We start from the raw sequence: 57671 nt of genomic DNA on the forward strand, positions 1-57671 counted from the left end.
AGATTTGGTTAAAGACCTTGACTTTGAACTTATTGTTGGACCTGAATCAAGAGGGTTTATATTTGGTGCGCCTGTTGCGTATGTGCTGAACAAAGGTCTTGTTCTTGTCAGAAAGAAAGGTAAGCTTCCTTACAAGACAGTCTCTGTTGAATACGAGCTTGAATACGGAAAAGATGTGCTTGAGATGCACATTGATGCTATAAAACCTGGTCAGAAGGTTGTGATAATAGACGACCTTTTGGCAACAGGGGGTACAACACTTTCAAACATAAAGCTTGTTGAGAAACTTGGTGGTGAGGTTGTGGGTATTGCATACCTTGTTGAACTCACATACCTCAACGGAAGAGAGAATTTAAAAGGATACGATGTCAGGTCTGTTGTACAGTTTGAATCTTCTTTGATATAAAACAAGTGGACCTGAAAAAGAGGGGGTCCATCGAGGTGAAATAAGGCTTGAGCGACAAATTAAATGAGCTGATAGAAAGAGTAAAAAAATACGCGTCAGAAGAGGATATAAATCTTATCAAAAAAGCATTTGATTTTGCGCAAAAGTATCATGATGGGCAGGCGAGAAACTCTGGCGAGCCATATATAGTGCATCCTCTCGAGGTTGCACTGATTTTGGCAGATTTAGAGCTTGACATTGCATCAATTGTTGCTGGACTATTGCATGATGTTGTGGAGGATACTTCTGCGTCTTTAGAAGATGTAGAGAGGGAGTTTGGAAAAGAGATAGCCGATCTTGTGGATGGTGTCACAAAACTTGGCAAGCTTGAATTTACCAGTAAGCTTGAAAGACAGGCAGAAAACTACCGCAAGATGCTTATTGCAATGGCAAAGGATATAAGGGTCATTTTGATAAAACTTGCAGACAGGCTCCACAATATGCGAACCCTCAAGTACCTTCCTCCTGAAAAACAGAGACAAAAAGCTCAGGAAACAATTGACATATATGCTCCGCTTGCCCACAGACTTGGAATTTCAAAGATAAAGTGGGAGCTTGAAGATTTGTCCCTGCGCTATCTTGACCCTGAAGGCTATTATGATCTTGTTGAAAAGATTGCAAAAAAGAGGGTAGAAAGGGAAGAGTATATAAAGAAAATTATTTCGCTTATCTCAGAAAAACTCAAAGAGGCAAACATTGAGGTTGGCCAGATAGACGGAAGACCAAAGCATTTTTACAGCATCTACCGTAAGATGAAGCAGCAGGGCAAAACATTAGAAGAAATCTATGACCTGTTTGCCATAAGAATAATTGTAAATTCAGTAAAAGACTGTTATGGTGTGCTTGGAATTATCCACACACTGTTCAAGCCTATGCCGGGCAGGTTTAAAGACTATATTGCAATGCCAAAACCGAACATGTACCAGTCGCTTCACACAACTGTGATAGGACCTGAAGGTGAGCCATTTGAGGTGCAGATAAGAACATTTGACATGCACAGGACAGCCGAGTATGGTATTGCTGCGCACTGGAAGTACAAAGAGGGAAGGATAAAATCAACTGATGAGGATGAGAAGTTTGCATGGCTGAGAGAGCTTTTGGAGTGGCAGAAAGAGCTGAAAGACGCAAAAGAGTTTATGGAGTCTTTGAAGATAAACCTGTTTTCTGACGAGGTGTTTGTATTTACTCCAAAAGGAGATGTGATAAGCCTGCCACAGGGTTCAACGCCGATAGACTTTGCATATGCAATTCACAGTGAGATAGGCAACAAGATGGCAGGTGCTAAGGTAAACGGCAAGCTTGTCCCCATTGATTATGAGCTCAAAAATGGTGATATTGTCGAGATTATTACATCGCCGAACGTCCATGGTCCAAGCCAGGACTGGCTCAAGATTGTCAAGAGTCCTCAAGCAAAGAGCAAGATAAACGCATGGTTTAAAAAAGAGAGAAAAGAAGAGAATATTCAAAAAGGCAAAGACATATTGGAAAAGGAGCTCAAAAAACTAAATCTACCTTTACAATTTGCTCTAAAAGAGGATGTGCTGCAGACAGTTTCGCAAAGATATGGCTACAGAACACCGGAAGACATGTTTGCTGCACTTGGGTATGGTGGTATTACACCAACTAAGGTGGCTCTGAGGATAAAAGAGGAGATAAAGAAATACATCAAAGAAGATGAGCAAAAAGAACTTCAGATTGAAAAACCAAAGCCTGCGAAGGCTTCTTCAAATAACGGAATACTTGTAAAAGGTGTTGAAAATGTTCTTGTGAGGTTTGCAAAATGTTGCAACCCGGTACCTGGCGATGAAGTGATAGGATACATCACGAGGGGAAGAGGCGTTTCAATCCACAGGCGTGACTGTCCAAATGTTGAGCAGTATTTAAAAGAGCCAGAGAGGATTGTTGAGGCTGAATGGAATGTGACAAAAGATGCAAAGTTTGACGCTACAATCAACGTTCTTGCAAACGACAGGACAGGAATACTGATGGACATAACAAACTTGCTTGGTGAGAACAAGATTTCAGTGAAGGCTATACAGGGAAGGACCACACGAGACAGGATTGCCAATATCAATCTTACTGTAGAAATAAGCTCAACGGAGCAGCTTGAGAAGATTATAAGAAAGCTGAGAAAGATTGACAGTGTATTTGACGTTCAGCGTGTAAAAGGAGGCTAAAAGACTTTGAGGGCTGTTGTTCAAAGGGTGAAAGAGGCTTTTGTTGTTGTTGACGGCAAAGAGGTTGGAAGAATCCAAAAAGGTCTTTGCGTGCTTGTTGGGGTTGCACAGGATGATACAGAAGAGGATGCTGATTATCTTTGTGAAAAGGTTGTAAACCTTAGAATATTTGAAGATGAAAATTCAAAGTTCAATCTTTCTCTTTTGGATGTAGGTGGCGAGGTTTTGGTTGTCTCAAACTTTACAGTTATGGGCGATGCAAGAAAAGGAAGAAGACCGAACTTCATGTTTGCCGCAGAAAAAGAAAAGGCAGAGAAGCTGTATAGCTACTTTGTTGAAAGGCTTAAACAAAAGGTTAGAAAGGTTGAATGCGGAGTTTTTCAGGCGCACATGGAGGTAAACATTGTAAATGACGGGCCTGTGACAGTTTTGCTTGACAGCAAGAAGGTTTTCTGAACAGGTTTTTTGAAAAAGTAGAGGGGGTAAAGAGTTTGATGTTTTTTAAATGCATTGAAGTTGGGGATGTTGTGACAAACTGCTATGTTTTTGGCAAAAAAGAGGTTGTCATAATTGACCCGGGAGATGATGCAACAAAGATTGAGAGTGTTATTGTGGAAAATGGTCTTGTGCCAAGAGCCATACTTTTGACGCACGGACATTTTGACCATTTTATGGGTTGCAGCTATCTAAAACAGAGGTTCAAACTGCCGGTTTATGCGCACAAGGCCGAAAAAGAGATCTTGTCAAATCCAGCATATAACCTGTCGTATCTGATTGGTTCAGAAATAAAGATAACCTGTGATGGATATTTTGAAGATGGAGATGTATTCGAATTTGCTGATTTTTCGTTAAAGGTTTTATACACACCCGGGCACACACCTGGTTCGAGCTGTTTTTTGTATGATAACATTTTGTTTTCGGGCGACACGCTGTTCAAAGACTCTTTTGGCAGGTGTGACCTTCCGTTTGGGAATGAAGATAAGTTGTTTGAGTCGATAAAAGAAAAGCTTTTGGTTCTTCCCAAAACGACAAAAGTGTATCCAGGGCACGGTGTGCCAACTACTATTGGTGATGAGCTTAAAAACTTTTAATAAATACATTGCTGACTTATAGCACAAAATAATGCTATAAGTTTTTTATTTTATTTAGACTAAATATATCTTTGCAAAAGGGGTAGAGCACAGTTTGAGAATAACATATTTTTCAAACAGCCAAAAGTTTTTGTATGATTTTCAACACATAATAAGAGCATTCTATCCAGGTGTGCAGGTAAAGTTTGGTCATGGTGGAGACATTCATTTTGAGGCGTATTTTGAAGAAATGAAAGTGTTTTTAAAACTCCAAACGCAGGATAAAACCATTCAAAAAGATTTTATGCTTGTGTGTGATGAACACGAGTCAAAAAGGATATTTGGTAGGAACCTTTATGACCTTTTAAAACAAGAAACAAAAAGAGAGCTTCCCTGGGGGATTTTAACAGGAATAAGACCCACAAAGATTGTGTACCCTTTGCTTGAGCAGGGGCTAAACGACGAGCAAATTTATAACTTCCTGCAAAAAGAATATTATATCTCTGATAAGAAATCAAAACTTCTTTTAAAGATTGCAAAGAATGAAATGAACATTTTAAGTAAACTTGAGCCTTCTTCGGCTTGTTTGTACATAGGTATTCCAATATGCCCTACCAGGTGTCTTTACTGTTCTTTTTCCTGCCACGAGATGACAAGGCAGGTAAAAAGTTTAATAGGAATGTATACAGATAGCCTCATTTGTGAATTTGAAAAGACATATCAAAAGATAGAGGAAAACAAAAACAGAATTGTTGCAGTCTATTTTGGCGGTGGAAGTCCTGCAGTGTTGGGCATAGAGAATATAAAAAAGATTTTCACAAATCTATTTGAGAATCTTGAAAAAGACTATATTCGAGAGATCACATTTGAGGCAGGAAGACCCGATACAATTGACGAAAAACTTTTGCAATATCTAGCAGAGATTAACCAAGATTTGAATGTCAGGCTTTGTATAAACCCTCAAACTTCGAACGACAACACTTTGAAGATAATAGGTAGAAACCACACGTTTGAGGACATAAAAAGGGCATTTGCGCAAGCTTACGAATATGGATTTAAAAATATAAACAGTGATGTGATATTAGGGCTTCCTGGTGAGGGTGAGAATGATTATAAAAAGACAATTGAGGATGTTTTAAAGCTTTTTCCTGCTTCAATTACCATTCACACACTTTCCATAAAAAGGGCAAGCCTTTTGAGATTCAAATGGAATGAATATGAGTTTATGGATGAGGAGACTGTAAATAGCCTTCTTGATTGGACACAATATATCTTGGAGGAGCACGGCTACATTCCATACTACATGTACAGGCAGAAAAATATGATAGGAAACTTTGAAAATGTTGGATACTGCAAAAGAGGGTTTGAAGGGCTTTACAATGTGATGATAATGCAGGAAAAGCACAATATCTATGCATGTGGTGCAAAAGCTGTATCAAAGTTTGTGTATGAAGGCGACAGGATTGAAAGGGTTTTTAATCCTGCTGACATAAAGCTCTACATTTCAAGGATACTGAATGTTGATGTTTGAAAAGGGGTGGGGCTTTTTGCTTTCCCAACAGCTTTTAAAAAGCTGCAGCATATGTCCGCGGGAGTGCAGGGTAAATCGGATTGAGGGCGAGACTGGTTTTTGCAAAATTGCAGGTGGTATAAAGGTGTCAAAAGCCTTTTTGCATTTCTGGGAAGAACCATGTATCTCGGGCAAAAACGGGTCTGGCACAGTATTTTTTTCTGGGTGCAATATGGGATGCGTGTTTTGCCAAAATTATGAAATAAGCCAGATGAGGTTTGGAGTGTTCATAGATGTAAATAAACTTGCTACTATCTTTTTGAACCTTCAGTCAAAAGGTGCTCACAATATAAACCTTGTGACGCCAACCATTTATGTTCCATATATAATTGAGGCAATTGACATTGCAAGGGGAAAGGGTCTTAGAATTCCCATTGTGTACAACACATCTTCGTATGAAAAACCAGAGACCATAGAGCTCTTGAGAGGATATGTGGATATATTTTTGCCAGACCTTAAATATTTTGATGATGAAATTGCCAAAAAATATTCCAATGCTCCGCGGTATTTTGAATTTGCATCAAAGTCAATATTAAAAATGTTTGAACTTGTTGGAGATGTTGTAACAGAAAATGGTATAATGAAAAAAGGTGTTATAATTCGCCATTTGGTACTTCCAATGCACACAAATGATTCTATAAAGGTTTTGAGCTGGATAAGAGACAATTTAAAAGGCAAAGTTATGCTGAGTCTTATGAGCCAGTATTATCCTATGTACAGATCAAAGGAATTCAAAGAAATTTCAAGAAGAATTACAACAAGAGAATATCAAAAGGTTGTAAACTTTGTGCTGGAAAATGGTCTTGACTATGGGTACATTCAGGACAAAGAAGCGGCAACAGACAAATACACCCCCGATTTTGACTTAGAAGGCATATGAAAATTACAAGAGAGGATGGGCTTCTAAATGATAAAGACACTCATTGTATTTGGAACAAGACCTGAGGCAATAAAGATGGCACCGCTTGTGAAGGAACTACAGAAAGATTCTCACTTTGATGTTAAAGTATGTGTCACAGCACAGCACAGACAGATGCTTGACCAGGTACTTGAGATTTTTGATATAAAGCCTGATTATGACCTTGACATAATGAAATACAACCAAAGCTTATTTTCTATAACTTCTGATGTGCTTTTGAGATTTGAAAAGGTTTTGGAGAAAGAAAGACCAGACATTGTGCTTGTCCATGGCGACACAACAACCACATTTGCAGCAGCACTCGCAAGTTTTTATTTTAAAACAAAGATTGGACACGTTGAGGCGGGTTTAAGAACATACAACAAATATTCACCTTTTCCAGAAGAGATGAACAGAAAGCTCACGGCAGCGCTGTGTGACCTTCATTTTGCGCCCACAAAAAGGGCGAAGTTAAATTTGATGGCAGAAGGTGTAAAAGAAGAAACCATCTTTGTGACAGGTAACACTGTGATTGATACACTTAAATTTACTGTGAAAGAAGATTATGTGTTTAAGGAAGATAGTCTAAACAATATAGATTTTTCAAAGAGGATAATTCTTCTCACTGCTCATAGGAGAGAAAATTTTGGAAAACCGCTTGAGAATATTTTTGAGGCTGTCCTGAAGATTGCAAATGAGTTTGACGATGTAGTTTTTGTATACCCTGTACATCTAAATCCAAATGTCAAGGATGTTGCGTACAGGATTTTAAAAGACCATCTAAGGATAAAACTGATAAACCCAATTGACGTTGATGATATGCACAACCTCATTGCAAGAAGCTATTTGGTTTTAACAGACTCTGGTGGGCTTCAGGAAGAAGCACCGTCTTTGGGGAAACCTGTTGTTGTTCTGCGCGACACAACAGAAAGACCAGAAGCTGTTTTAGCAAAGACAGTTATGGTTGCAGGGACACAGAAAGAAAGGATAGCCCAGATTGTTACAAAACTTTTAACAGATGAGGAAGAGTATCTTCAGATGGCAAGGGCTGTGAACCCTTACGGCGATGGAGAGGCTTCAAGGAGAATAAAAGAGGCGCTTTTATATCATTTTGGGGAAAGCAGCAAAGAGCCTGATGAGTTTCGTGGGAGCGACTTGTACGTGTGAAAATGTGCTTTAAAAATGTCATTCTGTTGCCGATTATATCTTTGAAAAGCCCAAATTTTAAGTGCATTTTAAGGTGGGATAAAAAATGTTTAAAAACATAAAAAGAATGGCTTCTATTGTAATTTTGATTTCATTTTTATTTTCCAATTTTAACCTTCAATTATTTTCACAAACCCTTTCAACCTCTTTGAATATAACCGTGCAAAGAGATAATAGTGGAGTTTATAAAATAACAAGAAATTCTATTTCTATAATATGGAATACCATTGAAGATGCAGTACAATATGAAGTCTACGCAGCGTCTTCAAATTCCCAGGTAGATTTTCAAACGGTAACCCAGAATACATACTGCGATATAACAGGGCTCAAAAGCGCGACAGTGTATAAAATAACTATAAATGCTATAGGCAATGATAACCAAATTATAACCTCACAATCAATTTATGTTATAACAGAGTTTAAGCTTTATGCTCAGCCAGAACCAGACCCGGAAAAAGAAGAGGATGTTCCACTTGGCTCTGGTGGAGAACATCCAAGACTTTTAATAACCTTTAACAAAATCAATGTATCGGATGATTTTCAACCAGACATTGGTTTTAGGGGTTACAACGTTTTTGTAGGAAAAAGCCAAACAGCATCAGATGCTAATCAGTATTATGTTGATAGTAGTACAAATGAGATTTACAAGTATCAAAAGGAAAACAATATTACAATTCCTATAAAGCTTTATAAAGACGGTGTTCAGCAGTTTGCGCAGGAAATCAACCAAACAGTAAGTATGACAGTGTATGACAAGTATGATGGAATTGACACATTTGAACTTGTGCCAGGTACGATGTATTACATCCTTATGAACCCGAAAATGGATAGTACAAAAGTGATTTACAAGCCTCTTACAAACATTGCATGTCCAACGCTTATACAGGTCAGTGCTGCAAAGATAGGTGAGATAGAAAAAGATGGAAAGACTTTGGCTTTAGTGAGAGTGCAATGGCGTGGTGTTGACCCTGGAAACTACAAACAGGATGAGATAAAGTATCGGGCATATTATGCGACAAGCGCGAATGAGCTTCCGAGGGACAATCTTCCACCACAAAACATATTTGCAACAACCTCATATAACCAGAACGAAGCATACATTCCCGGTCTTTCTATGACGACAAAGTACTATTACATAAGAGTAGAAGCCGTTTTTGCAGATGGCACCAGAATTCCTTCTGCGCTTATAAAGGTTTCTGTGACAGAGCTTGGTGATATCCCACCAACACCTAAAAACTGCAGAGCTGAAACTATTTCGCAGACAGAAATAGAGGTTTCGTTCGACAAACCCGTTTCAGACGACTCAAGTTATGTATATCAGATTTGGATTTCAACAGAATATAAAGATGTCCTTGACTCAAGTGGAAATCCTACTGTGTACAAGCTTGTTTACAGTACTTCTTCGTATAATCCAAACACAGATGGTCTTTTGCCAAGTGATTTAATTTTAGATGGCACAAGGTATAGATATAAAATATCAAATCTTCTACCGAACACTGTTTATTATTTCAAGATTAGAGTAATAAACACTGCTAACCAGAAAAAATCTGACTTTTCGCTTGTATTTGTTGGGACAACAAAACCTGTTGCCGTTTTAAACGTGCCGCCTGTGGATGACAATTTTGTAAGACAGATTGTGACTTCTGAGACAGGTATAAGGATTTATGTGTATCAGGACGACCTGCTCTCAAAAGTTAATCAGGCTGTAGTGGATTATGTGTCGCAATCAGCTTACTTTTCTGGAAACTTGACAGTTTCTGAAAAGGTATACTATCAGGTATATGTTTGTGAGTCATCTTGGGATGAAAAGAATGTAAAGATTTACTTTGAGCTGCCATCTGAAAGTATATCTAATTATATTGATATATCAAATCTTAAAAACAATACTCCTTACTATATAAGATTTAAAGTAAGAGTTTATCTTGACAAAGACTATCTTTCAGAATTTAGCAAGGCATATGTTGCTTTGACAAAACCTCAACAGGTGCCACCTACTATTTCACAGCCAGAGATACCTAAAAATTTCATGATTGCACCTGAGGATGATGCAGTAACACAGACCTCTGTGAAGCTCAGATGGGATACAAAACCGGGTCAGTCATATGTCATTTTGCAAACTTCAAGAGCGTTAGAGAGCAATAACCTCAGCATAGATGAGGTCAAGGATTACTTTGTCAAAATGCTCAGGCAAAAGGTTGAAATCTACAGGCAGGTATCTGATTCAACTTTTGTAGTCGAGCAGGTTGTGTATGACGTATATTCGCAAAATTCTCCTGTTGGTGCAAAGATATATATTGATGTCACAACTCCGGTGACATTTAAAAACCTTGCTCCGAACACACTATACTATTTTTCTATAAAAGCTATAGAAAATGGCAAAGAGTCGCTTTGGGGAAGCATTGCCGTGACAACATCATCAATTGAAAAGCCTGAAAATTTGATGGTAATATCAAGAGATTCGAGTGGTCATGGACTTACAATTCAATGGAACGGCAATCCAAATTATGGTTATCAGATTTTTGTAAGACAAGAAAATAGCACTGTGTACAGTTTGGTATATTCTGGTTCAATTTCGCCAGCTTCTATAGTGTCATCAAAAATTGCTGTATATAAATATTACATTGGGAATTTAAGTTCGAATACCTTGTACTACATCAGAGTAAGAAGCATTCATATTCCGACTGGGAAGGTTTCAATTTTTGCAGAGGTTTTAGCGCGAACAGTTTTTAACCAGAGCGACTTTGAAAATCAGCAGCAAAAGCTCAAAGAAGAAGAACAAAACAGAATAAGGGATATACAAAATCAGAAACAGGTTGCTATTGTACTTGAAAATAGCTCTGATAAGTATTATCTTTACATCAATGACCAGAACGCTTTGGATGAGATACAGCGTACAAATTCGAACGAGTTTGTCATAGACTTTACAAAAGCTCTTTACTCTTCTGCTAAAGGGCAGGTTTTGTTCTCATACAAGGTAGCAGATGCACTTGAGAAGTTACAGAAGAGTTTTGTTTTGAAATACAAAAGTAGTATGTTAAAACTTCCACCGGGTGCTTTGAATGTTTCTGAGGTTGAGAATATTTCAAAAAGATATGGAATTGACAAAGGATTGGTGATGATATTAATAGAACTTTCCTCAGCTTCTGTTTTGCCACCTTCATATGGTTATGATATTGACTCTGATGTGATAACATTGAAGGTAACTGCCAGGTATTATCTAAATGATGAACTGGTTGTATCAAGCTTTGCAAAACCTGTGAATATTACATTGAAGCTTGCAAGCTTGGCTGGTCAGGCAAGCCAAACAAGGGCTGTATATGACTTTTCGAGCAGCAGCTTTGTAACCAGTTTTTCAATTGACAGTCTTTCAAACAGTATAACCTTTAGTGTTGAAAAGCCTGGCACATTTGGAGTGCTTAAAACTCAGACTGTGTCAAGTTACACTCTTAGCAAGTACAAAGATGATATTGTGTATATAGCTCAAAAATACAACTTAAATGAACTTTACAGTGACTTTAATAAAAGTCTTTCTCAGGATTATGCATCTAAACTTATAACAAGAGTGTTTGGTATTGATACTGAAAAGGTCAGAAGCGGAAATCTGACAAGGCAAGAAGCAATATATATCTTGGCAATGGTGTATGAACAGAAGACATCATCTTCGATTGACAATGTTCTTATTACAAAGTCAACAAGCTTTGCTCCCGATGGAAGGTACAAAATGTTTATCCTTAGCATGATGTCACTCGGGATTGTAGATAGCGATTTGGACCCTTATGAGACAATAAAGCTTGATGAGTTTGTTCACTATATAGTTAATCTTGAAAAGATTTTAAAATATTAAAAAATGGGTGAGTGACAAGATGAAATCCATCGCAAGTAAAATAGTTTCGATTTTCCTTTTAATATCTTTTTTGATTGCTTTGGTTCCCCAAAATCTAATAGCACAGCCTGCAATTGTTCTTCCTGCACCTCAGAGTTTGAATATAACACTTGAAAATAATCTTCCGCGGATGGAAGTAGCTCAAGATGGGACTATAACCCTTTATTTTTCGTGGCAGTACAGCTATTCTGACTTTGACTACTTCGAGCTATATCTTGGTGATGACCCTACAAGATTTCCTTATGGATATACCATATACAAAAACGACCCAAACCTTACAGTTTCAAACGGGAGCTATACCTATAAGGTTCAAAGTCTGCCAAACGGACAAAAGATTCCAAGCGGCACAATTTTTTATGCCAAGGTAAGAAGCGTGAGAGTTTTGCAGGAGCAAACAGGAAGTGTTGTTTATTACTCTTCATATTCAAACACTATTGTGTTTTTAACACCTATCTTTGTTGAATGTTATACAAATGCTGAAGATGCTATTGATATAGTGTGGGACGATGTTTACTATTCTGGCAAGAGAATAGATTATGACATATATGTGTCAAAGGACATAAGCTTTACAACTCCAACGAAGTATCAGATTGATGGTGACAGGATAACTTTACTTCAGAGCCAAAAACCAGGTGGAAGAGTTGAAATTCTGCCGGGCAGAAAACTCAAATACACAGCAGCTGGACTTTCACCAAGCAGTCTTTACTATGTAAAAGTTTTGCCGAGAAATTTGCCGCAAGAGGTAATCTGGCGTGACCCGCAAACATACACACCACCAAATATTAAGGTAATTGGTGAGGCGGCAACATACATTCAGGCAGAGGCTCAGAGAATTGCTGACAATGTTGTGTGGCTCAGGTGGGCAAAAGTGTCAATTGCTGAAAACGAGTATGAGATTTACAAAGGTAGCAAAGATCAGATACCCACTTTAATTGGTACAGTTTCGGCGAACGAGTTTTTTGCTGTTGTAAGCATAACAGACGATGTGTTTTTCAGAATACAGGTTGATGTTTTTGATAGTTTCGGAAGAAAAGTTTCTATCAGATCAAAAGACCTTTATGTTCATCCATATACACTACCTTTTGCACCACCTGCGGCAGAAAATTTAACAGCTTTTCCTAAGTCTCAAGATACAATCTCTTTGCGATTCAAAATACCAACAGACAAAGAGGTTGTGTACGATTTTTATTACAAAAAATATTCGGATAACAATGCTGATTTTATTTCTTTTGTATCCAATTATCAGATGAAAAGTTCTGATGAGGAAAAGGACGAGAACAATCTTCCAACAGGATATTACAGGTTTGACATCACAGGTCTTGAAAAAAATACTGTTTATGTTTTGAAGGTTGTTGTGAAAAAAAAGTTTTACGATTATGAACAGGGGACATACATTTACAAAGAATCAACCCCTGCTTTGACAATATCGTATACCTTATCTGGGGACATAACGCCACCAACCACTCCGACACTTTTGTCTGTTGTTTATACAACTTACGATTCTGTAGTTTTGTCATGGCAGCCTATAACTATTGCAGGTGTCCAGCCACCGACGGTGGACAGAAGCATCTTCTATGAGGTCAACTTTGCAGTGTACCAGGATGGAATGGATATAACTAATCCAGAAAATCTTGACACAGCAAGTTTTCAAAAAATAATACTTTCTGACTATCAGATAGATCAATCAGGCAAGGTAGTTTTCAGAGTAAGTAATCTCCTGCCAAATACAAGGTATGTATTTTTTGTTAGATCAATGAGAAAGATTGACAGTAGTATTTATTATTCATTACCATCTAATGTTGTAATGGCAACAACGCTAATAAAGTATGAAGTGCCGCTGCCTTCTTCAGTTCCAGTTGTTGAAAACTTGAGCGTTGTGACAACAACGTATAACTCTGCCCTGCTTTCATGGAGCTACATAGAGAATGTGTATTTTGAAATTCAGGTATCAGAAGACATTAAAAACGCAAATGCATGGCAGGTTGCATCTGACAGTTTTAAGCCGCCTATAAAAGAGGTTGATTATACCACCGGCCTTTGTTATTTCACAGTCCAGAATCTAAAACCTGATACGCTCTACTATTTTAGGGTTAGGGCATATATCATCAAAGACAATCAGAAAGTGTATTCAGAGTTTAGCAGTCCTGTTTTTGGCAGGACACAAAAGGTTCCTCCACCGAAAACTCCAGTAGCTTTTGGTATAAAAGACTATGGGAAAGACTACGCCATTTTTGTTTGGGAGATGGCCGAGACAGGGAGAAGATATGTCATAGAGATAGCTGACAATATTTCATTTTCAAACTCCCAGAAGTACACGACCGACACAGATGCAACTGAATATAAAGTAACGGGCTTGAAACCCAACACAAGGTACTGGGCAAGACTTTTTGCTATAGCTTCTGATGGTCAGCTATCCCAGTCGACAGAAATTATCTCTTTTGTTACCAAAAAGGATGTAAGCGAGTATACAGGTGTGTTTGATTCTGTCCAGGACACAACTCTGCCATTTATAACAGTAGAAGACCCTGCAACTGGCAAGATGATAATAGAGATTACCTATAGATATGTCAATGAGTCTTTGGACTCAAAGCCTGTTTCAATTGACTTTACAAAGAGAACAAACCAATCTATTTACCAATTTGTGATAAAAATGAGATACGATGTTTTAAAAGCACTTGTTAAGCTCAATAAAGATTGTATTGTCACTTTAGATGGAGCATCTTCGCAGTTTAGTTTCACTGCCATCGACAGTAGCGACATAAATAAACTGACAGTGTCTGGTGTATCACCATCAAGTATCTATAGTGAACTAACATTTATAAAAGCATCTGACAAATATAATGTGAAAGATGCTGTCTCTGAAGTGTATGATATCAGATACACAGCTTCAAGCTTGACAAAGCAGGTAGGAATATCATATTTTCCAATGCCAATTAAAATTTCACTTGTAAACAGGGAACCATGGTCAGTCGCAATACCATATGTTTTTGATTTGACCTCTCTTTCTTGGAAAGAGCCAGATGGTGTTGAGTTTGCAAGTGACAACAAAAGTGTGACTTTTAATTTGCAAACGCCTCAGGCAACTGTAATTGTAAGAAAAAGCTTTTACAAGGACATAATTTCAAGTAGCTACGCAACAAAGCTTTACAATCTTTTTAAGACTATTCCCAGCGATGATACAAGCGATACAATAGGGATAAAAAGCGCTGTGTCAAAACAGGAGCTTGCCTCTTTTTTGGTATATTTTGCAGAGAAGAAAAGACTCTACAGGTTTGAGATAATTGACGATTATGTTAAAAAAGCGTACAAATCAGGGCTAATTGAAAATACCCAGGACAATTCTATTCTCACAAAAGAAGCCGCTGTAGATATGATGGTAAAGTTTTATGAGATTTACACTGGCAATGAAATCTCAGCAGACAATGTTGCATGGACAAAACTTTCTGCCGACGACAAATACATTTTATCATTGAAAAAAGCGTACAAGATGGGCTGGCTTTTTGACTATGTTACGTTCAATCCTAAAGAAACAGCAACAAGAGAATATGTTTTAGCCTTTTTCTATCACGTTGTTACAAGCATGCAATAAAAATGTTGTGGACAAGAAGGTGATAAAACAAGATGAAAGGTTTTCAAAAAACTCTTATTTGTTTGATATTGGCAGTAGTTTTATTATGGCAACCAAAGGTGTTTGCAGCAGATGTGTTTTGCAAGGTTGAATACTACTTTAATGGTACGAATAATATGCGAATTGTACTATATTCAAAGACAAATAAGAGCTACTATGTAAAGGGATTTACAAGAGATTCAGACAGACAACTGACAGTTTATTTTTCTGACAAAAAAACTTTTTCGTCTGAGTCAAATTCAGTTTTGATTCCACAGAGCATGTTTATCCTGCCAGTTAGAGTAATTCTTATGCCTTCAGATGGTTCTTTGCTGTTTAGTGATATTAGAAATTCGCCGTACAAAGACCACATTCTTTTTCTTGCAAGCATGGGAAAGATTGATGGGTATAAAGATGGCACTTTCAAGCCAAAAAACAATGTAACCCGTCAGGAGTTTGTAAAGCTTTTTGTAAATGTATTTGATATAAAAATAGAAAAGAACATCAAAAAGTATTCTTTTTCAGACATTCAAAACTGCTGGGCAAAATCTGAGATAGAAACCCTTTATAAGATGGGAATTATCACAGGGATAAAAGATAAACAAAATAGATTAGTTTTCAAGCCGAACGATGGGGTCACTTATGAGCAGGCATTTGCAATTTTGGCAAGGTATCTTAAACTTAAGTCTACCTCAAAAAATAATTATAAGTCATGGGCAAACCAGTATATAAATGCTTTTGTGGACAATCGACTGATAAGTCCAAACGAGGTAAAAGGTTTAAAGTTAAATAGTTTTGCAACAAGAGAGTGGATTGCATATATTTTGAGCAAGGCTGTATTTAAATAGAAACAGTAATTTTGCTTAATTTTGATATTGATAAAATTCAAAATGGGTGTATAATTATTAAGGTATGTTTATAAATTAAATCAACGAAAGGGGATATATAAATGTATAAGAAGGCCATAGCGTTGGTTTTACTAATAGCACTTTTTATTCCGTTTTTAAGCGGATGCTCATCAAATGAGAAAAACATGACAACCTTAGAGAAGATAAAGAAGACTAAAGAGTTTGTGGTTGGCATGGACAACACGTTCCCACCAATGGAGTTTACTGATGATAACAACAACACAGTGGGGTTTGACGTGGATTTAGCAAATGAGATAGCTAAAAAGCTTGGTGCGAAGCTAAAGATTGTTGCGGTTGACTGGAGCGGAATCCAGAGCGCTTTAAAGTCTAAAAAGTTTGATGCTATTATTTCATGCTTTAGTATCACAGATGAGAGAAAGAAAGCTTTCAATTTAGCAGGACCATATCTTTACATCCGTCAGGTTATTGCTGTGAAAAAGGGTGATAACTCAATCAAAAGTTTTGAAGATTTAAAAGGGATAAAGATAGGCGTTCAAGCAAACACAACAGGTGACAGTGCTGTTCAAAAGATGAAGTTTATAAACTATGAAAAAGATGTCACACGATATGAAAGGATAACTGATGCTTTCAACGACCTTGACATTGGAAGAATAAAAGCAGTTGTGATAGACAGTGTTGTTGCTTACTACTATAAAAAACAAAATCCTGAAAAGTTTGATATAGCACCTGCTCAGCTCGAAAGAGAGCCTGTGGGAATAGCTCTAAGAAAAGAGGACAAGGACCTGTACAATGAAATTCAAAAGATTTTAGACCAGTTAGAGAAGGACGGAACTATTGCAAAAATATCTGAAAAATGGTTTGGTGAAGACATTACAAAGTAAAATAGAGGTGGCATGAGTTGACAGACAATGTCATAATAAAATACTTTCCTGTTCTTTTGAAAGCAAGCGTTGTTACAATTGAACTTACTGCGATTGCAGTTACAATCGGGCTTGTGTTTGGACTTGTTGCAGCTCTTTTTAGAATTTCGAAAATAAAAGTTTTGAATTATATTGGCAGCTTTTATGTATGGCTTTTTAGAGGAACACCACTGCTTTTGCAAATATTCTTTATTTACTATGGTCTTCCCAAAATTGTGCCTGCTCTGACACTGCCAGCATTTTTGGCAGGTGCAATTGCTCTTATAATTAACTCAGGTGCATACACTGCAGAGATAATAAGGGCAGCAATTCTGTCAATTGACAAAGGGCAGTACGAAGCAGCAAAGGCTCTTGGAATGACATACCTTCAGACCATGAGATATGTAATTGTTCCTCAAACGTACAAGAGATTGATACCACCAATTGGCAATGAGTTTATTGCGCTTTTGAAAGACTCTTCACTGGTATCAACAATAGGAATGGTTGAGCTTATGCGCGCTGCACAATTAAAAGCGTCTGCAACAGGAAGGGATGCAGAGATTTATATAGCTGCACTTGTGATATATTTGGCTCTTACCACAGTTTTTTCTACAATATTCAATTGGCTTGAAAAGAGGCTGGGAAAGTATGAGCAACAGTAATGGTAAGAACAATAGAAAAATAATAATTGCAAAAAACATTGTTAAATATTTCGGGCACAATCTTGTGCTGGACAAGGTGTCCTTAGAGGTAAACAGAGGAGAAGTTGTGGTTATAATAGGTCCGTCTGGATCTGGCAAAAGCACTTTCTTGCGCTGCCTTAACCATTTAGAGAGAATCAATTCAGGGTATATTGAAATTGACGGATTTGTTATTGAAGACAAAGGGTTTCACGAAAAGCATAAAAAACATAGCTCAAAAGAGATAGCAAGATTTTGTTCACAAATAGGTATGGTATTTCAAAGGTTTAATCTTTTTCCTCACATGACTGCACTTGAGAATGTGATAGTTGGACCTGTTGTTGTGAATAAAATGAAAAAAGAAGAGGCAGTGGAGCTTGGAATGGAGCTTCTTGAGAAGGTAGGGCTCAAAGACAAGGCAAATTCATACCCTGCACAGCTTTCTGGTGGACAGCAGCAAAGAGTTGCAATTGCCAGAGCTTTGGCTATGAAACCTAAAGTGATGCTGTTTGATGAGCCGACATCTGCGCTTGACCCTGAACTTGTGGGTGAGGTTTTGAACGTCATGAAAGAGCTCGCAGAGGAAGGTATGACAATGCTTGTTGTGACTCATGAGATGGGATTTGCGAGAGAGGTTGCAGACAGGGTTGTGTTTATGGACAAGGGGAAGATTGTGGAGGAAGGGCTGCCTGAAGAGATTTTCACAAATCCAAAGCAAGAGAGGACAAGACAGTTTTTGCAAAAGATACTATGATTGTGGTAAGATTAAAAAGTGTATATTTGAGAGCAAGCATAAGAGGGCTGTCTTTTGGGTTTTAATGGCAGCCCTTTTTAGCTGCCAGAAAAGATTTTTATACAGAAAGGAAGAAAAAACTTGAGTGGGAAACGAAAGATTTTAGCAGATGCCGTTTTGCTTTTTGTTACAATGGTATGGGGAAGTTCGTTTGTACTCATGAAAAACACAGTTTTAGATATGAACCCAGTGGCATTTTTGGCTGTCAGATTTACTCTTGCCTGGCTGATAGTTTTAGTAATATTCTGGAAAAATCTAAGAGGGTTGAAATTAAGGGAAGTTCTTTATGGTAGTATCATTGGATTTTTTCTATTTAGTGGGATGCTATTGCAGGTTATAGGACTAAAATATACATATGCATCAAAATCAGCTTTTATAACTGGGCTGACTGTCATCTTGGTTCCTGTATTTGTAGCTCTGATTGAGAGAAAGATACCCAAAATTAATGTTACTGCCGGTGTAGTGTTGGCTTTTGCTGGGCTTTGGCTTTTAAGTGGTGCAAAACTTTCAAATTTTAATTTTGGTGATTTTCTTACCCTTCTTGCTGACCTTGGGTTTGTGTTTCAAATTATCTTTATTGACATATTCACGGCAAAAGATAATATAAATACAATAAACATTGCAATTTTTCAGCTGATGAGCGCAGCATTTTTATATGTGATGGTTTCAATGATCTTTGGTATTAATATCATGAATGTTAAAATAAATCTTACAGCCATTATTACTATTTTGATAACAGGTATTTTAGGGACAGCATTGGCATTTACTGCTCAAGTTTTTGTCCAGAAATACACAACACCCACTCATACAGCACTCATTTTTTCTGCTGAGCCTGTTTTTGGTGCAATTTTTTCTGCCATAATACCGTCTGGGCCAAACAACACAACTGAGATTTTACCTTTGATTTCTTATGTGGGATGTGGTTTAATTTTAATTGGGATGATTGTAGCTGAGCTGAATTTTGATAAAAATCTTGATATGGAGTGAAGCTTTAAAGATGGAGATTGTATTTCTTGGCGGAGCCAAAGAAGTTGGCGCATCGTGCGTTTTAATAAAGGCTTGCAACAAAAATATACTTATTGACTCTGGTATAAGAATGAAAGAAGACAAACTCCCAAACTTGCAGCTTCTTCGCGAGCTTGGCGGTGTTGATGTTTGTCTTATTTCGCATGCTCACCTTGACCATATAGGAAGCCTTCCTCTTATTGCAAGAGAATATCCTCAAATTTTCTTTTATGCAAATCAGCCAACCAAGGATTTAATAAAAGTGCTTTTGTATGATAGCTTGAGAATAATGGAGATTGCAGAAGATGAAATACCCATCTATGCCGAGAAAAATGTAGAAGATTTGCTTGATAGAACCCTTACCTATGGATTTAACTACACATTTGAACCCATTGAAGGGATTAAGGTGACATTTTTCTCGGCAGGCCATATCCTTGGTGCTTCCATGATATTTATTCAGACTCAAGAAGGTAGCATACTTTACACAGGCGACTTTTCGGCAGACAAACAGCTGACTGTCGATAAAGCCTCAGTTCCAAAAATTAGGCCTGATATTGTCATATGCGAGTCAACCTACGGTGACAGGCTTCACACAAACAGAAGTTTTGAAGAGGAGAGGCTTTTTAACACAGTAGCAGAGGTTATATCTCAAGGTGGCAAGGTTTTAATTCCTGCCTTTGCAATTGGAAGAGCTCAGGAGATTATTCTTATCCTCAGAAACTATATGAAAAAAAGAAAGGTCAGTTTCAATGTGTTTATTGATGGAATGGTAAGAGAAGTTATAAGAGTTTATAGGAACAATCCAACTTATTTGTCTTCACGGTATTACAAGAGAGTGTTAAAAGGAGAAGAAATATTTTTAGCAGATAATATAAATGTTGTATCTGATAAAAAACAGAGAGAAGAAATAATTTCTTCTTCAGACCCATGTGTCATAATCTCAAGCTCTGGTATGCTCACAGGCGGACCTTCTGTCTTTTATGCAGAAAAGATTGTACAAAGTCAAAATGCGCTGATTGCAATAACAGGGTATCAGGACGAAGAAGCGCCCGGAAGAAAACTTTTAGAGCTTGCAGAACTGCCTGAAAACGAAAGAAAGATTGATCTAAATGGCAAAGAATATGAAGTAAAGTGCAGGGTTGAAAAGTATGGGCTTTCGGCACATAGCGACAGAGATAGAATACTTGGATTTTTGGCAACGCTCAGACCAAGGACGGTCATTTTTGCACATGGCAGTGAAGATGCAATTTCGCAAATTTCGGATATGGCAGTAAAGGAGCTTGAATCAAATATAATTGTTCCACAAAATGGTGAGATAAATTCAATTTCAATTGAAAAGCCAAGAAAGCAGTTATCATTTTTTAATGTCAAAAAACTAAACAATCAAGAACTTTTAAATGAAGAGAACTTGAAACTTTTGTGGCAGTACCTTGTAGAGAATAAACAAGAGTCAAATCACATAACTGCTGAACATGCCATTTTGATTTGGAATGGGAAAGAATTTTTAGAAAAAGATGAAGTAAACAGGGTATTTGAACTTTTAAAAGAGTCGGTTTATTTTGAACAAAACCCCAGAAAACCTTACCTGTTTAGGATTTTATCAGCCCAAGAGGTTGAAGAAAGGTTAAAGCCAAAGCCTATGGAGCAGAACAGAATGCGAGAGCTTGCATTTGAAATGTTTGCAGAATTTGGACTATACAAGGTTGGTATGGACATTGAAAACAAGGTGGTTATATTTTATTTTCATTTCCCGCAGGTTGCAAAAAAGCTTGAAGAAAAAATAAAGGAATTTGAAAAATTGACACTCTGGAAAGTTGACATAAATCCCAATATTAATCTGACGTATGCTTCAGAATATGTTAAAAATCTTCTCAAAGATTATAACGTTAAGGTTTTGAAATTTTCATATAATCCTGTAATAAATGCTATTGTTATAAGAATAAAAGAAGATTTTGAGAAAATGAAAAGCATATCTGAAAAATTTTTAGAGGAAACTGGGATAAGTCTAATATTTGATGTGGAGGGTAAAAATCAAGAAGAAAAGGTAGATTTGCAAAAGCCCAGGATGGAGCAGAACAAAGCACTTCTTTTGATTGACCTCTATTTTGAAAGTGAGAAGGATAAAGTCTACAAAAAAAGCATCAAAGAAGGTGGAAAATATATAGAACTTTCGTTTGTGACACCTTTTGTGGGTGAGAGGTATAAAGACAAGATTGAGGAACTCTCAGAGAAAACCGGATGGGATATAAAAGTGTCTCAGTCAATAAATCAGGTTGAGATGATAAACATATTAAAAGAGATATTGTCAAAATATAAAGTAGAGATTCAAAAAAATCCCAGTATTTATCCTTCAACAAGAGAGGTAAAGATAAAACTAAGTGAAGGGGTACAGGAAGAAATTTTGAAAAAAATATCAGATGAATTTTTTGAAAGGACGGGATTCTATTTAAATTTTAAGTGATAAAAAATAAGCAACAAAAAATAAGACTGTTAGTTTTTATTCTAATTTAAAGTTAATACCCTCTGTTTAGCGTGACCAAAAAGCCAATTCCTGCTTACTGCGGGAATTGGCAACAATTTTAAAAATTTACTTTTTGACTCTTTTTCAATTTTTCAATAAAAATTTTTTATACCATTTTTTCTTAATAACCATAAAGTTTCTTTTTTAAAAACAGAGCAACGTTTACCAAAAGAAGCATAACGGGAACCTCAATCAGAGGACCAATAACTGTTGCAAAGGCCTCACCTGAACCCAATCCAAAGGTTGCAACAGCAACTGCAATTGCAAGTTCAAAGTCGTTGCTTGCTGCTGTCAGACCAACAGTTGCACTCTCAGGATAAGGATATTTTCTTTTATATGATGTAAAGAATGTTATCAAAAACATTATAACAAAATACAACGAAAGTGGTATTGCAATCCTCAACACATGAAGTGGCAAAGTGACAATGTATTTTCCTTTTAACGAGAACATCACAATGACTGTGAAAAGCAGTGCTACCAAGGTTATTGGACTTATCTTGGGCACAAAATTCTTTTCGTACCATTCTCTGCCTTTTTTCCTGACAAGTAAAATCCTTGTCAATACCCCCGCTATAAAAGGAATGCCAAGGTAAATAAACACCGAAATTGCTATTTCTTTCATTGAAATATGCAGAGCAATTGCAGATGTGCTTATTCCAAAAAGTGGAGGAAGTATCTTTATAAACACATATGCAAGTACTGAATAAGTGAGAACCTGCCAGATTGCGTTGAGAGCAACGAGCCCCGCAACAAAATCTCTATCACCATCTGCAAGGTCATTCCACACAAGAACCATCGCAATGCATCGAGCCAAACCTACCAATATTACTCCTATCATATAATGCGGATAATCTCTCAAAAGCAAGATGGCAAGCAAAAACATGACAACAGGTCCTATAAACCAGTTGTATAAAATTGCAATTCCAAAAGGTTTTTTACCTGCTTTTGTCTTTCCTATCTCTTCATATCTTACTTTTGCAAGAGGAGGATACATCATCAGAATTAACCCAATAGCAATTGGAATTGATGTTGTTCCAATGCTAAGCCTATTTAGCACATTTGCAAAGTTTGGGAAAAAGTACCCTATCAGAACACCTACAATCATAGCAAGCAAAATCCAAACTGTCAAAAATCTGTCTAAAAACGACAAGCCTTTTTTCTGCTCCATTTTTATTTTTCCTCCCCATAATATTCTTTTTTAATTCTTTCAAGAAGCTCTAAAACCTTTTTTTCTATTTCATCTCTTACTTTTCTAAATTCTTCAATGGGTTTTCCTGCTGGGTCAGGTAGCCCCCAATCCTCTTTGACCTTGCATGGGATAAACGGGCACTCAACACCACATCCCATTGTGATTAAAAAGTCTACCTCTTTTGGAATGTCAAATATTGTCTTTGGGAAATGTGAAGATATATCAATTCCAGCCTCTTTCATGACTTCAATGGCAAGCGGGTTTACCTCTTTTGCGATATCTGTTCCTGCACTGTATACTTCAATCAAATCTTTTCCATAGTGTTTGGCAAAACCTTCTGCCATCTGGCTTCGACATGAATTGCCAACACATACAAAAGCAACTCTTGGTTTCATTTTAAATATCACTCCTTTGCACTTTTGTTAAAACATGCTCACACTCTTCACCTTTTTCTTTCAACTCTTTTAACCGAATTAAATCATCTTTAAAAATCTCTTGTTGAGAAAACTTTTCCTTTAGAAATTCAATTAACTTTTCATTTTCTTGTAAGAACCTGTCGTTCATACTGTAATATATCCACTGCGATTTTTTTGAAGCTGATAAAATACCAGCCACTTTCAATTTGTTTAGATGTCTTGAAGTGTTGGACTGTGTTGTGCCAAGTATTCTTTCTATGTCACAAACACAAAGACTTTGCTGTAAAAGCAGATTGATTATTCGCAGTCTGCATTCATCACCAAGAATTTTTAAGATTTCAGCTAAGTTCATAATTACCCCTTCATTCTATGATTATATTCAACTACACTCATATATAATACAAGATTGACACTTTTTTGTCAATAGAGTTAAAATAAAAATATTAATGGCGTTATTTACGATGTGAACCCTGCACCTTCAAGAGTGCACCAAGAAATTGTTATAGAGCTTGCAACAATGATAAAAAATTTTCTCAAATTCTTATAATAATCAGTTCAAACAACCAATGAAGAAAATAATTCTGGAAGCTATTGCAGAGTAAACGAGCTTGTAGAATACAATAAGGTTCCCTAATTTTATGTTCTGGAGGTTTAAAAAGGGTACAGATGACGTGAATTATGCAGAACCCATGAAAACTTTTGTAAGTTGGTTGTATGTTTGGGGGTTGTGCAAAGGTTTTATAAAAAATTGGTTATTTTTATGGCTGAACTTTTTGTTGGTGAACCCTATTTTCTTGTTATATAGTTATTCATTATTCAGCATTCAATGAACAATGTACCTACTCATTGAGATTTTAACTTCATGGATTATAATAAACTCAGAACAATTTGGTAGAGAGATGTTTTAGGTGATACAGGCAACGTCAAAGATTACTGGAAGAGTCAGGTATAACTGCCAGCTTAGATATGGAAAATTATTGGTGGGGAGATAGGAAACACCGTACTTTTTCACGATGCAGGACGATGGCAAAGTTGTAATTGAAGTAATAAGAAGAGAAAACTATCAGAGCTTGGCGGGTCTTTGAAGTCATCAGTTGCGTTCACGTATTTGGAACATGAAGCAAATAGTACAAAAGAGATCTGGGAAAAAAGAGTGAAAGGGCCACAATAATGGAAAAAGTTTGGGTTGATACAAATGTTATTTTGAGATATCTTTTGCAAGACCACCAGGAGTTTTTTCAGAAGTCTCAAAAGATTATGCTTGAGGCGGAGCAAGGGAAGTTAAAACTGCTTGTTGCACCAATTACAATTGCGAAGGTTGTATGGACTCTTGAATCGTTTTATAAGGTACCAAGGAAGGAGATAGCTGATATTCTAAGTGCTTTCATATGTTCTGATGGTATTGAAGCAGAAGAAGGTGATGTTGTTCTTTTTGCACTTAAAAGCTACAAAGAGAGCAATGTTGATTTCATTGATGCATATCTTTCTCATCACATGGCAAAGTTGAGGAACAACAAAATATTCACTTTTGATAAGAAACATTTTTCAAGACTTGATATGGAAATTTTGAATACAGATTAGGAATAGTGAAAATAGTATCCATAGAACCAACCTCAGCACCCTTAAATAAAATTGCTGATTTCTTTTTAGTAAACATATATTATCTGCTATGCAGGACTGATATGCGCTCTTCTGAAAAGTAAGACACAAAAAACTGTCAACTGCAAACTCCATCAGATGCAAACAAAGAAACTGCCTCTGACGATATAAAAGAGTTGTTGCTGCTGGTTCAAAATCTTCAGGAGGAAGATTTGAAGCTATTAAAGCAAATAGCAAGAAGGCTAAGTAGGTAGACAGGAATTTTAGGCGCAGAACACGATTAACGAATTGTTAAAACTTTTATTTGGCAAGCAAAGAATTTATAGAAAATGTGAGAAGATTAGTGTATAATCTTGAGTAATGGTATTAGTTTTAGGAGGAATTATTTTGCTTGAACAGGAGTTAGCTAATTACTTGATTCAAACCAAAAAAGCAATCCTTGAAAAACAAATTGTTTTTCCTATGGTAGATAGTTCGTTAACTTTAAACGTAGTTTGTTTAGATAATATTTCGGAAAGACTATTAATAGATATTAATAGAAAGGGTACGTTTAAACTAACACGTTGTACATACAACGAAAGATATCAGACAGTTATAACCTTAGTAAGATTGGATATTGATACAAAACCTCACAGGAACCCAGATGGAACAGTTATTGGACCTAACCACATACATATATACAAAGAAGGATATGGAGATAAGTGGGCTTATCCATTAGAGGACTTTAAGTGTTTCAAAAATCCTAAAGACCTAATACAAACATTTGTAGATTTTTGTAGATTTTGCAATATCGTAGAAATTCCTACCGTTCAGGCGGTGATGACATAGATGAGTGAAGTGTTAGAAGCAAAATTTTTTATCGATTCTTATTTAAAATGGTTAAAAGAGAATACTGATATAAAAAAATTAGAGAATAATGTTTTTGAACTGACTACTCCCTTTCTTGACAGACACAACGACTATATCCAAATTTATGTGATAAAAGAAGGTGACAAACTGACCTTGACCGACGGTGGATATACGCTAAATGATTTAGCCATGTCAGGAATGGAAATGAACACAGAAAGAAGGAAACAAATTCTAAAAACTATTTTAAATGGCTTTGGTATTAGTCTAGAAAAGGAAGCGTTGGTAGTTAAGTGCGATTTAAAGACTTTTCCTTTGTACAAGCATAACTTAATACAGGCAATATTAGCAATCAATGATATGTTCATGTTGTCGCGCCAGAATGTAATGTCGATATTTTTAGAAGATGTAGAGAATTTTCTAAAAGCAAATGATATTAGGTATGTCCCAGGTTTTAGCTTAATTGGAAAAAGTGGTTTTAATTATAGATTTGATTTTGTTATACCATATTCTAAAAATGCTCCGGAGAGGTTTATAAAAGCTGTAAATAATCCTACCAAAGATATTACAAAGTCAATAATATTTGCATGGAATGATACAAAGGTAACACGAACTGGTGAAACAAAATTGTATACAATCTTAAACGATGAAGACAACGATGTTTCATCAGATATAATAAGAGCTTTTTTAGAGTATGAGATAACACCTATAAAATGGACAGAAAGAAAGAAGTATATAGATGAGTTAGCAGCATAACTTAGTGTAAAATATTTATAGGATTTGAGATAGAAAAATAGCTCCCTCCTCTTGGTAGAAAAGAAAGAATGATATAAAATAATGTGGTGAAAATACAAAAAACTAAAAGGAAAACGGACCAAATGAGGGAGCAAAATAATTGATAATATTATAGCAAAGATAGAGAAACTTTCAAATATGTTTGGAGAAGGCATAGTGGAGATAGCAAGTTATAAGAAAGATATAGCGAAGTATTCAATGGAATTGAAGAGACGAGACTATAAATAATTTTGTGTAAAGTATAAGGACCTCCTTCTTGGTAAGAATCAGAATATAAACAAAAATATCCAAGAGGGAGGTTTTTGTTATGGAAAATGTTTTAACAAAAGAACAATTGCTTGAGTTCATAAGGAAAAATAACATCCAGAGTGTAAGTGACATTTATGAAAGCTTGAAGGATCTATTCAAAGACTTACTCCAAAGTTTTTTAGAAGCAGAGATTGAAGAAAGTTTAGGCTATGAAAAATATGATGTCAAAAATAAAAAAACAACAAATTCACGAAATGGTTATAGTCAAAAAACTGTCAAAACTAAGTTTGGTGAAATGGAACTTGATATTCCAAGAGATAGAGAAGGTGAATTTGAACCCAAGAAAATTCCTAAGTACAAAAGAGATATTTCAGAGATTGAAGACAAAATCATAGCCCTGTATTCAAGAGGAATGACAACACGAGACATTCATGAGCAAATTAAAGATATTTATGGTATTGAAGTATCTAGCGAAATGGTTAGCAAAATTACAGAGAAAATTATCCCTGAGATAAGAGAATGGCAAAATAGACCATTGGAAAAGATGTATCCGTTTATTTTCATGGACGCGATCCATTACAAGATAAAAGATGAGGGTAAAATTGTGAATAAAGCTGCCTATGTTGTTTTAGGTATTAACATTGAAGGATATAAGGATGTTTTAGGAATATGGATTGGAGAAAGTGAAAGCTCTAAATTCTGGTTGGGTGTTTTAAATGACTTGAAAACAAGACCAGCTAATTAAAGTCAAGAGTTTTTTAAAAAATTTTTGATAACATTTTATGGTAGAAAATTCTTTTAAAAGGGTATAAGAAAGTAAGCCATCCATTAGAAGTTGACATAACATATGGAGGCTGAGCACATATTATGGTTAACTAATGTTTCATTAATAAAACAACTATTTATACGCAATAAACAGCAGTGTTATTAAAGCATCTTCGAATATGTTCCTCAGGAGTTCTAAGTTCAAAAGGTTTTTTATCACGCATAACAGCAAAGATGATACAAATAATTTTTCTCATAACAGCGCCTAATGCAACTTTTTTAGGCTTTTGTTGGCATTTTTTCTGATAGTATTCGAATAGCACAGGATTACAAGGCTTAGAATCTCTTTTGGTTCTGATATTAGCAAGAGCAATTGTAAATAAGATTCTTCGCAAGATTTTAGAGCCACGTTTAGACATTTTGTTTTTTGTGCCGACAAATTGCCCGGATTGATTTACGGAAGGATCAATGCCAAAGAAGGCAACAAGTTTATTGGGTTTTGAAAATTTTTCGAAATCACCTATTTCAGCAAGGATAGTTGCAGCGGATAGAAAACCTATGCCGGGGATAGATTGAAGAAGGTTAATATTTTCGGATATAGAAGGCTGAGTCTGTGAAGACTGCTGAACAAGTTGATTTATGGATTCAAAAATTTTGTCGATGTTTTGCTGTAAAGTTAAGACCATGTTAATATAGACTTTAAGCATAGTAACATTTGCCAAGTTGGAGATAGAAAAAGACTTAAATTCTTTAGCTTTTGCAATGAGTAGTTCGTATTTTTCTTTAGCCCATTGGTAGCTTTTTTTAGAAGTTTGCTGAATGATGGAAATAAGTTTTTCGGTGTCAGCGCCCAAGATATCGTTTGGAGTGGGGTAGTTTTCAAGTATAGCCAAAGATGTTTTAGAGCAAATGTCAGGGAAGACCTCTTTGAAATTGAGCATAATTTGGTCGACGACAGAAGTAAGTCTATATTTGTAAGAGGTTAACTCATCGCTGAGGTTGTAATACTGACGGCATAGGTTTTTCAAGCAGTCAAGGATTTCAGATGAAGGTTGTGCTGTAGTAGAGTTAGTAAGTCTGAAAGTTAAGGCAATCCACAGGGCATCAATTTTATCATTTTTTACTTTTCTAACTCCCGCATTTTTGATAGAATTAGATTGGATGGGGTTGATAATTGCAACATCCCAGCCATTAGAAGTAAAGAAGCGGGAGAGGATTTTGTGGTAATGCCCTGTGGCTTCCATGACGATGGTAGGGCGAGCCGCGAAATCCTCTTCAACTTTTTTAAGGATTTCGATAGCCCTATCAAAGTCAGAGGGATTGTTGTGATGGATAGTCAAGCGAGCGATTATTTCATTTGTAGGAGAGATAACCACCATTTCGCTGAAATATTTAGAGACATCAATCCCGGCAATAGGTTTTAAGTTCATGGCGTAAGACCTCCTCGTAAGTAGTTTTAAAATTGAATTAGGGCATGAGTTTTCCATTCCGAGCGAAGGTAAGTATACAACCTTGCAAGTGATACGAGGAACCAGCTTTAATTAGGTTTTAAGCTGGCCTCAACCAGCCAAATAGTTTAGACTTACCTGGAATGGAATAATAGTCTCGTTTGCGGGTAAGCGGGATTTAAAAATCCGCACCCAGGGGGGTAAGGACATTAAATTCCATGCCCAGATAGAAAGAATTATATCAAAGTTAGCAAGGCTGGCAAGAGGCCAGCGTTAAAGATAGTGTTTTAAAAAGTGGCTAAAGATTAGAAGCCACAAGCAGCGAGAAGTGATTTTGCGCTGCTTTCCTCTCAAAGAGGATGGATTAGAAATGTTATTTTAGTCGATGCGTCTTAAAATCTTATGTTAACCGAAACTTTGGTTGTTATTTTATTGGAATTTTTTTGATGTGTCTTACGAAAATAATTATACAAGGGGAGTGGAAGAGGTATTACTATTTTGTGTTGATGGGTTGACAGGTTTAAAGGAAGCAATAGAAGCAGTGTTCCCAAAAAGCGATATTCAAAGGTGTATTATTCATCAGCCAAGTCAATTCGTTCAAGTATGTTTCATACAAGCATATAAAAGAATTTTCAAAGGATTTTAAAAAAGTGTATCAGGCAACTAATGAAGAAGAAGCGTTGGACAATTTTTGTCAGGTAAAAGAGAAATGGGGGAAACAGTATCCTTATGCGTTTAGGAGCTGGGAAAACAACTGGAAGCTACTAACATCGTTTTTTAAGTTTCCCCCGGCAGAATAAGGAAGATAATTTATACAACAAACATCATAGAAGGAGTTCATAGACAATTTAGAAAAGTGACAAAGACAAAATCAGTATTTCCAAACGATACAGCGTTAGAGAAAATGCTTTATCTTGCAACAAAAAATGTTGTAAGAAAGTGGACACAGAGGTACAGAAATTGGGATATAATATTAAATCAGCTTTTGATAATGTATCCAGAACGTTTAAGTGGATATATAAATTAATAACAAACCTCAGTTCGCTTTTAGATTGCTTCCATGGAAGCAATCTAAAACAAATTAGAACCAGAAAAATCAGAGCAATATATCCCAGTATTAAATTTTGTCCAGCTTTTAAAAAATTTATGCATAAAAATTTTTAAAATGGTAATACTAAAAAATAGAAGGTAGACAAGATTATCCTGAATGATTTCTTACCAAGAGGGATGGTTCAATTTAAATACACAAAATTATTTACAGACCCGAAGAGCTTGTCAAGAATATTGTGTTTCCATTTCATAACGCATATAGTAGAGCTGCAATATATTGTAACTACATTTTTTAAGAGTAGGTACTCCATTTTCCCCTTGACCCGATGTAAGTTTTCTTTTTGTGAATAGATGTTTGTTTCTAAAACTTCTACAGTCTGAAAATAAGCCCCTAAGTTATTTTTATTTTTTCAATTATACTGTTAACACTTTCTACTGCATTGGTAGTATAGATATGCTTTCTTAAATCTTCAGGATACTTCATATGTGCAAGATAAAATTCGGCTTTTTCGCAAATAGCCTTTATGAATCTGGGGTATTTTGAGGAATATTGATTACAAAGATCTTTAAACTTTAAAACTGCTTCATCGAAATCAGAAGAGGAAGTTCTTAATTTATCAAGTTCTTTTTTGAAAACAGAAGCATCATCTCAAGTTTATTGTTTTCTAACGTTGCGTTGAAGGTGAACAAAACATAGTTGATGGTCGGCAAGGGGATAAGCGAGTCTAACAGCATCGATTATGCCTGGGAAATCATCGCTTACGACTATTAAGACTTTTTTAAGACCTCTTGTAATTAAGTCGTCAAAGACTCTCATCCAATCGGCTTTGTTTTCTTTGCCGAAAAAGGTATAAACTCCAAAGATGTCTTTTTTTACCTTCCAAATCGATGCCAAGCACGACATTGCAAGTAGCTTGTTTAACTTTTGAGTTATCTTTAATTTCGCTTTTGAATAACCGTCAATGATAAGAGCAAAAGCACAACCATCGAAGTTCTCTTTGTTTGAAAAGTTGAAACTCGTTTTTAAGTTCGCTTTTGATTTTTTCGATTTCGTCTTCAGGATAAGGCAGATTCATGCTTTTAAGAGTTTGGACAAGAGAACGCTCAAGAGTAACCATTGGCGACTAAAGACATGAGCAGGTAAGTAGGTAAACTATCAACTCTTTTATAGCGGTCAGGGAGGATAGAAGGTCGAAAGGTTCTAAGTGTGTGTACGAGGAACAGAAATTTCAAGACTTCCAACAGGTATTGCAAGTTTTCTCTCATAGAAGCCATTGCCTTTGTCGTTTTCGTTTAGCAAGGTAAACAGTTCTTTCTGATAACATAAAGCAATCGAGCAAGTTTTACTTTTAGCTGTTTTAGAGCTGGGCGAGTAGGGTCGTTCTTGGAACAATACATATTCAGCACTTGTTCGATAGCCATATTTTTAGCGGTTTCAAAAATTTCATTTTTCCCCATAATCGTAAACCCCCTTTGGTGGTTATTTCAATACCAATTATACAGTGGACACAATTTTATTTTAAGTCCCGACAAGGATGTTTCAAGGATGTAGTACAGAAGGGTATGTAAGCCATGTATTAGATGATAGGATGAGTTCAAGACCAAGAGGATGGAGCAAAGAAGGAGTAGAGGTAATGAATAAAGTTATTGAGTTTGAAGTATAATGGTGTAAACTTAGGAGAGGCATATTTAAATGAGATTTGTCGGAAAGCAGAAAAGAGAAACGAAAGTGAAAAAGCGGTAAAAGAGATTATGAGAAAAAGTATTAAGAGGGTAAAGAAACAGGTTGAGAAGACAAAGAATAATATACCAATTCTGGAAAGAGGAAAAGTTGGTTTGTTGTTTAGAGTATTGAAAGGCCTAAGTACTGGAGATTTCTTAAATGCACTCGTATTTAAAAAAAATTTACTTACAAACTCTTGACACTATCCGGCCTTTATACATACTTGCGATGTTGGTTCGATATGATGTAAAATATAATACAAAATAATGTTTTCTTAGAAGGTGAAATTTTCTTATGGAAAATTTGAAGATAAATAAAAACGAAGTATATTATTATTTTGGGAGATTAAATATTATTTGCTGGTATCAGGGAGAAAAAAAGAACGAATTTTTGCTAAATAGTTTAAAAAGCAATGTAAAAATTAGTTTTCGTGATTATAAATGGGGTTTTTTTAATGTAGAAAAATTCCGGTATGAGGAAACTGATTACATATATGGCTTGTTGGTAAAATATAGAAGTACATATGAAGAAGAAATAGTAGATGAAGAAAACAACGTTTTATTGAATACACTAATAACTGATAAAGCAGTAGCGAAAAGCAATTTTATATTAGATTTAGATAGTAAAATAATTGCTTATCATCCTGTTGGAAAAGATATAACTCCAAGTGCTTTTAGTCGATTTTTTTGTAAACTTATAAAAGAAGCAAATGATAATATGTTTGTTGATATTGATTTACAATCGATCAGTGACGAAGTAGAAATATTTACTGCGATAAAAAACTTCGAAAAAATAGAATTTATAGAAATAAAATTACACCCATCAAATCCAAGTAATAGACATATATAGAAAAGATTGGATGAAAAACTTCGTGAAATGGAAGTAGAATCCTATGTTGGAATATACAAAAGTAAAAAAGGAATAAAAATAAAAGAAAATGATGAAGTGTTTAGTGGAATTGTTATGGCAATAGATGGTTATGGTGAGGCGAAAATTAAGGGGACCATTAAAAATGAAGAAAAAACAGCAAGTACAAAAGAAAATCCCATAAAAAGTTTAGCTCCTAAAGAGGACAAGATAGAAATTATTAAAAGTTTGAAGTCGACATTTGACCAAATCAAAGGTAGGTTTAAGAGAAATGAAGATTAAAAACATATTTTTTTCATGGGATTTTATTATATCTGTTTTAGTTGCAATTATTATGTTTTTCATATTTCCTTGGCGAATAAACGGACTATTTGCAAAAGATATCTTTGCAGGTGCATTAACTGTTTTATCAGTTGTGTTCTCAATATATTTGGCAGCATTGGCGATAATTATTAGTTCCAGTGATAATGAATTTATAGAATTTTTAGAAAAAGAAAAAATGTATTCGAGTATTATTGATACGTTTAAAGTTACTTTAGTTGTGACTTTTTTCTCACTGGTTTTGACATCAATATTATATGGAATAACAGCATACTTTTCTATTCAATCTTCTTCAGGTTATTATATAAACAAGTTAGTATTGATTATATTTATTTTCTTCTTTTTCTATTCCTTGTTATCTGTATTTGTATCAGCTTTAGACTCTGTAACCTATTTTAAAATGAGAACCCGTTTTATTAGAATAAAGTTTAGAAAAAAATTAAAAATAAAATTAAGACCGTTAAAAAAATTTAAGATACATTAGCTCATATTTGATGGATAAAAACGAAAAATTGTTTTTGACTGCCTATATAAAAAGGCTGAGCCGACGACGACTCAGCCTGATTTGTTTTATAGAATTGCTTATAACTCTATATCTTATCAAGATGTATGTTAGCAAAATGTTTGCAAAATCACGATATTCAGAATCCTTAACAGCCTTTCAAATTAGATTTTTCCTGGCACGCCCGGGGGGAGTCGAACCCCCGACCACAGGATTCGAAGTCCTACGCTCTATCCTCTGAGCTACGGGCGCATGTGTTTTATAACACCAATTTAAATTATAAAATCAAATCAATGAATTTGCAACCTTTTTAAATATCTTAAAATATTGATATTAATCTTAATTTGCAAAACACCAAAATCATTCAATCCAAAGAAAAGTTGTAGTATAATAAGATCAAGTTCAACATTAATGCAATTAACAAGGCATAAAAAAATGATATCTGAGGGGATAATGATGTTAGAAATTTTTGAGAAATACTTTGGAAAACACAACAGCTTGTCTGAAAGCACCAAGTGGGGAGAAGAAGTTTCAAATCAGAAAACTTTTGATGAGCAAAGAGAAATTGTAGATAAATTGGCGTCGCTTCTTTACCTGAATTTAAGCCTAATATTCAGGGAAGATAAAAAATTAGAGATTGACCATGGTGAATTTAAAGAAGAGATTATTGTTGGGAAGGTAAATGATGTCTACTCAGAAGCTGTATTTTTAAAACCAAGAAATTTGAATCCGCCTTACCCTGTGGTGGTCATTTTGCATGACCATGGTGGATTTTACTACTATGGTAAAGAAAGAATATACAGGCAAGACAATACCCAGACTTTTGTCAATGAATACCAGAAAAAATTTTACTCATCATTGCCGTGGGCATTAGAGTTTGTAAAAAACGGGTTTGCTGTATTTTCTCCCGATGCATTTTATTTTGGAAAAAGAAGGCTTTCTGCTGAATTAGTTGGTCTTTTAGCAGATGACAACTCAATAGATGAGCTTTTGAATTATGAAGAAGGTTCGTATGAGTACATACGGATTTTCAATAAAATATCCTCACAGCTTGAACCTATGATGTTTAAGAATATCAATCTTTATGGTACAAACTGGCCAAGTATTTTGTTAAACGAAGATTTGGCATGGCTTAACTACCTCTTGCAAAGAGAGGATATAGACAAAAACAAAATTGTTTGCATGGGATTTTCCTTAGGGGGCTTTAGGACACTTTTTTTAAGTAGCCTCAGAAATGAAATAAAATGTAGCATCATCATTGCCTTTATGTCAGAGTTTAGAAAAATGCTTGGCAAAACTGCAAGACATACTTTTATGGTTCATATTCCGGGTTTTACAAGGGTTCTTGACCTGCCTGATGTTGCAGCTTTGATTGCTCCAAGAAAACTTTTTATTATGCAGTGTGAGTATGATAGTCTCTTTCCAAAAGATGCAATGCAGTCTTCTGTAGAAAGAATAAAAAGTTACTTTGTAAATTTTGATTGTGGTAACCAATTTGAATACAAATTTTATCCAAATGGGCATGAATTTAATTTAAATATGCAAAAAGATGCTTTGGAGTTTATGTCAAGGAATTTATAAAATCTTCAAATGAGAGGAGGTAATTAATTTGAAACATCTGGGGAAAAAGGTTTGGGTGATACCAGATGGTTACATTCCATCAGAAGGTTCAATGTCAATTCCTGGCCACGAATGTTTGTGTATAGTAAACACAGGGGATAGCGACGCAAAAGTAAAGCTTACTGTGTTTTTTGAAGACAGAGAGCCAATTGAAAGTGACTATTTTGTTGTGAAAGCCCGAAGAACAATTCATGCATGGTTAAATAAGCCAGAGCTGATAGGAGGTCTAATTATACCAAAAGAAGTTCCATATTCTCTTGTTGTTGAGAGTGACAAAGAGATTGTTGTTCAAATGTCACGTCTTGACACAAGACTTGGCAATATGGCGCTTTTGAGCGTTATTGGTTTTCCGATTGAGTAAGGGTAAGTAGACATTATATTTTAAAAGGAGGCTTTTATAATGGGCAAAATCAAGTTGAAAAAATTTTTGCACGGGGGAGACTACAATCCTGACCAGTGGCCAGAGGATGTGTGGGAAAAGGACATTGAATATATGAAATACTATAATGTAAATGCAGTTTCTATGCCAATATTTTCGTGGGCCCAGCTTCAGCCAAATGAAGATGAATTTACATTTGAATGGCTTGATAAAATAATTGATAAGCTCTATTCAGATGGTATTCATGTCATCTTGGCAACACCTACAGCTTCTCAGCCAGCATGGCTCTCTAAAAAGTATCCTGACGTGTTGCCTGTTGATATTCATGGAAGAAAGAGAAAACACGGGGCAAGGCAGAACTACTGTCCAAACAGTCCAAACTTCAAAAATGCAGCAAGAAGAATTGTTGAAGAGATGGCAAAAAGGTATAAAGACCATCCTGCAGTTATAATGTGGCATATCAGTAACGAATATGGTCCTTACTGCTACTGTGAAAACTGTGCTAAGGCCTTTAGACAGTGGCTAAAAGAAAGATATAAAACATTAGATGAGCTTAACAAGAGGTGGAACACAGCTTTCTGGGGACATACATTTTATGATTGGGATGAGATAGAAGTTCCATCGTATCTGAACGAAGAGTATGAATATATGCCTGGAAGGCAGAAAAGCTCATTCCAGGGACTTTCGCTTGATTACAAGAGGTTTATGTCAGACAGCCTTCTAAATCTTTACAAAATGGAAGTTGAGATTATCAAAAAATACATGCCAGATATCCCTGTTACAACAAACCTGATGGGACCGTTTAAGCCTCTTGACTATCACAAATGGGCAAAACATATGGACATTGTATCTTGGGACAATTACCCTTCAATAAAAGATACTCCAAGTTCTATTGCTTTCAAACATGACCTCATGAGAGGACTCAAGAGAGACCAATCGTGGATTTTGATGGAACAGACACCAAGCCAGACAAACTGGCAGTGGTACAACTCTGCAAAAAGACCTGGTATGATAAGGCTTTTGAGCTTTCATGCAATTGCACACGGAGCTGATTCTGTGCTGTATTTCCAGTGGAGACAGTCGGTTGCTTCGTGCGAAAAGTTTCACTCTGCGATGGTTCCGCATGTTGGACACCTTGAGACGAGAGTGAGCAAGGAGCTTAAAAAGATTGGCGACGAACTTTTGCGCTTAGATGAGATTTTGGAGTCAACAACTAAGAGCGAGGTTGCACTTTTATTTGACTGGGAAAACTGGTGGGCGCTTGAAGAGAGTATGGGATTTAGAAATGATATATCTTACCTTGAACATATAGATGCGTACTATAGAGCGCTATATAAGCTAAAAACAAATGTGGATGTTGTTGACCCGAAAGAAGATTTAACAAGGTACAAGCTTGTTGTTGCACCACTTTTGTATCTTCTTGACGAAGAGAGTGCAAAGAACATAGAAAACTATGTAAAAAACGGTGGAATATTTATTACAACATATCTATCAGGTCTTGTGGATGAAAATGACAGAGTAATTCTTGGCGGCTATCCAGGCTGGTTTAGGGAGCTTTGTGGTATATGGGTTGAGGAGATTGATGCGCTTTTCCCTGATATGAAAAATGCAATTATACTTGAAAAACCTATTGGTGAGCTTGATGGCAAATACGATTGTGATTTTATCTGTGACGTTATTCACCTTGAAGGTGCAAGGGCGCTTGCTTACTATGAACAGGATTATTACAGCGGAATGCCAGCAGTTGTTGAAAATGATTATGGAAATGGAAAGGTAATTTATATTGGAACAAGACCAGAGCAAAGGTTTATAGAATGCCTTGTTAAGTACTACGCTGAAAAGGCTGGTGTACAACCAATATTACCTGTGCCAGAAGGTGTTGAAATAACAAAAAGAGAAAAGAATGGGAATGAATACGTGTTTCTTTTGAATTTCAATGGTTATGATGTAATTATTGAGCTTAAAGATGAGTATTACGAGTTGATAACACAGAAGGTTTTGGGCGGAAAAGCTACTCTTGCATCCAAAGAGGTTATGATACTAAGAAGATTAAAAGGTTAAAAACTGCAGATGTCCCCTGATAACTACAGTAGAGGTGGCAGCATTGATGTTGCCTAAGTATTAATGTGTTGGTTCCACAAAGAATAATAAGAGACCCTTTCCTCTTTATAGCTGTGGGAGAAGGGTCTCTTAAATTTTTCTCTTGAAATAGAATATATATTCGGTTATTATATAGGTATAATAACTGCCCATAACTTTAAAAAGAAGTGATTTTAATGGATGTACTTGAAAAGCTTGAAGTACTCGGTGCTGCTGCAAAATATGATGTTTCGTGCGCGTCAAGCGGAAGCAAAAGGGAAAAACATTTTGGAATTGGCTCAACATTTTCTGCAGGTATTTGCCACAGCTGGACAGATGATGGACGTTGTATATCACTTCTCAAGATTCTTTTTACCAATGAATGTATTTTTGACTGTGCTTACTGCATAAATAGAAAGAGCAATGATATAAAACGGGCGACATTTACGCCTCAAGAGGTTGCTGAGCTGACCATAAACTTTTATAAGAGAAACTATATAGAAGGACTTTTTTTGAGCTCTGCCATTAAAAATTCACCTGACTGGACAATGGAGATGCTATATAAAACAATCTGGCTTTTGAGATATAAATACCAGTTCAATGGATATATACACGTTAAAGCTATTCCCTATGCATCACTTGATTTAATAAGAAAAACTGGATTTTTGGCTGACAGAATGAGCGTCAATATTGAACTTCCATCTGAAAAGAGCTTAAGGCTTTTGTGTCCCAATAAAACAAAAGAGAGTATATTAAAGCCTATGGAGTTTATAACAAAAGTAGCTGAAGAAGAGAAAAATTTTGTATCAGCTGGTCAGAGCACTCAGATGATCATTGGTGCAACAGATGACAGTGATTATAAAATAATCAACTTAAGCCAGCACCTTTACAAGAAGTTTAAGCTCAAAAGGGTATACTATTCCGCATACACGCCTGTAAATCATGACCCAAGAATATTAAAAGTTGAAAGTCCCCCACTTTTGCGTGAACACAGACTTTATCAGGCAGACTGGCTGATTAGAGTTTACAACTTTTCTGCTGATGAGCTTTTTAATGGCAAAGATGAAAATCTTGACCTTGAGGTTGACCCAAAAGTGATGTGGGCGCTGAGAAATCTTGACAAATTCCCAATTGAGATAAATAAAGCAAGTTATGAAGAACTGATAAGAGTGCCTGGTATTGGGATAAAAAGTGCAAGAAGGATAATAAAAAACAGGGTATTTCATTCTCTGGATTTTGAGGATTTAAAAAAGATGGGTGTTGTTCTAAAAAGAGCAAAATATTTTATAACTTGCAACGGCAAGACATTTGAAAGGTTTTTGATTGACTTAGAACCTGAGAAAATAAAGCAAAAACTAACAGATAAAAATTCTTTGCAAAGACCTCAGCAGCTTTCGTTTTTTGATAGGGAAGTATTTACATCTGTGATAACAGGGGAGATTTAAAAGGTGTACAAAATATTTTTGTATGACGGAACATTCGAAGGTTTTATGTGTGCGGCATTTCACATAATTTCTGAAGGTATAGATAAAGATAGGGCTATAATTGTTTCAAAAAATGAGTACCAACCGATGTTCATAGATAGTGTAAGAGAGGTTCAAAATGATTTCAAAACGTTTTTGGAAATGAGGAAGGGCATAATTGAAAAAGCTGATAGCAGTGTTTTCAAAAAGATTTACTATGCATTTTTATCAGATACTAAGGACAAAGAGGGTTATATTTTGAGATATCTATTTTTTGTATTCGAACATGGCAAAAAGATAAAGTATCTTTACAGTGATGATATAGTAAATGCAGTTGAAAAGATGGCAAAAAACGTTAGCAGGGAAATAGGAAAGTACATGGGGCTTATGAGGTTTTGTGAGACAGATAAAGGTTTTCTTTATGCCAAGTTTGAACCCAAAAACGACATCATAAAACCAATTGCATATTTTTTTAAAAATAGACTGAATGAATTTTACTGGGCCATCCATGATGTGAAGCGAAACAAAGTTGCTATTTACGATAGAAAAAAAGTCCAGTTTTTAACTTGTGACAACCTAAAATTGAAAGTGACTCATCAAGATGAGATGTTTCAGATGCTGTGGAAGAATTATTTTAAAGCAGTGGCAATTGAAGAGAGGAAGAATCTAAAACTTCAGCAGCAGAACATGCCCAAAAGATACTGGAAGTATCTTTTAGAAAAAAATTAGGTGTACATCCTTCTTTTCGGATGCACACCTTTTTGTTTTGAGCATAAGTTTAAAATTTTATTTCTTCTTTCCTTTGTGAGGCTGCTGAGGAATCTTTTTTATTTCTATTTCTATTTTAGAGTTACCTTTGCCAGGGATTGTGATTTTCTTTTCTGGTGTTGGCTGAATATACTTTTTAGGCATATTGAGAGAGTTTTTAACGATGTTTTCAATTTTGGAAAGAACATCTGTGTAAAGATTTTTTATCTCAGAAATAATGTTGACTTTTGCTTGATATAATCTTACCACTTCATTCAATATGCTTACCATTTTGTTGTAGTCGCCAGTTTTAATTGTTTGGTGATATTCATAGAGTTTGACTTTTATCTGCTTATCGATGGTATTTATCTGGTATACCTTTTGGCTTACTGTTGGTTGTATCTGGTCGACAAACTGTTTTATTTGATATACAGCCTGGTCAACTGCCTGTTGCTGCTGATTTTTATATGTCTCTTCATACACTTTTAGTTCATTAAGTTTTTGATTTAGTTGATTGTTGAGCTCTGCTACCTTGGAAGATGAGAAGTTCTTTTTGTTGAGTTCCTTTTGAAGTTGGGATATTGTCTTGTTCACCTCATTAATTATCTGCTTCATTTCCTGTGTAAAGAAATTCTTATCATATCTTTTTGCAGCTTGGATGTAAGCATTTATCTTTGCCCTAAGATGATTTACCTCAGCATTAATCTTGTTAAACTTTGTTCTTAGTTGATTTATTTGCAAAATGAGATTATTAATGGCCTTTTTCTGCTCTTTTGTAAGTTTCTGTGGTTCTTGGATATTCACATTGTCATTTGAAATAGGTGGAATCAATTCGGTGGTTGAATTTGTGCTATAAGTTGAAGAATATGTTGTGGTTGTGGTTGTCGAATTTTGAGTATTGTAGGTCTGAGAATAAGTAGTATCTTGTGTAGTTTGATAAGTTTGTGCCTGGGTTGTGCTATAGGCTGAGCTTGTCACAGTCTGAGAAGATGAAGTAGCTGATGCATCTTGGTCAGCATATACCGGCACTAATAAGAGAAAAGTAAAGATGAATACTAAAATTAAGCTTATCAGTTTTCTTTTCATTTTTTATACTTGCCTCCTTGTAAATTTTTTCTTCTGCTTTTATAATACCTCATTTATTTAGATTTTTCGTTTCTCAATTATTAAAAAAGTGTGTAAATTTTTAATAGACAAATTCTCTTATTTGGTGTAATATTTCAAAGGGGATTTTAATTTTGCAAAAAGCAAAAGGGTGAAGGATATGAACACAGTTTATGATGTCATTATTGTAGGGGCAGGACCATGTGGGATATTTACGGCATATGAGCTTGTGAAAATTTCTTCTGCAGCAAAAGTTGTGATATTCGAGAAAGGAAGAGACATCGAGTCGAGAGAGTGTCCAAAGAGAGTTACAAATGTTTGTAGCGGCTGCAAACCTTGTAATATAACAACTGGATTTTCGGGTGCAGGTGCGTTTTCTGATGGGAAGTTGTCACTATCACCAAATGTTGGCGGCAGAATTCAAGAATTTGTCGGGCAAAACAAGGCAATAGAGCTCATAAAGTACGTAGATAGCATATACCTTGAAAATGGGGCAGACACTAAGGTATATGGTACAAATAGTCAGGTGATTGAGGAGATAAAGAGGAAGGCAACTGTTGCAAACCTCATGCTTGTTGAAAGTCCAATAAGACATCTTGGCACCGAAGAGGCAAAAAAAATATACAAAAGACTCCAGGATTTTCTCCTTAGCAATAACATTGAGATAAAATTCAGAACACCTGTAAAAGACTTGATTGTGGAAGACGGAAAAGTGGCAGGGGTTGTTGCTGAGGATGGCAGTATATACCATGCAAAAAATGTTGTGATATGTGTTGGGCGTGAAGGTGCAAGCTGGCTTTCGAAAATAATAGAAAAGTATAATATCCCGTGTGAGAATAACAGGGTTGACATAGGTGTGAGGGTAGAGACGCCAAATCATATATGGAAGGGGATAACAGAGCATCTTTATGAGAGCAAGTTCATATACTATACAAAAACATTTGATGACAAGGTAAGAACATTTTGCATGAACCCGGGTGGGTATGTTGCTGTTGAACACTATGACAACTTGGCAGTAGTTAACGGTCACAGCTACAAAAATATAAAGAGCGACAACACAAACTTTGCTCTGCTTGTATCAAAACACTTTACAGACCCCTTCAAAGATAGTATAAAGTATGGCAAGTACATTGCAGAACTTGCAAACATGCTCTCAGGAGGCAAAGTACTTGTTCAAAGGTATGGTGATTTTATAAGAGGTAGAAGGTCAAACGAGGAGAGGATAAAAAGAAACTCTGTTGTACCGACACTTACAGATGCTGTTGCCGGTGATTTGAGCTTAGTTTTGCCATACAGGATTATGCTTGATATAAAAGAGATGATTGAAGCTTTGGACTATGTAGTGCAGGGAGTTGCATCGTTTGACACGCTGCTTTACGGTGTTGAGGTTAAATTTTATTCAAACGAGGTAAAAGTCAAGAACAATTTTGAGTGTTTGACAATTCAAAACCTTTATTTTGGTGGCGATGGAGCAGGAATTACAAGAGGACTTATGCAGGCGAGTGTAAATGGAGTTTTGATTGCCCGCGAGATTGCAAGTAAATTATAAGTTCATTCGTTTAAGCTTTTGAGGTGGTCTTAAAAGAGCAAAAAGGCCACCTTTTTGTTTTGTTAAGTTTAAGATATAATAAATAGGGAAAGGAAGTGCTGCTCAAAATGATTGATCTTCATGTTCACACAACATTTTCAGATGGAACGCTTACTCCTCAAGAGGTTGTAAAGCTTGCTAAAGAAAAAGGGCTTTTTGCTATTGCCATAACTGACCATGATACAACAGATGGTGTAATACATGCCATCGATGAGGGAAACAGGCTTGGGCTTAAAGTGGTGAGCGGTGTTGAGATAAGCGCTGATTTTGAGATAGAAATGCATATTTTAGGGCTTTTTGTAGATATTAACAATGAATTCTTGCAGCAAAGGCTAAAGATGCTTGAAAGGTTCAGGAAAGAAAGAAACCCTAAGATAATTGAAAAGCTTAGGCAAATGGGGTACAGCATTTCGATGGATGAAGTAGAAAAGTTATCTTCGGGAGAGATGATAGGAAGACCTCATATTGCCCAGGTGCTTGTCAAGAAAGGATATTTTTCGAGCACAAAAGAGGTGTTTGAAAAACTTTTAGGTTTTGGAAAACCTGCTTATGTAAAAAAGGATAAGTTAAAACCTCAAGAGGCTATTGAGGCAATAAAAAAGGCAGGCGGGCTTGCTATTTTGGCACATCCTCACAAGTATTTATATCTGGAAGAGGGAAGCGAAAACGTATTTTTGGAACTAAAAGAATATGGGCTTGACGGGCTTGAGGTTTTCCACTCAGACCACAGCCAAAAAGAGACAAATATGCTACTTGAGATTGCTAAAAAACTTGACCTTGCTATCAGCGGCGGAAGCGACTTTCACGGGGAAAACAAACCAGAGATTTGTATAGGAGTTGGAAAGGGAAATTTAAAGATAGATGATGAAATTTTCTACTTGTTAGAAAGCAGGGTACTAAAACGATGACAAGAAAGGCGTTATTTGTTGCCGGTTTTATGATGATAGGAATTGTTCTGGGCAGAAATATAAAAGAAATTGAGGCACTTGTATTTTGCCTTTTGCTAATTTTAGGAGCGCTGTGTGCTGCCTACTATTTTTTTCCTCAGTACTTTAAAAAGGAAAAGTTTTTGTTTATTTTATGTTTTCTTTTTCTTACGCTTCAGCTTTTCAGGACACACTACATTTTCTATGTCCACGAACCACAAAAAAATCTGGATGGGAAACATGTTTCTATTGTTGGTAGTGTGTGCTCATTTCCCGAGATAAGTGAAAAAAAGACTTCCTTTTATCTGAAAACAAAGCTAAATGCAAAGGCTATTACTCTTAGGGTTACAACAGAGTCTAAAAAAAGTATTTTTTATGGAGATAATGTGAAAGTTTCTGGAAAACTAAAAATTCCAAAAGGAAAGACAAATAGATTCGGATTTGACTACAGGGAATATTTGAAAGGCAAAGGTGCTATTTATACACTTTACTCAAAAGAGGTAGAGGTTATCTCTCAAGGCAAAAATGTTCTCAGCCTCCTCAATAGATTTTCTGCAATGCTAAATAATCTTATAGATAGGTCTTTTAAAAATGATATATCTTCACTTTTGAAAGGTTTAATTCTTGGCAACAAATCCACAATTCCAGATGATATGTACAAAGACTTTCAGCGAAGCGGGCTTGCTCATCTTCTTGCGGTCTCTGGTGGAAATGTAGGAGTGCTATGCGCTTTTGTTGAGATTTTGTTCAGAAGAATATTAAAGGTTTATGGTAAGGGAGTAAACTTTTTAATAATAGGTGTCATAATTGTTTTTGCTATCGTCACAGGTATGTCGGCATCGGTTGTTAGAGCCTCAATTATGGCGGCAATCTTCTATGCTGGAAGGATTATTTACAGAAATCCTGACATGCTCAATAGCCTAGCTGTATCAAGCGTTTTGATGCTTTTGGTAAATCCGCTTTTTCTTTTTGACATTGGGTTTCAGCTGTCTTTTTTGAGTGTTCTTTCAATAATTCTGTTTTGTAAAGGGATATATGAGTATTTTGCGAAGTTAAAGATACCAAGAGGTGTATCTTCACTTATTGCAGTTTCAATTTCTGCTCAAATTTTAATATTGCCATTGATGGCTTATTATTTTTCTGAGGTCTCAGTTATTTCATTCTTGACAAACATAGTTGCTGTACCAGTTGCAGGTGCTGTTGTACCAAGTGGGCTGTTGTATTTTATATTTTTGGTCTTCAATATAGATATATTACCATTTAAATGGTTTTTAGAAGTCTGTGTGAACGTACTAATGTACCTTTCAAGATTATCTCATGTTGGGTTTTCGCATGTGAAAGTCATTTTATGGGATGAGAAGCTAATATTTTGTTACTATCTTGTCGTGGCATCTTTGATTTTTAGAAAATTTATAAACAGGCAACTAAAATATGTGATATATTTGAGTATTTGTGGACTGCTTGTGGCATTTATCTTACAGACACTTATAAATTACAACAGGCTCATCATAAACGTAATAGATGTAGGACAGGGAGACAGTAGCCTTATTACATACAAGGGATTTTCAATGATGATTGATACAGGACCTGAGTATGAAGATTTCAGCAGCTTGAAAAGAGTAGTTCTTCCGTATATACTCAAAAGAGGGGTATCAAAACTTGACGTTTTGGTCTTGACACACAAGCACAGCGACCACATTGGAGACTTTGAATATCTGCTTGATGAGATGAAAGTCGACAGGATTGTAACATCAAAAGAGGTCTATTTTGAAAATGCTCAAAAGTTCAAAGGGCAAAAGGTTGTGTTAGTAGATAGCTTGAAAGTTTATCGCTACAAGGATTTAAAAGCCTATTTTATCCCACCGGTAAAAGAAGATGAAAATAGTTCTGTTGTTGTGAAGCTGACCTTTGGCAATTTTTCTATGCTTTTTACTGGTGATGCCTCATATGAGTCTGAGATAGAATACATGAAAAGGTTTAATTTACATGCGACCATTTTAAAAGTGGGGCACCATGGAAGCAGCACAGCAACATCTGAAGAGTTTTTGGAAAATGTAAAGCCAAGACTTGCAGTAATTTCAGTAGGGAAAGACAACATCTTTGGGCATCCTTCGAATGAGGTCTTACAAAGACTCAAAGAAAGGAATATTAAGGTTTATAGAACAGATTTAAATGGAACCATAGAGATAGTGGTTGACAAAAATAAAGTGATGATAAACCCGTATATTGTGAGGTGAAGTAGTTAACATGGCTGAAAAATCAAAAGAGATTATAAAAGAATTAAATTCGCAGCTCTTGAAAAAGGATTTCAAGAAGATTTACCTTTTTTATGGACAAGAAATATTTTTGATTGATGAATATACACGACGGTTTAGCCATGCCATAGTAGGTGGGAATTTGAACAATATAGTAAAGTTTGACGGTGAGACTGCAAATTATAACGATATAATAAACGAAATGTTTTCAATATCTTTTGATTTAGAGCCAAGAGTGCTAATTTTCAAAAACTTTTTCAAGTACGCATCTACAAACTCCAACTTAAATCTTTCTGCTATCATAGATAATATCAAAAATTTCAGAAGTGACAGTACTTATATAATCTTCAAAGAATATGAAGCAAAAGAAAACAAGTTGTTTTCTGCCCTCAAACAAATAGCATTTTCTGCAGAGCTTGTGCAGCCTTCTATGCCCGATTTGGTAAAATGGGTTCAAAATGTAATGTCTAAAGAAGGGAAAACAATCTCTGAAAATATGGCACAGGAGATTATTCTTCATTACAACAAAGACATGATGCTTATTTACAACTATTTACAAGTTCTCATTTCGTATCTTGGTAAAAGAAGCAAGGTTACGCATGATGATATATTAAAGACCTTGACCGACAACCCACAAGACCATATATTCCAGATGCTTGATGCTTTTGCCACAAAGGACACAGAAGGTGGTTATAAGTATCTGAGAGAGCTATATCAGCTCAGGACAAGTGTCAGCAAGATTTTGGCTTTGATTTTGCGTCATTTTAAGATACTTGGAATGTTAAAAGAGATGCAGGAGACAAATAAGAAACAGATTGCAAAACAGCTTGGTATTCTTGAGTTCTTTGTTGACAAGTACAAAAAACAAGCAGAAAGCTTTACCCTTGACAAGATAAAATCTATAATCCAAAAAACCATAGAATATGAGTACATGATAAAAAAAGGGCAAATTGATGATGAGACAGCGCTTGAAATGCTTTTGTACCAGATTGTAAAATAAAATACAAAAAGGCTATCCATTGAAAAGAGACTGGACAGCCCTTTTTTATTATTGAGCTTTTGATTCTGGCTGTGGTGAAGACAGAGCAGCGTACTTGTTGATTAGTTTCATAAGTCTTGATTTCTTTCTTGAAGCATTGTTCTTGTGTATAACACCTTTTGCAGCTGTCTGGTCAATGAGCTTTGCAGCTTTTGAGTAAAGTTCTTTTGCCTTTTCGATGTCACCGCTAAGCAATGCTTTTTTGACCTCTTTTATAGCCTTTTTCATTTTAAATTTTTGAATCTTATTTTCGATAGTTCTTCGTCTTATAACCTTTATCTTCTTTTTAGCAGACTTTGTGTTTGCCAAAACTTTTCACCTCCACTCAAAATTTAAGACTAATTGCTATTTTATCACGACAAAAGCAAAATTGCAACAGCTCAAAGTAGCAAAGAAAATAAAGCAAAAGGCAAGGTTTTTGCCTTGCCTATAGGTTTAAAGACTCTATCACACTTTTTATTACCTGAGCAGAGTTTTTAAGCTTTTCTTTTTCCTCATCTGTCAGAGGAATATCAAATACTTTTACAACTCCGCTTTTGTTGACAATTGCAGGAAGGGAAATTGCAACGTCTTTTACACCATATACGTCATCAACTATTGATGAGACAGGCAGTATAGAATTTTCATCTCTGATTATAGCTTCAACAATTCTTCTAACAGCCAATGCAATGGCGTAATATGTTGCTCCTTTTCTTTCAATTATTTCGTATGCAGCGTTTTTTACTTTGTTGAATATTTCCTCTTTTACTTCAGGTGAGCAGTTTTTCCCGCACAAAAGACACTCTTGCATAAAATTCACGCCACCTATGTTTGTAAGCGACCATGCAGCAATCTCACTATCTCCATGTTCGCCCAAGATATATGCATGGACATTTCTCACGTCGACCTGGCAGTGCTGTGCCAAGAGGTATCTGAATCGCGATGAGTCTAAGACTGTTCCAGATCCTATAATCTGATTTTTTGGCAGACCTGAAACTTTATACATTACGTAAGTGAGAACATCAACAGGATTGGTGACCATTAAAAGTATTGCATCCTGCGTGTATTTGATAATATTTTCCACTATCGACTTTGTAATCTGCGCATTTTTATGAGTAAGGTCAAGCCTTGTTTCACCAGGCTTTTGGTTGGCACCAGCAGTGATTATTATTATATCAGCATCTTTGCAATCCTCATAATCACCTGCCCATATCTTGACGGGTTTTACAAAGGATATTCCGTGATTTAAATCCATCGCTTCACCTTCAGCTTTTGCATAATTAGCGTCAATCAGAACAAGTTCTGTTGCAAGCCCGGCATCTACAAGAGCAAAAGCAGTTGATGCGCCCACAAATCCTGTTCCAATTATTACAATTTTACCCGGTTTTCTCATAAAATTTTTCCTCCCAAGCCCATTTGTTTTCTATCATAATTTTACCCTCAAAAGGATAGTTCAAAACACACAAAAATTTTTATGCCGTTTAAGAGTATAAATATTAATGAACCAAAAAGTACTAAAATGAAAACTTTAAGATATTAACCTTCATTTTGAGCAATGCACCAGCCAGAAATTTGAGAAAAACTTTAATAAGTATAAATAAATACATGCATACAATTCAAACGATTGACAAAAAATTGATATTTTCAGAAAATTAAACGCACATATATGTATTGATTATGCAAGCATATAGTGCTATAATTATCAACGAGAATTTTTGAAATAAATAATTTTATAAATATTCAAACAATTGCATAAATGTGCACTAGATGTCTAATAAATTAATTACCAAAGGAGAGATTACACGTGGCAAGATACATACTCAAAAGGATATTGTGGTCCATTGTATCATTATTCGTAATAATTACTGTTACGTTTTTTCTCATGCGAATGATACCTGGTGGTCCGTTCACGGGTGAAAAGACTTTGCCTGAGCAGATTTTACAAAACCTGAACGAAAAATATGGACTCAACAAACCACTTGCAGTCCAGTATGTTAAGTATTTAAATAGCCTTTTGCACGGCGATTTGGGAATTTCAATGAGAAATCAGGGCAGAACTGTCAATGAAATTATCGCAGAGACATTTCCTGTTTCTGCAAAGGTAGGTATTTTAGCTATAATCCTAAGCCTTTTGATAGGGATACCTCTTGGTATTTGGTCAGCTGTGCATCAAGGAAAGTGGCAAGACAATTTGTCGATGGTGATAGCTACAATTTTCATTACAATACCAGGATTTGTGCTTGCGGTAATCTTAATGTATATCTTTGGCGTAAAGCTTCAGCTTGTTCCTATTATGGGGCTGGATGAACCAAGAAGTTATATTCTTCCAGTTGTAACGCTGGCAGCTTATCCAATATCCTTTATTGCAAGGCTTATTCGAAGCAGTATGCTTGAAAGTTTATCACAGGACTATATAAGGACTGCACGAGCGAAAGGACTTTCAGATTTTATAGTCATATACAAACATGCTCTGAAAAACTCTTTGATTCCTGTTGTAACATACTTAGGTCCTTTAATTGCAGGAATACTCACTGGTAGTTTTGTTGTTGAAAAGATTTTCTCAATCCCAGGAATGGGAAGGTTCTATGTTGATAGTATATCAAACAGGGACTATTCACTTGTGATGGGAACCACAATATTTTATGCAGCATTTTTGATATTTATGAACCTAATTGTTGACATTATCTACGTATTTATAGACCCGCGTATAAAACTTGAGGACTGATTTTAAGGGGGAAAAGAAGATAATGGAGAGCGTATCAAAAGAACTTTTTGTGCCAGTTCCAAAAGAGGAGAGGCAGCAAGAGACAATTGTCAGGCCCAGCATGAGCTACTGGCAGGATGCATGGAGGAGACTTAAGGCTAATAAAGTAGCAATGGCATCAATGTGGACAATAGTGTTTTTTGTATTGCTTGCCATAATTGGTCCGATTGTTATGCCATACAGATATGATCAGCAAATTAGAGGGCATGAAGCACTACCGCCATCACTTACTCACTTATTTGGAACCGATGAGCTTGGTAGAGATTTGTTTGTAAGATGCTTGTATGGTATGAGAATCTCTCTTTCCATAGGAATTGTTGCAACAATTATAAATATCGTGATTGGTGTTTTATATGGGGGCATCTCAGGATATATAGGTGGCAAAGTTGACAATTTTATGATGAGAATAGTTGATATTCTCTACAGCATACCTTTGATGATATACGTTATTCTGCTTTCAGTATCCTTAAAACCTGCTTTGGAAGATCTTTTTGATAAGTATTCATTTTTGAGCGGACTTCAGACAGTGGGTGCACCACTTGTTTGTATATACATTGCACTGGGATTGACATACTGGATTTCGATGGCGAGGATTGTACGTGGCGAGATATTGAGCTTAAAACAGCAAGAGTATGTCACAGCGGCAAAGACAATTGGTGCAAGTGGTTGGAGGATTTTGCTCAGGCACCTGATTCCAAACAGCATGGGGTCAATTATAGTCACTGCTACACTGCAGATTCCAAGCGCTATTTTTACTGAGTCTTTCTTGAGCTTTATTGGCCTTGGTGTTGACGCACCTGTTCCATCGCTTGGTTCTTTAGCATCAGACGGTGTTAATGGTTTTATATCATACCCTTATAGGCTATTTTTTCCGTCGCTTTTGTTGTGTTTGATAATACTTGCTTTCAACTTGTTTGGTGATGGGCTCAGAGATGCACTTGACCCACGAATGAGAAAGTAACTTTTTTCAAACATAATTTTTCCAGAATTTGAGGTGAAAAGAATTGGCTGAAAAATTGTTAGAAGTAAAGAACCTGAAAACATCATTTTTTACACATGTTGGAGAAGTAAAGGCAGTAAACGATGTTTCGTTTGATGTATATGAGGGACAGACTGTGGGTATTGTAGGTGAATCTGGAAGCGGTAAAAGTGTGACCTCAATGTCCATCATGAGACTTATTGTACCGCCTGGAAAAATAGTTGACGGTCAGATTATATTTGAAGGTAAGGATATACTGAAGCTTTCTGAGAAAGAAATGAGAGATATTAGAGGAAACAAAATCAGTATGATATTTCAAGATCCGATGACCTCTTTAAACCCTGTTTTTACAATCGGAAATCAATTGATTGAGGCCATAAAGATTCATAATAAAGTTTCAAAAGCTCAAGCTAAAAAAAGAGCAGTTGAGATGCTAAAGTTAGTTGGTATTCCAAGCCCTGAGCGAAGACTTTCGCAGTACCCTCACGAGTTTTCGGGTGGTATGCGTCAGAGAGTTATGATAGCTATGGCTCTTTCGTGCAACCCCAAGCTTTTAATTGCAGATGAGCCAACAACTGCACTTGACGTTACCATCCAGGCTCAGATATTAGACCTTTTGAAAAAACTTCAACAGCAGCTTAAGATGTCAATTATACTTATTACTCATGACCTTGGTGTTGTGGCAGACATATGTCAAAAGGTAATTGTAATGTATGGTGGAATTATTGTAGAGGAAGGAACTGTTGATGATATATTTTACAACCCAAAGCATCCGTATACATGGGGCTTTTGAGGTCTGTGCCAAAGATGCATTTAGGTCTTAAAAAAAGGCTTGTGCCAATAGAAGGCCAGCCACCAGATCTTCTAAAGCCGCCAAAAGGATGTCCGTTTGCGCCAAGGTGCGAATATGCAATGAGAGTATGCTTGGAAGCAAGACCACCACTTTTCGAAGTTGGGGACGGGCACAGGTCAAGGTGCTGGCTGAATCACCAGTATGCTCCACAGGAGTTATTGGAAAAGGTAAAAGCTGCAAACGAATAAGTAAGTAGTAAACAGAGGCAGGTGGAGAAGTTGAATGAGGTTTTGATTGAAGTAAAAAATCTAAAAAAGTATTTTCCAGTAAAGATGGGGCTGGGGAAAAAAGCATATATAAAAGCGGTAGATGATGTGAGCTTTTTCATAAAAAAGGGAGAAACATTGGGACTTGTTGGTGAAAGCGGCTGTGGAAAATCTACAACGGGAAGAACTATCATAAGGCTTTATGAGCCAACAAGCGGGCAGATTATATTCAAAGGAGAAGATATAACAAAAAAAGACATGCTTCCTTATAGAAAATCCATGCAGATGATTTTCCAGGACCCGTATGCCTCACTCAATCCCAGGATGACAGTTGGTGATATTATAGGTGAGCCGCTTGAGATACACAACATTGCAAAGGGCAATGAAAAAAAAGAAAGAGTTCAAGAACTCTTAAGACTTGTGGGACTCAGCAGCGAGCATGCAAACAGGTACCCGCACGAGTTTTCTGGTGGTCAGAGACAGCGAATTGGTATTGCAAGGGCTTTGGCAGTTGAGCCTGAATTTATCATCTGCGATGAGCCAATTTCAGCGCTTGATGTGTCAATCCAGGCTCAGATTGTGAATATGCTGGAAGATTTGCAGCAGCAGCTTGGACTTACCTACCTTTTTATTGCTCATGACCTGTCAATGGTAAAGCATATAAGCAGCAGGGTAGGTGTAATGTATTTAGGAAAGCTTGTGGAACTTGCAGAAAGTAACGAGCTTTACAGTAATCCTTTGCATCCGTACACACAGGCACTGCTTTCTGCAATACCAATACCTGACCCGAAAATCTCTAAAGAAAGGACAAGGATTATATTGGAGGGAGATGTTCCAAGCCCTCTCAATCCGCCAACCGGTTGCAGGTTTAGAACAAGATGCAAGTATGCGTTTGACAGGTGCAAAGAGGAAGAGCCAGTACTTAAGGATGTAGGTTCTGGTCATTACGTAGCCTGCCATTTGATGGACAGAAAATAAGGCAGGCTGCGTGAAGATAAAAAAATAAAAATTTTGATGTGAGGAGGAGAGTGTTTATGAAGAAACGTATTATTGCTGCCTTTATTTTGGTCGTGTTCCTTGTGACAGGTTTATTTTTAAGCTCAAATTACAAGGGAGCAGTAGCTGCTTCATCAAAACAGGTTTTCACGTACATCAATGGTGCTGAACCAAGATACCTTGACCCAGCACTCAACACTGCTGCTGATGCTGCAAACATTATAATCAATGTTTTTGAAGGTTTGACAAGAGTAAATGTAAAAGGCGAAACTGTTCCTGGCATGGCTGAAAAATGGACAGTTTCTAAGGACGGGCTTACTTACACATTCTATATAAGAAAGAATGCAAAGTGGTCGGACGGAAAACCTGTTACAGCATACGATTTTGAGTATGCTTGGAAGAGAGCTTTGGATCCAAAAACAGCGTCTGAGTATGCATACCAGCTTTACTACATCAAAAATGGTCAGAAATTCAATGAAGGTAAAGCAAAAGCATCTGATGTTGGTGTCAAAGCTTTGAATGCTACAACTTTACAGGTTACATTGGAAGCACCTACACCATACTTCTTAGAGCTTACAAACTTCCCAACATACTTCCCAGTAAGAAAAGATATAGTAGAAAAGTATGGTGACAAATGGGCAACTGATCCAAAGACATATATTGGTAATGGTCCATTTATCATGACAAAATGGGTACACAACTCATATATTGAGTTTAAGAAGAATCCAAAATATTGGGATGAAAAATCAATAACACTTGAAAAGATTGTTTACAAGCTTTCGGAAGATGACAAAGCAAACCTTCTTGCTTATGAAGCTGGTCAGGTTGACGGTGCAGAGTCTGTGCCAACTGACGAGATTCCAAGATTAATCAAAGAAAAGAAAATGAAGATATGGCCACTTCTTGGCACATACTACTATGATGTAAACTGCAAGGTAAAACCATTTAATGACAAGAGAGTAAGACAAGCTCTTTCGCTTGCAATTGACAGAACATACATTGTAGAAAATATTGGTAAGCTTGGGCAAAAGCCGGCAACAGGCTTTGTGCCATACGGTATAAAAGGTATTTCTAAAGATTTCAGAGACGAATCAGGGCACTTTTTACCAGTAAAAGCTGATTTAGCAAAAGCAAAGAAACTTTTAGCAGAAGCTGGATATCCGAACGGAAAAGGCTTCCCAGAAATAGAGATTATATATAACACAAGTGAAGGACATAAGAAAATTGCAGAAGCTATTCAAAACATGTGGCAGCAACTTGGTATAAAGGTAAAACTTTCTAACATGGACTGGAAGGTTCTGCTAGAAAGAAGACATAAAAAGGATTACATGGTTGCAAGAGATGGCTGGCTTGGTGACTATGTTGATCCAATGACATTCTTGGACTTGTTCACATCATACAGCGATAATAACAATACAAACTGGAGCAACAAGAAGTATGATGAGCTTATCGATAAAGCAAAGAGAACAAGTGACAGAAAGCTTAGAATGCAGTATATGATGCAGGCAGAGAAGATTTTGATGCAAGACTATGCAATTATTCCAATTTACTTCTATGTAAAAGGTCATGTACTCAGAGACTATGTAAAGAACTATTACATTTCTCCGCTTGGATTTAACTACTTCATGTATGCTAAGATTGTAAAGTAAACTAAAGCGAAGTAAAATAATAAGGGAAGGGCAAAGAAAGAATTTTTTGCTCTTCCCTTTTTTGCTTTAGAATCGAAAAAATCTTACTTTTGGGCAGGTGAGATGGGCAATGGAATTTGCTTTAAAATTTAGGAAAGTTATGCTAATACTTACTCTTGCAAGTTTCTTGATGCTTATTGTGACAGGGTGTTCAAGCAGTCAAGACGATATAAACAAAAAGGTTAGGATTGTGCTTGTTGGCAATTTCATTGGTGATGAAAACGCTCAAAAGCTGATTTCAGAGCTTGAGAAAAAATCAGGTGATCAAGTTTACATTGACCAGATACTTTACACAGGCGACACTCCTAAAACCGAGCAGGAGTTTGCGTTTATGCAAAAACTTATGGTGATGCTTGCTGCGGGCGAGGGAGATATTTATATCCTTGATAAAAAACTATTTACAAACTATGCCCAAAATGGAGCGTTTTATTCTCTAAAGTCTTTTGTGAGCAAAAACAAACTGGATAAATTTGTAGACGATACATGTTATGTTAAAGAGAAAGATAAATCAACAAAAGATTTATATGGTCTTAAAGCAGAAGATGTCTCATTGCTCAAAAAATACGGGTTTGAAACCAAGAATAAGTATATAGCCATTTATGTCAGAAGCAACAAATTCTCACGTGCACAAAAAGTCCTGTTAGCTCTTTTAAATAGCAAGTAAATACCCTGCCAGAAGAAATATACCGTAAAAGATGCTGTTTTCTGATGCATTAAAATATGGTGAATGCAAAGGATTTTCTCCTTTGCCTTTTTCTTTTATGCCGAGCCTGAAATAAACCGAAGGAACTTTTTGACAGTAAAATGCAAAGTCTTCTGCTGTAAAGCTTGGGATAGCCTTTTTTACATTCTCAGGGCCAAGGAGGCTTTTTGCTACATCAAGAAACTCTTCAGTAGCTTGATGGCTATTTATCAAAGGTGGATATTGAAAATAATAATTTATATTCACATGGCAATCATATTTTTGAGCAGAAAGTTTTGCAAGTTTTTTTATGTTTTTATAGATAAATTCTTGCATACTGCTATCAAACGTTCTTACAGTTCCTTTTATTTTACACGTTTCAGAGATGACGTTAAATGTTTCTCCACTGTTTATCGAAGAAAAAGAGATGTGAAAAGAAGATAACTTATTGGAAAATGCGTTGAAAAAGTTATTACTACTTTGGATAAAATCAGTGGCAGGATAAATTGGATTTTTGGTTGCTTCTGGCATTGCAGCATGACCGCCTTTTCCAATAAACTCAATCTCAAAATCATCCACGCTTGCCATGATAGCTCCACTTGAAACCTCAATTGTTCCAACATCAACACCTGGCCAGACGTGAAATCCCAAAAGCTTTGTCACTTTTGGATTTTCAAGTCCGCCTTCTTGGATTACTCTTTTTGCGCCTCCCGGCCCTTCCTCAGCAGGCTGAAATATAAACTTCACACATCCTTCAAAGCCCATGTCAACAAGGACCTTTGCTGTCCCCAGTACCACTGCCATATGAAAGTCGTGACCACAGCAGTGTCTTGGTTGACCTTCTACCAAAATAGCGTCCATGTCGCTTCTTATGCCAATACACTCATCAGACCTATTTATAATTCCAATCACGCCTGTTTTTGCTATTGGAAAGTTTTCAATGCCCCACTCTGAAAGTCTTTCTGTTATATATTTTTGTGTCTTAAACTCTTCGTACGAAAGTTCGGCAAGTCTATTTAAATCTCTTCTGATGCTAATGAAAAGCTCCATATTTTTTCTGATAGTATCTTTAAGTTTTTCAGCACAAAATTCCACTTTTCATACCTCCTCTTTTTGGTAAGCTGAATTCAAAACCTTTTGAATTTTCTGCATGGCTATTTGAAGCTCATCTTCTCTGCAATCTAAAAAACTTATTCTGAAAAAGTTTGTAGAAGCAGGTTTGTGATAAAAACATGTATGGGGCTGCACTAAAACCCTTTGTGTTTTGAGTTTGTTATAAATAGTAGCAGATGATATCGTTGGTGGAAGGTAGAAAGAAACAAATATTCCCTGAACATCTTGAGTAAACAGCCTGTCATCTATTTGCAGGTCTTTTGCCAATCTTAAAAATAGTTTTTGTCTTTGGTTTATGTATGCTTTCAAGTTTTCTATGTGTTTATCAAAGAAGTTTTTCAAAAAATAATAAAAAGATACCTGTATCAAAAGTGATGTTGAGATATCTGCCATTGACTTGTAGTAAGCAACCTCTTCTGCAAGATGCCTTGGTGCCACAACAAATCCAATTCTCAGTGCAGGCATTGTAACAGTTGAAAAACTCTTTATGTAAAATACTCTGTCGTATTTGTCATATGCTTTGATTGGTAAAATTCCTTCATCCACACCTATATCACTTAAAAAATCATCTTCAATGATATAAAAGTCATATTTTTGTGAAATCTCACACAGATATTCCTTGTACTCTTTGCTGTATGAAACCCCGGTTGGATTTTGCGAAAAAGGAATAATGTATATGGCCTTTGGTGAAAACTTTTTAATGTAATCTTCTATATTTTGCATCTGGTCAATGTCAATACTAACAATGTTCAGGTGCATATTGCTAAATATATGGTATGCACCAAGGTACGATGGATTTTCCAAAAATATTGGATCGCCAGGCTTTAAAAAACTTTTTGTTGTAATCTCAATTCCCTGCTGAGCACCTGATACAACTGTGAGCTCTTGAGGGCTTGTAACAATCCCAAGCTTTTTAAGATATGTCTCTACCAAGTACTCCTTTAGAGGATTTTTAAAATGTTCGATATAATCGAAAATCTGCGGTGAATACTCTTCAATTGCACAGTTTAAAGAATTTTTGAACCATTCGATAGGATATAGGTTATATGGAAGCTTTGATGAAGCCAAATTGATGTAACCTTGAGCATCTATAAGGTTTTCTTCCTCAAAAATGATTTTATCTTGATACTCACTGTACACAACATAATATCCGCTTCCAGGAGTTGCTTTGATATAGCCTTCATTTTCAAGCTTGCTCAGCGCCTTTGTCACAGTAGAAAGATTGACATTTAACATCTTGCAAAGATTTCTCACAGACGGAAGCCTCTGCATATAACTAATCTCACCTGACAAGATCTTTTGCTTTATATCTTCATAAAGCTGAAGGTAAAGAGGCTTTTTTGAATTCTTGTCAATCTGTATCGATACACTCATCATTCATCCCGTCTTTACACACAGTTTATTTTAATTATAATAAAGTGGACAAAAGACTTCAACAAATTATATCGATACGGAGGTGCTAAATTATGAGCGAGATTGTAAATGAAAGATATGAGCTCAACAAAAACCTTGCACAGATGTTAAAAGGCGGTGTCATCATGGATGTGACATCTCCAAAAGAGGCTGAAATTGCAGAAAAAGCAGGTGCTGTTGCTGTTATGGCTCTTCAAAAAGTTCCGGCAGACCTGCGCAAAGAAGGCAAGGTTGCGAGGATGGCTGACCCGAAAATAATATTGGAAATTAAAAGTGCTGTTTCAATACCTGTTATGGCAAAGGTAAGAATCGGACATTTTGTTGAAGCTCAAATTTTAGAAGCACTTGGCATAGACTATATTGATGAGAGCGAGGTCTTGACGCCTGCTGATGAGGAGCATCACA

The 57671-nt window shown here is 36.1% G+C and carries 45 protein-coding genes, 1 tRNA gene and 6 pseudogenes (2 of these 52 only partly in view); 41 read left to right on the forward strand and 11 right to left on the reverse strand.

The window, feature by feature from the left end; translation table 11 throughout:
* The 15 genes from CALHY_RS04165 to CALHY_RS04235 all read left to right on the forward strand — a co-directional run.
* Window positions 1-406 carry the 3' portion of an adenine phosphoribosyltransferase gene (locus CALHY_RS04165; RefSeq protein WP_013402756.1) on the forward strand. 122 nt of this gene lie to the left of the window's left edge, so only the last 406 of its 528 coding nucleotides appear in the window; the start codon falls outside the window, past its left edge; it ends in the stop codon at window positions 404-406.
* Window positions 407-453: 47 nt separating this feature from the next.
* Window positions 454-2622: a RelA/SpoT family protein gene (locus CALHY_RS04170; protein ID WP_013402757.1), complete on the forward strand. Its 2169-nt coding sequence runs from the start codon at window positions 454-456 to the stop codon at window positions 2620-2622.
* Between the two features lie 6 nt (window positions 2623-2628).
* Window positions 2629-3078: a D-aminoacyl-tRNA deacylase gene (dtd, locus tag CALHY_RS04175; protein WP_013402758.1), complete on the forward strand. Its 450-nt coding sequence runs from the start codon at window positions 2629-2631 to the stop codon at window positions 3076-3078.
* Window positions 3079-3116: 38 nt separating this feature from the next.
* Window positions 3117-3713 carry an MBL fold metallo-hydrolase gene (locus CALHY_RS04180; protein WP_013402759.1) on the forward strand — a complete coding sequence of 199 codons (597 nt, stop codon included), beginning with the start codon at window positions 3117-3119 and terminating at the stop codon, window positions 3711-3713.
* A 94-nt stretch (window positions 3714-3807) separates the two neighbouring features.
* Entirely contained in the window at window positions 3808-5223 is a 1416-nt protein-coding gene (locus CALHY_RS04185; RefSeq protein ID WP_013402760.1) for a coproporphyrinogen III oxidase, read from the forward strand.
* The gene (locus CALHY_RS04190) at window positions 5216-6142 is read left to right on the forward strand and encodes a radical SAM protein (protein ID WP_013402761.1); all 927 of its coding nucleotides are present in this window, start codon (window positions 5216-5218) and stop codon (window positions 6140-6142) included. Before CALHY_RS04185 ends, CALHY_RS04190 begins: the two co-directional genes overlap by 8 nt.
* 27 nt (window positions 6143-6169) lie before the next feature.
* A complete protein-coding gene (gene wecB / locus CALHY_RS04195; RefSeq protein ID WP_013402762.1) occupies window positions 6170-7327 on the forward strand; it encodes a non-hydrolyzing UDP-N-acetylglucosamine 2-epimerase in 1158 nt (385 codons plus the stop codon).
* Window positions 7328-7412: 85 nt separating this feature from the next.
* Complete coding sequence (locus CALHY_RS04200) at window positions 7413-11210, forward strand: fibronectin type III domain-containing protein (protein WP_013402763.1); 3798 nt, start codon at window positions 7413-7415, stop codon at window positions 11208-11210.
* A gap of 19 nt (window positions 11211-11229) precedes the next feature.
* Entirely contained in the window at window positions 11230-14838 is a 3609-nt protein-coding gene (locus CALHY_RS04205) for a fibronectin type III domain-containing protein (protein ID WP_013402764.1), read from the forward strand.
* A 32-nt stretch (window positions 14839-14870) separates the two neighbouring features.
* Window positions 14871-15704 carry an S-layer homology domain-containing protein gene (locus CALHY_RS04210; RefSeq protein WP_013402765.1) on the forward strand — a complete coding sequence of 278 codons (834 nt, stop codon included), beginning with the start codon at window positions 14871-14873 and terminating at the stop codon, window positions 15702-15704.
* A gap of 101 nt (window positions 15705-15805) precedes the next feature.
* A complete protein-coding gene (locus CALHY_RS04215; protein ID WP_013402766.1) occupies window positions 15806-16606 on the forward strand; it encodes an ABC transporter substrate-binding protein in 801 nt (266 codons plus the stop codon).
* Window positions 16607-16623: 17 nt separating this feature from the next.
* Complete coding sequence (locus CALHY_RS04220) at window positions 16624-17286, forward strand: amino acid ABC transporter permease (protein WP_013402767.1); 663 nt, start codon at window positions 16624-16626, stop codon at window positions 17284-17286.
* Window positions 17273-18058 (forward strand): ectoine/hydroxyectoine ABC transporter ATP-binding protein EhuA, encoded by a 786-nt coding sequence (ehuA, locus tag CALHY_RS04225; protein ID WP_013402768.1) that lies wholly within the window; start codon window positions 17273-17275, stop codon window positions 18056-18058. Before CALHY_RS04220 ends, ehuA begins: the two co-directional genes overlap by 14 nt.
* Window positions 18059-18178: 120 nt before the next feature.
* Window positions 18179-19084 (forward strand): DMT family transporter, encoded by a 906-nt coding sequence (locus CALHY_RS04230; protein ID WP_013402769.1) that lies wholly within the window; start codon window positions 18179-18181, stop codon window positions 19082-19084.
* A gap of 10 nt (window positions 19085-19094) precedes the next feature.
* The gene (locus CALHY_RS04235; protein WP_013402770.1) at window positions 19095-21563 is read left to right on the forward strand and encodes an MBL fold metallo-hydrolase; all 2469 of its coding nucleotides are present in this window, start codon (window positions 19095-19097) and stop codon (window positions 21561-21563) included.
* A gap of 181 nt (window positions 21564-21744) precedes the next feature.
* Here the strand turns inward: CALHY_RS04235 and arsB are convergent, their stop codons facing one another.
* The 3 genes from arsB to CALHY_RS04250 are packed head-to-tail and all read right to left on the reverse strand — an operon-like array spanning window position 21745 to window position 23580.
* Window positions 21745-22791, reverse strand: a complete 1047-nt coding sequence (gene arsB / locus CALHY_RS04240) for an ACR3 family arsenite efflux transporter (RefSeq protein WP_013402771.1) — start codon at window positions 22789-22791, stop codon at window positions 21745-21747.
* Between the two features lie 2 nt (window positions 22792-22793).
* Window positions 22794-23207, reverse strand: coding sequence for an arsenate reductase ArsC (locus CALHY_RS04245; protein WP_013402772.1), 414 nt, complete (start codon window positions 23205-23207; stop codon window positions 22794-22796).
* Between the two features lies 1 nt (window position 23208).
* On the reverse strand, window positions 23209-23580 hold the full coding sequence (locus CALHY_RS04250) for an ArsR/SmtB family transcription factor (protein WP_013402773.1): 372 nt from the start codon (window positions 23578-23580) through the stop codon (window positions 23209-23211).
* Window positions 23581-23670: 90 nt separating this feature from the next.
* On the opposite strand from CALHY_RS04250, the pseudogene CALHY_RS13860 reads away from it, so the two are divergent.
* The 5 genes and pseudogenes from CALHY_RS13860 to CALHY_RS04270 all read left to right on the forward strand — a co-directional run.
* Window positions 23671-23766: pseudogene (locus tag CALHY_RS13860) on the forward strand (Uma2 family endonuclease); the annotation flags it as partial.
* A gap of 632 nt (window positions 23767-24398) precedes the next feature.
* Window positions 24399-24809 (forward strand): PIN domain-containing protein, encoded by a 411-nt coding sequence (locus CALHY_RS04255; RefSeq protein WP_013402774.1) that lies wholly within the window; start codon window positions 24399-24401, stop codon window positions 24807-24809.
* A 405-nt stretch (window positions 24810-25214) separates the two neighbouring features.
* Entirely contained in the window at window positions 25215-25655 is a 441-nt protein-coding gene (locus CALHY_RS04260) for a DUF6978 family protein (RefSeq protein ID WP_238524582.1), read from the forward strand.
* The gene (locus tag CALHY_RS04265) at window positions 25656-26429 is read left to right on the forward strand and encodes a DUF1829 domain-containing protein (RefSeq protein ID WP_013402776.1); all 774 of its coding nucleotides are present in this window, start codon (window positions 25656-25658) and stop codon (window positions 26427-26429) included. It begins immediately after the preceding gene.
* A gap of 346 nt (window positions 26430-26775) precedes the next feature.
* A pseudogene (locus tag CALHY_RS04270) lies at window positions 26776-27450 on the forward strand (IS256 family transposase); the annotation flags it as partial.
* A 169-nt stretch (window positions 27451-27619) separates the two neighbouring features.
* On the opposite strand, the gene CALHY_RS04275 reads toward CALHY_RS04270, so the two are convergent.
* Window positions 27620-28912 (reverse strand): IS110 family RNA-guided transposase, encoded by a 1293-nt coding sequence (locus CALHY_RS04275; RefSeq protein WP_013402778.1) that lies wholly within the window; start codon window positions 28910-28912, stop codon window positions 27620-27622.
* A 487-nt stretch (window positions 28913-29399) separates the two neighbouring features.
* Here CALHY_RS04275 and CALHY_RS04280 point away from each other — a divergent pair.
* Window positions 29400-29957 (forward strand): annotated as a pseudogene (locus tag CALHY_RS04280) (IS256 family transposase); the annotation flags it as partial.
* A 248-nt stretch (window positions 29958-30205) separates the two neighbouring features.
* Here the strand turns inward: CALHY_RS04280 and CALHY_RS04285 are convergent.
* Window positions 30206-31438 (reverse strand): annotated as a pseudogene (locus tag CALHY_RS04285) (IS256 family transposase).
* 74 nt (window positions 31439-31512) lie between these two features.
* On the opposite strand from CALHY_RS04285, the pseudogene CALHY_RS04290 reads away from it, so the two are divergent.
* The 4 genes and pseudogenes from CALHY_RS04290 to CALHY_RS04305 form a co-directional block, all read left to right on the forward strand.
* Window positions 31513-31903, forward strand: a pseudogene (locus CALHY_RS04290) (UPF0236 family transposase-like protein); the annotation flags it as partial.
* 94 nt (window positions 31904-31997) lie between these two features.
* A complete protein-coding gene (locus CALHY_RS04295; protein ID WP_013402779.1) occupies window positions 31998-32552 on the forward strand; it encodes a hypothetical protein in 555 nt (184 codons plus the stop codon).
* A gap of 6 nt (window positions 32553-32558) precedes the next feature.
* Complete coding sequence (locus tag CALHY_RS04300; RefSeq protein WP_148222342.1) at window positions 32559-32852, forward strand: hypothetical protein; 294 nt, start codon at window positions 32559-32561, stop codon at window positions 32850-32852.
* Window positions 32842-33375: a hypothetical protein gene (locus CALHY_RS04305; protein ID WP_013402781.1), complete on the forward strand. Its 534-nt coding sequence runs from the start codon at window positions 32842-32844 to the stop codon at window positions 33373-33375. The genes CALHY_RS04300 and CALHY_RS04305 overlap by 11 nt, the downstream gene beginning before the upstream one ends.
* Before the next feature lie 194 nt (window positions 33376-33569).
* On the opposite strand, the gene CALHY_RS04310 is transcribed toward CALHY_RS04305, so the two are convergent.
* A tRNA-Arg gene (locus CALHY_RS04310) sits at window positions 33570-33645 on the reverse strand.
* Window positions 33646-33849: 204 nt separating this feature from the next.
* Here CALHY_RS04310 and CALHY_RS04315 point away from each other — a divergent pair.
* From CALHY_RS04315 to CALHY_RS04335, 5 genes are all read left to right on the forward strand, one after another.
* Entirely contained in the window at window positions 33850-34974 is a 1125-nt protein-coding gene (locus tag CALHY_RS04315; RefSeq protein ID WP_041723106.1) for an alpha/beta hydrolase family protein, read from the forward strand.
* A 28-nt stretch (window positions 34975-35002) separates the two neighbouring features.
* Window positions 35003-35374: a sensory rhodopsin transducer gene (locus CALHY_RS04320; protein ID WP_013402783.1), complete on the forward strand. Its 372-nt coding sequence runs from the start codon at window positions 35003-35005 to the stop codon at window positions 35372-35374.
* 39 nt (window positions 35375-35413) lie between these two features.
* The gene (locus tag CALHY_RS04325) at window positions 35414-37453 is read left to right on the forward strand and encodes a beta-galactosidase (RefSeq protein ID WP_013402784.1); all 2040 of its coding nucleotides are present in this window, start codon (window positions 35414-35416) and stop codon (window positions 37451-37453) included.
* A gap of 215 nt (window positions 37454-37668) precedes the next feature.
* Window positions 37669-38916: a putative DNA modification/repair radical SAM protein gene (locus CALHY_RS04330; protein WP_013402785.1), complete on the forward strand. Its 1248-nt coding sequence runs from the start codon at window positions 37669-37671 to the stop codon at window positions 38914-38916.
* Between the two features lie 3 nt (window positions 38917-38919).
* On the forward strand, window positions 38920-39663 hold the full coding sequence (locus CALHY_RS04335; protein ID WP_013402786.1) for a TIGR03915 family putative DNA repair protein: 744 nt from the start codon (window positions 38920-38922) through the stop codon (window positions 39661-39663).
* A 57-nt stretch (window positions 39664-39720) separates the two neighbouring features.
* On the opposite strand, the gene CALHY_RS04340 is transcribed toward CALHY_RS04335, so the two are convergent.
* Window positions 39721-40767, reverse strand: a complete 1047-nt coding sequence (locus CALHY_RS04340) for a hypothetical protein (protein ID WP_013402787.1) — start codon at window positions 40765-40767, stop codon at window positions 39721-39723.
* Between the two features lie 178 nt (window positions 40768-40945).
* On the opposite strand from CALHY_RS04340, the gene CALHY_RS04345 reads away from it, so the two are divergent.
* The 4 genes from CALHY_RS04345 (at window position 40946) to holA (ending at window position 46554) form a co-directional block, all read left to right on the forward strand.
* Window positions 40946-42334: an NAD(P)/FAD-dependent oxidoreductase gene (locus tag CALHY_RS04345; protein ID WP_013402788.1), complete on the forward strand. Its 1389-nt coding sequence runs from the start codon at window positions 40946-40948 to the stop codon at window positions 42332-42334.
* 107 nt (window positions 42335-42441) lie between these two features.
* Window positions 42442-43281: a PHP domain-containing protein gene (locus CALHY_RS04350; RefSeq protein WP_013402789.1), complete on the forward strand. Its 840-nt coding sequence runs from the start codon at window positions 42442-42444 to the stop codon at window positions 43279-43281.
* Window positions 43278-45536 (forward strand): DNA internalization-related competence protein ComEC/Rec2, encoded by a 2259-nt coding sequence (locus CALHY_RS04355; RefSeq protein ID WP_013402790.1) that lies wholly within the window; start codon window positions 43278-43280, stop codon window positions 45534-45536. The genes CALHY_RS04350 and CALHY_RS04355 overlap by 4 nt, the downstream gene beginning before the upstream one ends.
* A gap of 10 nt (window positions 45537-45546) precedes the next feature.
* Window positions 45547-46554, forward strand: coding sequence for a DNA polymerase III subunit delta (gene holA / locus CALHY_RS04360; protein ID WP_013402791.1), 1008 nt, complete (start codon window positions 45547-45549; stop codon window positions 46552-46554).
* Between the two features lie 48 nt (window positions 46555-46602).
* Here holA and rpsT read toward each other — a convergent pair whose 3' ends face one another.
* Window positions 46603-46902, reverse strand: a complete 300-nt coding sequence (gene rpsT, locus CALHY_RS04365; RefSeq protein WP_013291003.1) for a 30S ribosomal protein S20 — start codon at window positions 46900-46902, stop codon at window positions 46603-46605.
* Window positions 46903-47020: 118 nt separating this feature from the next.
* On the reverse strand, window positions 47021-47965 hold the full coding sequence (locus CALHY_RS04370; protein WP_013402792.1) for an L-lactate dehydrogenase: 945 nt from the start codon (window positions 47963-47965) through the stop codon (window positions 47021-47023).
* Between the two features lie 411 nt (window positions 47966-48376).
* Between CALHY_RS04370 and CALHY_RS04375 the strand changes: the two genes are divergently transcribed.
* The 6 genes and pseudogenes from CALHY_RS04375 (at window position 48377) to CALHY_RS04400 (ending at window position 54722) form a co-directional block, all read left to right on the forward strand.
* Window positions 48377-49297: an ABC transporter permease gene (locus CALHY_RS04375; RefSeq protein WP_013402793.1), complete on the forward strand. Its 921-nt coding sequence runs from the start codon at window positions 48377-48379 to the stop codon at window positions 49295-49297.
* Window positions 49298-49319: 22 nt separating this feature from the next.
* On the forward strand, window positions 49320-50297 hold the full coding sequence (locus tag CALHY_RS04380; protein ID WP_013402794.1) for an ABC transporter permease: 978 nt from the start codon (window positions 49320-49322) through the stop codon (window positions 50295-50297).
* Between the two features lie 43 nt (window positions 50298-50340).
* Window positions 50341-51356: pseudogene (locus CALHY_RS04385) on the forward strand (ABC transporter ATP-binding protein).
* A gap of 30 nt (window positions 51357-51386) precedes the next feature.
* Window positions 51387-52352 (forward strand): ABC transporter ATP-binding protein, encoded by a 966-nt coding sequence (locus CALHY_RS04390; protein ID WP_013402795.1) that lies wholly within the window; start codon window positions 51387-51389, stop codon window positions 52350-52352.
* 56 nt (window positions 52353-52408) lie between these two features.
* Window positions 52409-54019 carry a peptide ABC transporter substrate-binding protein gene (locus CALHY_RS04395; RefSeq protein WP_013402796.1) on the forward strand — a complete coding sequence of 537 codons (1611 nt, stop codon included), beginning with the start codon at window positions 52409-52411 and terminating at the stop codon, window positions 54017-54019.
* 109 nt (window positions 54020-54128) lie between these two features.
* Window positions 54129-54722: a type 2 periplasmic-binding domain-containing protein gene (locus CALHY_RS04400; protein WP_013402797.1), complete on the forward strand. Its 594-nt coding sequence runs from the start codon at window positions 54129-54131 to the stop codon at window positions 54720-54722.
* Here CALHY_RS04400 and CALHY_RS04405 read toward each other — a convergent pair.
* Both CALHY_RS04405 and CALHY_RS04410 read right to left on the reverse strand, forming a co-directional pair.
* Complete coding sequence (locus CALHY_RS04405; protein WP_013402798.1) at window positions 54708-55835, reverse strand: M20 family metallopeptidase; 1128 nt, start codon at window positions 55833-55835, stop codon at window positions 54708-54710. The two genes, CALHY_RS04400 and CALHY_RS04405, sit on opposite strands and share 15 nt — an antisense overlap.
* 3 nt (window positions 55836-55838) lie before the next feature.
* Window positions 55839-57227, reverse strand: a complete 1389-nt coding sequence (locus CALHY_RS04410) for an aminotransferase-like domain-containing protein (RefSeq protein WP_013402799.1) — start codon at window positions 57225-57227, stop codon at window positions 55839-55841.
* 92 nt (window positions 57228-57319) lie between these two features.
* Here CALHY_RS04410 and pdxS point away from each other — a divergent pair, with 92 nt between their 5' ends.
* Window positions 57320-57671: the start of a pyridoxal 5'-phosphate synthase lyase subunit PdxS gene (pdxS, locus tag CALHY_RS04415; RefSeq protein ID WP_013402800.1), read on the forward strand. The gene runs 539 nt beyond the window's last position; only the first 352 of its 891 coding nucleotides appear in the window; it begins with the start codon at window positions 57320-57322; its stop codon lies beyond the right edge, outside the window.

It is taken from the genome of Caldicellulosiruptor hydrothermalis 108 (genome assembly GCF_000166355.1).
In the GTDB taxonomy this organism is placed as follows: domain Bacteria; phylum Bacillota; class Thermoanaerobacteria; order Caldicellulosiruptorales; family Caldicellulosiruptoraceae; genus Caldicellulosiruptor; species Caldicellulosiruptor hydrothermalis.

Excerpts from the sequence above, each read along its gene's own strand:
- CALHY_RS04180 (WP_013402759.1), top strand. The coding sequence starts at position 3,117 with ATGTTTTTTAAATGCATTGAAGTTGGGGATGTTGTGACAAACTGCTAT.
- CALHY_RS04190 (WP_013402761.1), top strand. The coding sequence starts at position 5,216 with ATGTTTGAAAAGGGGTGGGGCTTTTTGCTTTCCCAACAGCTTTTAAAA.
- wecB (WP_013402762.1), top strand. The coding sequence starts at position 6,170 with ATGATAAAGACACTCATTGTATTTGGAACAAGACCTGAGGCAATAAAG.
- CALHY_RS04200 (WP_013402763.1), top strand. The coding sequence starts at position 7,413 with ATGTTTAAAAACATAAAAAGAATGGCTTCTATTGTAATTTTGATTTCA.
- CALHY_RS04205 (WP_013402764.1), top strand. The coding sequence starts at position 11,230 with ATGAAATCCATCGCAAGTAAAATAGTTTCGATTTTCCTTTTAATATCT.
- CALHY_RS04210 (WP_013402765.1), top strand. The coding sequence starts at position 14,871 with ATGAAAGGTTTTCAAAAAACTCTTATTTGTTTGATATTGGCAGTAGTT.
- CALHY_RS04215 (WP_013402766.1), top strand. The coding sequence starts at position 15,806 with ATGTATAAGAAGGCCATAGCGTTGGTTTTACTAATAGCACTTTTTATT.
- ehuA (WP_013402768.1), top strand. The coding sequence starts at position 17,273 with ATGAGCAACAGTAATGGTAAGAACAATAGAAAAATAATAATTGCAAAA.
- CALHY_RS04235 (WP_013402770.1), top strand. The coding sequence starts at position 19,095 with ATGGAGATTGTATTTCTTGGCGGAGCCAAAGAAGTTGGCGCATCGTGC.
- arsB (WP_013402771.1), bottom strand. The coding sequence starts at position 22,791 with ATGGAGCAGAAAAAAGGCTTGTCGTTTTTAGACAGATTTTTGACAGTT.
- CALHY_RS04245 (WP_013402772.1), bottom strand. The coding sequence starts at position 23,207 with ATGAAACCAAGAGTTGCTTTTGTATGTGTTGGCAATTCATGTCGAAGC.
- CALHY_RS04250 (WP_013402773.1), bottom strand. The coding sequence starts at position 23,580 with ATGAACTTAGCTGAAATCTTAAAAATTCTTGGTGATGAATGCAGACTG.
- CALHY_RS04255 (WP_013402774.1), top strand. The coding sequence starts at position 24,399 with ATGGAAAAAGTTTGGGTTGATACAAATGTTATTTTGAGATATCTTTTG.
- CALHY_RS04265 (WP_013402776.1), top strand. The coding sequence starts at position 25,656 with ATGAGTGAAGTGTTAGAAGCAAAATTTTTTATCGATTCTTATTTAAAA.
- CALHY_RS04275 (WP_013402778.1), bottom strand. The coding sequence starts at position 28,912 with ATGAACTTAAAACCTATTGCCGGGATTGATGTCTCTAAATATTTCAGC.
- CALHY_RS04295 (WP_013402779.1), top strand. The coding sequence starts at position 31,998 with ATGGAAAATTTGAAGATAAATAAAAACGAAGTATATTATTATTTTGGG.
- CALHY_RS04305 (WP_013402781.1), top strand. The coding sequence starts at position 32,842 with ATGAAGATTAAAAACATATTTTTTTCATGGGATTTTATTATATCTGTT.
- CALHY_RS04315 (WP_041723106.1), top strand. The coding sequence starts at position 33,850 with ATGTTAGAAATTTTTGAGAAATACTTTGGAAAACACAACAGCTTGTCT.
- CALHY_RS04325 (WP_013402784.1), top strand. The coding sequence starts at position 35,414 with ATGGGCAAAATCAAGTTGAAAAAATTTTTGCACGGGGGAGACTACAAT.
- CALHY_RS04330 (WP_013402785.1), top strand. The coding sequence starts at position 37,669 with ATGGATGTACTTGAAAAGCTTGAAGTACTCGGTGCTGCTGCAAAATAT.
- CALHY_RS04340 (WP_013402787.1), bottom strand. The coding sequence starts at position 40,767 with ATGAAAAGAAAACTGATAAGCTTAATTTTAGTATTCATCTTTACTTTT.
- CALHY_RS04345 (WP_013402788.1), top strand. The coding sequence starts at position 40,946 with ATGAACACAGTTTATGATGTCATTATTGTAGGGGCAGGACCATGTGGG.
- CALHY_RS04350 (WP_013402789.1), top strand. The coding sequence starts at position 42,442 with ATGATTGATCTTCATGTTCACACAACATTTTCAGATGGAACGCTTACT.
- CALHY_RS04355 (WP_013402790.1), top strand. The coding sequence starts at position 43,278 with ATGACAAGAAAGGCGTTATTTGTTGCCGGTTTTATGATGATAGGAATT.
- holA (WP_013402791.1), top strand. The coding sequence starts at position 45,547 with ATGGCTGAAAAATCAAAAGAGATTATAAAAGAATTAAATTCGCAGCTC.
- CALHY_RS04370 (WP_013402792.1), bottom strand. The coding sequence starts at position 47,965 with ATGAGAAAACCGGGTAAAATTGTAATAATTGGAACAGGATTTGTGGGC.
- CALHY_RS04380 (WP_013402794.1), top strand. The coding sequence starts at position 49,320 with ATGGAGAGCGTATCAAAAGAACTTTTTGTGCCAGTTCCAAAAGAGGAG.
- CALHY_RS04395 (WP_013402796.1), top strand. The coding sequence starts at position 52,409 with ATGAAGAAACGTATTATTGCTGCCTTTATTTTGGTCGTGTTCCTTGTG.
- CALHY_RS04400 (WP_013402797.1), top strand. The coding sequence starts at position 54,129 with ATGGAATTTGCTTTAAAATTTAGGAAAGTTATGCTAATACTTACTCTT.
- CALHY_RS04410 (WP_013402799.1), bottom strand. The coding sequence starts at position 57,227 with ATGAGTGTATCGATACAGATTGACAAGAATTCAAAAAAGCCTCTTTAC.